Consider the following 57,671-nt stretch of genomic DNA (forward strand, 5'->3'; position numbering starts at 1 on the left):
ACGAGCTTAAATAGCAGCGCAGCGAGGTACATAATAATCATAATAATAGATACACCGATACTTAATTGATACGTCTTTCCAGCGTCCATCTTCATTGAAAAAATCTCTGGAATAACAAAAGCTACTACGACAGCAAAGATTAATAAAGCTGAATTATGCCTTGCATCATACACATTAAAACTTTGTCTTTTATATTTAAGCCCCCCTACAAAGAAGGAAAGTCCTCCTACTAATAATAAATTTCCAAGTACAGAACCCGTTAAAGAAGCTAACACAACTTCAATTAATCCTGCCTGAAGTGCAAAAATCGAAATGATGAGTTCAACAGCATTACCGAAAGTAGCATTTAACAATCCACCTATTCTAGGACCCGATACAATTGCCAAACTTTCTGTCGCTCTCCCCATAAAACCCGCTAATGCGATAATCGTAATGCAATACACAGCGAACATAATTGTTTGAGGCCAATGAAGCGTTTTTCCAAGTACAGAAAGTGGTACCCCGATCAGCGCTACTATAAGAAATATTTTATTAAACATGCTTTTCATCCTTCCATCGTATGTATTTCTCCTCGATATTATTATTATTCTTCTCCTAACTTGTCCGATTTCATCACAATTACGTTTAAAAAATCGGATTAAAGAAAACAGTATGAAAGATATTCAAATTATCTTGTTTAAACGGAGAAAACAATAAATTATAAAGAGGGGTTAAAAGCATGCATTTAAAAGAAAAAATCGCAACTATTATTGGTGGTCAAAGAACTGGTGTATTATCCACTGTACGTGAAAACAAACCACATAGTGCCTTTATGATGTTTTTCCATGAAGATTTTGTGTTATATATTGCAACGGATCGGAAATCAAAAAAGATAACAGATATTGAAAACAATCCAAATGTCCATGTACTACTTGGACGTGAAGGAAAAAAATTAGATGAAGACTATATTGAAGTGGAAGGCTTAGCCTCCATTGAAGAAGACTCCACATTAAAAAATAAGTTTTGGAATAATAGCTTAAAACGTTGGTTACTCGGTCCTGAAGACCCTAATTACGTATTAATAAAAATCAATCCCGACACAATTTATTACATCGATGGTGCTGGTACGACGGAGCCCGAGTTTTTACGACTATAAAACAAAACGAGCCCACCTTAGGTGGGCTTGTTTTGTCGAAAAGTTCTTCTGAAAAAAACAATAAAATAGGTGGAACTTTCTAAAGATTCTGTTGTATAATAGCAGTAACTTAAATAAACTGTATTAAAACAGATTGAGAGGAGAAATAAAATTGATGAAAAGAGAAGAACGCAAAAACATGATTGAGTTTATTGAAAAGAAAAAAGGGATTGAGCGTGACGAATTATTATTTATGACAGACGATGAAGTAGAACATATTTATAATGTAACGTACTTTTTGTATGAGGAAATTGCAGAGTAGTATAATAATCCCCACCTTATTAGTAATATAAGGTGGGGATTATTTCGTTATTTATTCCGCTATTTGCGGGACGGTAAAATCCCACTGATTAAAGTTTCACTTTATACGTGAGAATGGTTTTCATGTATAATAATGTAAGATTGGAGGAATTTTACTATGAGTTCATGGCTCTTATTCGCACTACTATCAGCAATTGCTGCTGCCCTTGTATCTATTTTCGGAAAGATTGGTTTAGATGGAATCGATGCCAATGTCGCGACAACGGTTCGTTCTATTATTATGGCATTATTTATGGTAGGCGTTATTATTATCCAAGGTAAATTTCAAAATATTGGCGACGTACTGTTAAATAAAAAAGCACTGCTCTTTATCACATTAAGTGGGGTTGCAGGTGCTTCGTCATGGCTATTTTATTTTCTTGCCCTCAAAACAGGCAAAGTTTCACAAGTGGCTCCTGTCGATAAATTAAGCGTCGTATTTTCTATCATTCTCGCGATGATTATACTCGGTGAAAAGTTAAACTTTATGACTGGCGTTGGCGTAGTCTTTATTACAGCTGGTGTACTATTTATCGCTTTCAGCTAAAAAAACCGCTATTAGCGGTTTTTCTTTTTCTTTATGTAAAACCATACAACGCATATAACAACTACTGAAATAAATAAAATCCATATTCCATAATGATGTAGACTATACTCAACGAAACGCCACTTCTCTCCTAACTTCCAGCCGAGCCCAATAAAAACACTTATCCAAATAAGTGCACCACCGTAAGCGTACAAACAAAAACGCCAGATCGTTAAATTCGACATCCCAGCAAAATATGCTGTTAAATGACGTACTCCTGGGATAAAGTAACCAATCATTAAAAGAAATGGACCATATTTTTCAAATAAAATATGTGTTTTTTCAATGTGATGTTCTTTAATTCTAATCTTCGGCCCATACTTTCTTAAAACAGGAAGTCCAAGTTTTAAACCTAATATGTAGCTTAATGTAATACCTAACATCGCACCAGCCATCCCACTTAAAAACGCAGCAGTTCCTGACATAACACCTTTTGAAACGTTATAACCAACGAAGGTCAATAAAAACTCGTCTGGTATCGGTAATCCAACAATCCCGCCAGCTAAAGCTATAATAATTCCAAAATACCCATAATGTGCGATTAACTCGCCAATATGTTGTTCCATTCGGAAGACACATCCTATGCACGATCGTTATTCCACATTGTGCCCTTTCTATCTTTCAGACAAACATGGTATACATATTCACTATACATTGTTTTTATAATGAACTCTACTTCTATCCATTCCTTTATCAGGAAGAAAGTGAACCATTATCAGTGGTGATTTGTTCATCCTCATTACACACCAATTAGGCGCCCGACTTCCGACTACTTCCCCTGTATTCACCGATTTTTGAAGCGCTAGTCCTACTCCCCACAAATAGAGGGATTAAAAAATAAAAATTCATATGCTTGTTTTTTTGTTACAATAAAGGAAAGTTACTTTTCGCAACGGTTTAACTCTCAGGAAAAATGATATACCTAGCAAAAATATAGTTTGGTCGATATAATGCAACTTCTACCTATTAAAAGAACATGCACCCTTTACATACAACATCATTTTTCTAAATTATACAGGGGGAACGAACATGACCATTGAAAATCAATTTATCCAAAAAGTTTACTATAAAACATTTTTAACAGAAGAAACTTCTACTCCAATATCAGAAGTACTCGGTGAAGCATATATAAATGAATCTACCAATGAATTCTCCAACATTTCTAATATCCGCTTTGCTCAAGGTGAATTTTATTACCAAAATAAAGACTTTGAAGCAGCAATATTTAAATGGGAGAAAGTAAATAACGAACTTGCACTTTGGGCAACCAAAAATATTGCAGATTCTTATTTTGAACTAGGATTCTTGCCAAAAGCAGAAGAAATGTATCAATCTATCCAAACGGAAGATACAACTCTTACAATGGAAGTTTCCTTACAACTTCTTTCTCTTTATATCGAACAAGATCGTTTAGGTCTAGCATTTAAGACGATTAGTGAGGCTGTTGCATTCCAACCTGACTATCCAAATATTACTTCAATTGCTCGCTCATTCTATGAAAAACAAGAGGATTGGAATAACGCCATCGAACTTGCCGTGCAAGAAGGAATTCGAACAAAATCATTACATTGGTTCGATACTTTAATCAATTATGTGAATCAAGGATTTACAAAACAAATCAAACCAGAATATTTTTATGAATCTTTAAAAGCTCTATATGCAATTGATCAAGTCCAATTTAAAGAACTTGTTATTGCTCTTTGGAACAGCTATCAAAATGAAAACTTGCATCTACCCTGGATTCAAACAATAAATCATTTATTCTTACATATTGAAACAGACAACAATGACGATTGGCATGAAATTATTGAACGCTATCAAGATACGTACTTTGAATTAATTACTGGTGAACATTTCATGCATGAAATGCAAGGTCTTGTACCTAATCTATTAACAAATTGGTTTAGTTTAACGAAAGCAAAAGATGCCCTATTTGTCTCTGCTGCAGTGTTAGCATGGAATGAAGTTTCACCTACAACTTTAGAGTCATTACTCGTAAAAAGTGCAGGAGCCCTACTCTCTAATTCAACAGCTGAAACAAATGTAAATATGGAAACCGTTTCTCATTTATTCGAAACAATTGCTGTATGGGCTGAAAAAAATGATGTAGATTTAAGTCATCAATTTACGTTACTCGTTCATGAACTATGTGATTTAAATGTGACACAATTACTAATAGCGGGAACTAGTGACCTTGATAAATCTTCATTCGTCAATTCTATATTAGGAGAGAACATCTTAACTGAGACTGTGACAACTCCTATTCTATTTAAAGATGCTAGCCAAACTGAAATAACAGAATTCACTGCGTTAGATGTGCACAATATACCAAACTTTGATGAATTCCATCAAATACTGGCTACACCTCCCGAATCAGAACTTGAGAAAAAATGTATAGAAATTAAATTACCAAGTAGATTTTTAAGAAAAAATAAGTTTGCATTTCTTGTTACGCCATCTGTTCAAGGACAGGTGGATAAAAACAGCTCATACTTTGAATACTTACAAGCAGCAGATAGCCTTATTTACGTATTAAATTCAGCTTCACCATTACACGGTGAAGAGCTTGATACATTACTTTATTTACGTGAACAAGTACCAAACTTACAAATCCATTTCGTATTACACACAAATAATACGTCCAATAATGAAAAACTAATGAGTAAGATTAAAGTCCATTTCTCAAATGCGCAGTTCTTCCCATACTCTCCTTCACAAGAGAGTAGTCAGCAACTTGGAGATGTCACAGAGTCTATTCTTTCTAATCTAGCAGGACGCGACATAGAACAAGAACGTATAGAAAAACTAATATGGTTTACGCAAAAGACAATCGCATACCTTGTAAATGAACGTGTGGAATTAGAAAACACATTAGTGAAATCAGTACGCTGGAATAAACATATCTCAGTAAAACTAAACGGATTTATTAACAATCTTACTGCTCTTGAAAAAGATAAAATTCGTTCTATTACAGAATCTTATCTTTTAACGAAAGAAGAAATCACACGAGATATCCATTCTCAAATTCCTGAATTATTACAGAGCTGTTCTGACCTTGTTCAAGAAGATAGTGATTTCAAATTAGTTCATGAAGAATTAAATGCTGCAATGAACGAACGAATTCAAAAACATGTACAGCAAGTGCTTCTTCCTAAATTTACTGGATTTATTCAAGAGTGGATTGAAACAGCGCATAATGAATTTATTCAAGCTCAATCTTATTTAGATGAAATGAGTGAAACGTTTAATAAATTATATAAAGAAGAACGCATGAAACTTCCTTGCGATTTCAAATTACTAGATGATTGGCATCGAGATGTTGTACGTATGACAAATCGAATTACAGTATCGAACATCAATATTTTATTACGCTTTACACCAACACAATTTTTCTTAAAGAGTGCGGGAAAACTATTTGGTAACATGCAAAAAAATCAATCTATGCTCGCAAACAAATATAAACAATACATTGAAACGGAAGATTATACGGAAATTGCTCAAACAATCTCAAAACAATTCTTCCTTCAATTTGAAGTATTTGAAGGCGCATTAGAACGAGATATCATGATGTTCTTTAAAGATCCACTTAGCATACTGAAACAAAATGTAGAATCAGCTCAACTTGAAATACAGGAAGACGAGCAAACATTAGCAACGTTAAGAAGCAACCCAGAAACGTATCACGATCCGTTAGCATTCTTTAAACTGCAACTATTGCAGCACAAATTTGTTTTAAGTACGAACAAAAATAATGAAGATGCCTATGCATTTAATGAGTCTCCTACGATTTAGCATAAAAAACCAAGCAAACTAAAATTTGCTTGGTTTTTTATATTAATTCATTATTTTCATATGTTCAAATGGATAATAAATTGCCGCTAATTCACCTAATACATCTGCTTTATCAATAAGTCCTAAACCATTTCTACTATCTCTGCTTATTAGGCGATTATCTCCCATAACAAAAATCTTATTTTTAGGAACTGTAATCGGTCCAAAGTCCTCTGTTAAATTCATAAGTTTTTTTTCAGCTTGTTTTCTATTACTATACAAATATTCTTCCTCTATCACTTCATGATTCACATATAATTGATCATTTCTCACCTCAATGACATCGCCAGGCAAACCAATAACCCTTTTCACATAAAAATTATCCGTCTTCACAACAATAATATCTTCTCTCCCATAACTTTCAAATTGCTTTGCCAACTTATTAACAATCACCTTATCCCCATCTTGTAACGTTGGCTTCATGGACGCTCCTTTTACAGTCGTAGGAAAAAACACAAAAATTTTCGCTACAAACACTAACAAACATGCAATTGCAATTGTTCCAAAGAATTCACGCAAACGTTTTTTCTTTTGCATCATTCCACCATCTCATCATCTTTTTACTTTTATTATAAGGACTTCAACTGTATAATTTCCACAAAATTCTGAATTACAAAATTGTAATATCACAAACTTGAAAATAACTCTCCTCATAAAGTGAAACTTTAATCAGTGGGGGTTTTCTTCATCCCCCACTGATTATTAGTTGAACCAATCGGGCTTTTATGGGCAGTTAATCCTCCACCTAAATCCTTTGACTTCGCTGAATTTTGAGGTGGGGATCTTACTGCCCATTAAAGCGGGATAAATTTCTTATTTTAAATAATATAATCTATATTTATTTTACTATTTGTGGGCAGTAAACCTACCTTCTCAAAATTCGGCTGGAGGAAAATAGTAAAAAAGATACTCTCCAAATAGTCTATCCACTATTCGAAGAGTATCTTTTTATATTCCCACATATACAATACACATTTGAGCCGCTACATATGTAAACCAAATCCAAAGTGGCTCATACTTTAATTTGCGCCCTCCAATATCTGTCACGCCAATAATAAAATCAGAAATCACAAATAGTAAACCACCAAAAGCTGGTATCCACCATATTCCTGTATTCTCATAGTATACGGCGAATGCGAAGCAAGCCATTCCTCCAACCCACAATCCGTAAATTAGAGCTCCTATCGTAAACAATTTATCTTGTTTCTCATTTCGGATAAAGAAGAACCATCCTATAATGAGAAAGAGTCCGTATACGAGTAAACCAATCCAAAAACCATTCCACGAAATCCCTTTTTGCAAAAATGCTGTTACATAAAAACAATGTGCAAGCGCGAAAGTAATCATCCCTCCAATTAACCTATGACCAATTGGAATCAAACCAGCCATAAATAAATCTCCTACAGTAGATAACGTCATACCTAGTGCAACCCACGTACTATACTCTACTGATGGATCTTGTAACCATATCCAAATTGCACTTGCTGTTAAAGAAAAACTAAGAATAAGGCGCACCGCTAAAGGTAACGGCATATTATTTCTTATCTTTTCTGTCTGCCCTATTGCATACATTGCACCAATTAAAAATAGCAGTATTTGTCCGATTAACACCATGTAAAGTAGATTCATAACATGTTCTCCTCAATAAATGCTTTTTGTATCTTTTTTCGTTACACCTAGTCTATTATCCTTTTTCTACATAAAAAAAGAAGAACAGTACTGTTCTTCTATTGTAATCGTTTTCTCATTGTCTATGCTACTTGTTTTTCTTGCTCTATTTTTTGCTTAGCTGGCGTCCGATTCACCACGATAATTCCCGCAGCTACACACGCTAAACCGAATAGTACGAATGAATGAATTGCTTCTCCTAAAATCATGCTCGATAATAACACACCAAATACGGGTATAAAGAACATGTACATTGATACTTTTCCAACTTTGTTGTACTTCATAATTGTATTCCAAATACAAAATCCTGCTGCGGATAAGAAAGATAAGTAGATAAGCATAAATATTGCATGTACACTAAATGTAAATGGCATGACTCCAACTTGCAAAGCCCCTATACATAATAACCCGATAGAACCAAAGATCATTTGGTATGCTGTCATATAGCCAACATCTAATGTTTTACTACCTTCTTTCGCCAATATATTCCCATATGAATACAACATTGCTGCGCTAAGAAGTAATAAGCTACCGATTCCGAAATGGAATGACAAACTACCATCACTCGGTACATTTACTAAAATGACACCACAAAAGCCGATAGAGACCCCAATTATTTTTCTCATATTGAGAGCATCATCTTTATATAAAAAGTGAGCAAGTAAAATTTGAAAGAATGATGATGTTCCTGAAATGATAGCTCCTTCAATACCAGAACTATAACTCATTCCAATATAAAAACATATATATTGAAGAAATGTTTGAAATAAACCAATTTGTACTAACTGCTTACCCGTTCCTTTTTTGAAGCTCATATCTTTTCCTAACACTTTAAAGAATAATAAGAGCATGACTCCAGATAAAAAGAAACGATAACCAGCAAATAATATTTGCTCTCCAACTTCTTGTGGCTGAATTCCAAGTTCAGCATAACTTAATTTAATAAAAGGGAATGCGCTCCCCCATAAAAAAGTCGCTACTATCGCAGCAATTAGTACGCCAATCGGATGGGTAAAAAATTTCTCTGTCTTCACTTGTTGTCTTCCTTTCCGATCTTTTTATGAACAATATCCATATATACCAAAGGAATTGTGAAAACACAAGTTTTCAGTTTATACGCAAACAAAAACATATCATCTAACGAAAACATATGCTATACTATAGAATAATTACAACATAATAATTATTAAAATCAGTTCCAACAGAAATGCTGCTATCCATTATGGATGGCAGCTTTCGTCGTTTTATAGGGGTTTCGATTTTGATTATTTTTCTCAATAAGAATTTGGAAGGAGCGAGTAGTAATGAACTCAGAAGTAAAAACATTACAAGTACAAAAGTCTATTTCTCATCCCTCTTTATGGGATACATTAAAGAAACATCATGAACTTATATTTGCAATCGCATCTGGTATTTTCATTTTAGCTGGTTGGTTATTCACAAAGAACGATGCAATGAATGTAGGCATTACTTGCTATATCCTTGCTTATATAGTTGGTGGATATGCAAAAGCGAAAGAAGGTATTGAAGATACAATTGAAGAGAAAGAGCTGAATGTCGAAATGCTTATGCTCTTTGCTGCTATCGGTGCTGCACTCATTGGCTACTGGGCAGAAGGCGCGATTTTAATCTTTATCTTCGCACTAAGCGGTGCGATGGAATCTTATACATTAAGTAAAAGTCAAAAAGAAATTTCAGCGCTTCTTGATCTACAACCTGAAGAAGCATTACGTATTTCAAATGGAACCGAAGAACGTGTTCCTGTTGGACGATTACAAATTAACGACATTATTTTAATTAAACCAGGTGAGCGCGTTCCTGCTGACGGTACGATTCATAGTGGTGAAACAAATATCGATGAGGCAGCGATTACTGGTGAACCTATTCCAAATGAAAAAAAACATGGTGATGAAGTATTTGCTGGTACTGTAAATTTACGCGGTGCTATCGAAGTTAAAATTACGAAGCCGAGCGATCAAACATTATTCCAAAAGATTATCCGTCTCGTCCAAAGTGCACAAAGTGAAAAATCACCATCACAACTATTCATTGAAAAATTTGAAGGAACATATGTAAAAGGTGTACTACTCGTTGTTGCGCTTATGATGTTCGTCCCTCACTTCTTACTGGATTGGAGTTGGAATGAAACGTTTTATCGCGCTATGATCTTACTTGTAGTCGCATCCCCTTGTGCACTCGTTGCTGCCATTACACCAGCAACGTTATCTGCGATTTCTAACGGTGCAAGAAACGGAATTCTCTTTAAAGGTGGCATACATTTAGAACGCCTCGCTTCTGTAAAAGCAATCGCCTTTGATAAAACAGGAACATTAACAGAAGGAAAACCTACCGTAACAGATGTATATGTTCGAGAAAATATAACAGAAAAAGAAGTACTTTCTATTACAGCGTCAATTGAAAGCCACTCTACACATCCTTTAGCAGAATCTATCGTTAAATATGCACAACATGCGTATGACATTACATTAAAAAAACCAGAAAATGTTGAAGATGTAACTGGTTTTGGGGTAAAAGGAATATTTGAAAGCAAAGCTTATAAAATAGGTAAAGCTGATTTTATCGGTGAAGAAACAAAGACATTTCATAATGGTATTTCTGCCTCACTTGAAAAAGAAGGTAAAACTGTCGTTTATATTAGTGATGAAGAAGGCATTCTTGGACTTATCGCTTTAAAAGATACGCTTCGCCAAGAAACAATAGCTGCTATTCGTGAATTACAAAGCATTGGTGTCGAGGCAATTATGATTACTGGAGATAATGAGGAAACGGCAAAAGCAATTGCCTCTGAAAGTAATATAAAGGAATATTACGCATCATGTTTACCAGAAACGAAAGTTGAAACGATTAAAAAGCTAAAAGAAAAGTACGGGACAGTAGCAATGGTCGGAGATGGTATAAATGATGCCCCTGCGCTCGCTACCGCTAGCATTGGTGTAGCAATGGGAGAAGGAACAGACGTAGCTTTAGAAACTGCAGACGTTGTACTTATGAAGAATGAATTATCTCGACTTTCTCAAGCAATTCGTTTATCAAAACGAATGAACCGTATCGTAAAGCAAAACGTAGTCTTTTCGCTCGCTGTAATTGCAATGTTGATTTGCTCAAACTTCTTACAATTTTTAGCTCTTCCATTCGGTGTTATTGGGCATGAAGGAAGTACGATTCTTGTCATTTTGAATGGCTTACGGTTATTAAAAGGAAACAAATAAAACGGGTCCCTCATAGAGGACCCGTTTTATTTTAGTGGTAGCTATTATGTCCGTTCGCACTACTACTCGTTTTATGCTTTGGATGCGAACTGCTCTTTTGTTTATTGTTATTTTTGTTGTTGTGGTTCTTTTTATTATTACTCATGAAATATCCCCCCTGTTCCCTATTATTATGGAACAAGAGGTCATTTTTCATTACGGGAATTATTGTCACCCGTTCTATAATGATGGAGTAAACCATTAATTTCACCGCCAAGTAAAATTACCCATCCAGTTAAGTAGAACCATAACATTAAAATAATGATACCACCGAGACCACCATATGTATTGGCGTAATTTGCAAACTTATCTACATAATAAGCAAATGAGTACGATACCACAATCCATCCTACAGTAGCAAATGTCGCTCCTGAAATGACTTCTCTTCTTTTTAATTTTCGATCTGGTGCAAATGTATATAAAAAACTAAACAATGCAAATAACACGAAGAAACTCGCTACTAACCGCGTAATACTCCACACGTAAGAAAAACTATCTGATAAACCAATTGCTTTAAATACCGCTGCCCCAATGACTTGTCCAAATACTGGAACAATTAGCGCAAACACAATCATAAAAATAATCGCTAATGTAAACACAATGGATAACGCTCTCGTTTTAATAAAAGAACGTGTTTCTGTTACATCATACGCGCGGTTAAAAGCATTCATAACCGCATTTACCCCATTTGAAGCAAACCATAGCATCGATAATAAACCAAATGATAATAAACCACCATTTTGCTCATTCACAACTTTATCAACGTTTACTTCAATTAAGGACATTGCATCTTCGGGTACGTATGGTTCTAATAAGTTGAGCACACTTTCTGTTTGAAGGTCAATGAATCCAAGAAGCGTAATTAAGAAAACAAGCCCAGGAAAAATCGCAAGCAAGAAGAAATAAGCGAGCTGTGCTGCCAAGCCCGCTACATCATCGCGCATCGTCCGGTCATATAAATCTTTACCAAACGAATAAGTACGATGTCTCCTCACCTTTTCTAAAATTTTTCTCATATATGTTTAAACGCTTTTCTTCTCTTCTTTATCTTGCTTCAACTCAATGTACGCTTCAGTTTTTTTTTCCTCTGCATTTGAGTCTTTCATAAATAGTTCACGCGCTTCTTTCATACCGCCATCTTCAGCAACTACTGGCTCTTCTTCCGCTTTCAGCTCATCTACTTTTGAAGATACAGCTTGAATTTCAATCGTTTCTGGCTTCTCTGCTGGCTCAACCTTTTTCTTACTAAAAATTTCTTTCGTTTCTTTTAACGTCTCTACAACAGACGGCGTCAATTTTTTAATTTCCGCTACTTTCGCTTTCACTACATTGAAGTCAGCAAGTTCACGTCCTTTATCTGTAACAGTTTGCACTTTTTCTTTGATCTTTGCATTTTCACCAATTTCAATCATCTTTGTTTTTGCTTTTTCCGCTGTATTTTTTACTTTTTCACGGTTTTCTTTCTTCAACATAGATACAGCTACACCTGCAGCTACACCAATCGCAATGTTTCGAGCAATATTATTTTTCTTTGCCATATTCCTTCACCCTTTCATTTCTTATGTTAGAAAGTATTTCTTTCTAAGCTTCCTCATATTCCTTGCTCATTTCGAATGAAAGCTAATAGCTTTGCACACCCTTCTGTTACAAGGTCATATACTTCTTGGAAATTCCCTGTATAGTAAGGGTCGGGAACATCTGTCCAGCCACCGTCTGGAACAAAATCGGACATTCTACCAATATAGCCTCCAGTTTTACCTAAACTTTTTAAATCTGCTATATTCTTGTTGTCCATGGCAATAATATAATCAAACTTTGTTAAATCTTCTTTTTCTACTTGCCTCGCTCTAATTCCTTCAAAAGTGACTGCATTTTCTTTTAAAATTTTTTGTGTTCCTTTATGTGGCGGATGACCAATATGCCAATCTCCAGTTCCTGCAGAATCAATGACAATTTTCTCTTCGAGTCCCTCTTTTACGACAAGATCTCGAAAAATCGCTTCCGCCATCGGAGAACGGCAAATGTTCCCAAGACAAACAAACAATACTTGAACCATACTTTTGTTTCTTCCCTTCTTGGTGCATTTCTTAATATATACTTATTAGTATAAACAACCAATTATTAATTATAAAGGAAATCCCTACTAATTTAATAGGATTGAAAAGATTCGTTAACGAAAATGATAAAAAATGTTAAGATAGCCTTATGTTATTTTAAAGGGGGACACTTCGGTGGATTTATCCGTAAAGTCAGAAGAAAACGTTGAATATATGGTCGAAGCTATTAAAGAAAAATTACGTATGGTTAATGCTGGAGCGATGAGAGCCGCTAGCTTTAATGAAGAAATGTACGAAGACTTACGTGACATTTATGAACATGTTATGAAACGTGAAACATTCAGCATCAGTGAAATGCAAGCTATTACAGAAGAATTAGGTACATTAATTAAAAAGTAAAAAGCCTCGCTTATGAGGCTCTTTTTTATTTTCAACAAATTCATGACAACTCTTCCCTTTTCCTCAACCAACTGTAAAATATTGTACAATGGAAGTAGAACCTCACCTTAGATTTTTTCTCCATACATACTACTCGCAAATAATAGCAACACTACCATTGCTAACTGTTTTTACTGGAGGTGCTTACTTATGAGCAATTGGTACAGTAAGACGAAAGATCAAACATTAATCAACTTAGAAACAAACGAAAAACACGGTTTAACAGATGAAATTGTAAGTGAACGTTTAAAGCAATACGGTTTTAATGAATTAGCTACAAAACAAAAACGCTCGTTATGGCAGCGTATTTTCGCCCAAATTAATGACGTCCTCGTATATGTCCTTATTATTGCTGCCCTTATTTCTGCCTTTGTAGGTGAATGGGCTGATGCCAGTATTATCGCGCTCGTTGTAATTTTGAATGCGGTTATCGGTGTCATCCAAGAATCGAAAGCAGAACAAGCTTTAGCGGCATTGAAAAAAATGGCGACACCTAAAGCTATCGTCAAGCGAGATGGTGAACTAAAAGAAATTCCATCTGAACAAGTCGTTCCAGGTGATATTGTCATGTTGGATGCAGGACGTTATATCCCATGTGATTTACGGCTTATCGAAACAGCAAATTTAAAAGTTGAAGAATCTGCTCTAACTGGTGAATCCGTCCCTGTTGATAAAGATGCAATTTACCACCCTTCTATGCAAAGTGATGAACAAGTACCACTTGGGGATCAAAAAAACATGGCCTTTATGTCTACTCTTGTAACATACGGGCGAGGCGTCGGTGTTGCTGTTGAAACTGGAATGAACTCACAAATTGGTAAGATTGCTACCCTTTTACATGAAGCAGACGATGATATGACACCACTTCAAAAAAGCTTAGCACAAGTCGGAAAGTATTTAGGATTTGTCGCTGTAGCTATTTGCGTCATTATGTTTATCATCGGTTTTTTACAAGGACGAGATACGTTAGAAATGTTTATGACTGCTATTAGTTTAGCCGTTGCAGCTATTCCAGAAGGCTTGCCCGCTATCGTTTCCATCGTTCTTGCAATTGGTGTGCAGCGAATGATTAAACAAAATGTTATCATTCGTAAACTACCAGCTGTCGAAGCTCTCGGTTCTGTCACAATTATTTGTTCAGATAAAACAGGTACGTTAACGCAAAATAAAATGACCGTTACTCACTTTTATAGTGATAACACATACGACCACTTAAAAAACTTAAATGTAAATAATGATGTACAACGTCTATTGTTAGAAAATATGGTGCTATGCAACGATGCTTCTTACGGTCCCGACTCACAAACAGGAGACCCTACCGAAATCGCCCTTCTTGTTGCTGGGAACACTTTTAACATGCAAAAAAATCATTTAGAAAAGATACGTGAACGCGTTAATGAGCTGCCTTTCGATTCAGATCGTAAAATGATGTCAACCGTGCATACATACGATGAAAGCTACTATAGTATGACGAAAGGTGCTATTGATAAACTCTTACCTCGATGTACCCACATATTTAAAAACGGTAAAATCGAGGTTCTAACAGATGCTGATAAAAATCAAATATTAGAAGCTGCCTTGGCAATGTCTCAAGAGGCTTTAAGAGTACTTTCATTCGCATTTAAACAATATAATTCAAACGATGTGGATATAGATCATCTTGAAGAAAACCTCATCTTTATCGGTCTTGTTGGTATGATTGATCCACCGCGAACTGAAGTAAAAGATTCCATTACAGAATGTAAAAAAGCCGGTATTCGCACAGTTATGATTACTGGTGACCATAAAGATACCGCCTTTGCCATTGCCAAAGAACTTGGTATTGCTAAAGAAATATCTGAAATTATGATTGGAACTGAATTAGATAACATTCCCGATACAGAACTAGCAAATAAAATTAATCACTTAAATGTATTTGCCAGAGTCTCTCCAGAGCATAAAGTAAAGATCGTAAAAGCATTACGTGCAAAAGGAAATATCGTTTCTATGACTGGTGATGGTGTCAATGACGCTCCATCTTTAAAGCAAGCGGATGTTGGCGTAGCGATGGGTATTACAGGAACAGACGTTGCAAAAGGAGCAGCGGATGTCGTGTTAACAGATGATAATTTCTCATCTATCGTGAAAGCTGTTGAGGAAGGTAGAAATATTTATCGTAACATAAAAAAATCAATTCTCTTCCTACTCTCTTGTAACTTCGGAGAAATTATCGCTTTATTTTTAGCTATTTTGCTCGGCTGGGCAACACCACTACGACCTATTCACATTTTGTGGGTAAATTTAATTACAGATACACTGCCTGCATTATCGCTTGGGGTTGATCCTGAAGATCCAGATGTGATGAAAGAAAAACCACGACATGCGAAAGAAAGCCTATTTAGTGGGAGCGTTCCGTTTCTTATTTTCAATGGAGTTGTCATTGGACTTTTAACGCTAACAGCCTTTATCATAGGGGCAAAATTCTATACCGGAGATACAAATTTATTCCCTCTCTTCCCAGAGAAAATTGATGAAGATGCTCTATTACACGCTCAAACGATGGCATTTGTCGTTCTTAGTTTTTCTCAGCTCATTCATTCATTTAACTTGCGTTCAAGAACGAAATCCATTTTTTCAATTGGGATTTTTACAAATAAATATTTAGTCTTCTCCCTTCTTATCGGTGTTCTTATGCAAGTTTGTATCATCTCCATCCCACCTCTTGCAAATATATTCGGCGTGCATGCATTAACGATGCGAGATTGGGGATTTGTTCTCTTATTAAGTATCATTCCGCTTGTTGTGAATGAGATCATTAAATTAGTAAAGAGAAACTAAAAGGCAATGAGGATTAATCCTCATTGCCTTTTCATTTATTTCACTATTTGTGAGATATGTCCCCGTTGTTTAAAGTTTCACTTTATCCTTGTAATTCTTTTTTTATGTTCTCTGTTAACGTAGCCATACGCTTGCGGCTCTCTTCACGCTCACGTTTATTTTGCTCTTCAATTTGTTGTGTTTCTTGCATACCTCTTGAAATAATGTTCCAAGTTTCCTCAAGTGTTTCCATCTTAATACTAGAAGAACCTGATAATCTCGCTACTTCCACACTTTGCGTTGCGATATTTTGTGCATTTTTCTTAAGTAATTCATTTGTACGGCGATCAAGTTCAGCCATAGAATCTGCAACAAGCTTTTGACGTTTCGCATTTACCGCTTGAATGATACCATTTTTAAAGATAGGAATCGTTGTAATAAATGCTGTATTGATTTTACCAATTAATTTATTATTACCACGTTGAACCATACGAATTTGTGGTGCTGTCAGTAGCGCAACCATACGTGCTTTTTCTAAATCATCAATACGTTGCTCTAAAATTTCAACAGAGTTTTTCAGTGATTCTAATTCAATACCTGCTAATTGGTCATTGTTACGCACACGCTCTTCGTACATCGGAACGAGCTCTGTATTTAAACGCTCTAATAACATTTCCCCTGCTACTACATACTTTTCTAAGTCTAAATAATATTTTAAATTTTGCTCATATAAACCATCTAACGTGCCGATTGATTTTTTCATTTCATCTTGATACTTTGTAATTTCTACGTATACTTTATCCATTTCGCGACCCATTGTTTGGTACTTACTAAAGATCTGTTCAATCATTTTATCAGCTTTTTTGAACATACGTGAGAAGAAACCGCTTTTCTCTTCCGCAAAGTCTTTACTATCAAATCTATCCATAATTTTACCAAGCTGTTTTAATAATTCTCCAGAGTCTTCTATTTTTGATAAAGACATTGTATGTAAAATTTGATCAGCGAAACGTGAAATTTCCATAGATGGTTCTTTTCCAAGCTCGATTAATTCTAACTGATCTTTAATATCTACTGCATTATAAATACGTTGTACTTCTGCATCTTGTCTAAGTTGTAAACGAACATCTTGTGCCGTTTGCTCATTTAATTCTGTTTTCGAATCTAGTATAACTGGGTTATTCATATGGCATTCTCCCTTTCCTTATAAAAATGGACGAAATAGTCCTTTTATTGTTTGTGATAAATTTTTATAGGCTGATGAACCATGAAACTCAAGATCGAAATTAACTTCTTCAAGCCAATGGGAATCAAATGCTCCTGCCTCAATATACGGTTCAATATCATTTCTTCCCGTTGGATTAAAGTGGAATACATCTACTCCAATTTGATTTAAAAATAGTAATAAAACAGCATCCGAACGGCTTAATTCTCCGCTCTTCTCATTATTAAATATAACAATTTTCGGTACTTCTTGCGAGTAATCAAATTTCTCAAGTTGCTCTAAAATGTTCGGCGGTATTTGAGAAAGTTGTGCGAAAACATACAGCGCTACATCTTGTTTCGTCTCTTTCCCAATGGGTTTACACATTTCACTTTCGCACGCATGAATGATCGCCTCTGCAATACCATGTTGCAATCCTTCTGGCAGACGCTTATGTGGCCACCAATGACTGTTCATAATTAAATCAGGGTGTAATTTGCCCCCGCGGTCTAACGCATCTCGGTAATGGTATTGGAAATTCGCTTTTTGTTCTTTCGTAAACGGAAATGTGTTAATTAATAAACTATTATCAAATGATGTAATAGCCTTTAATCGCTGAAAATATTCTTTATCATTCTTTGAAACACCTGATATTTTCGCAAATAAAGAAGGGATATAAATGTGTTTATTTTCAACAAAGAATGTCGGGCGTACAAACGCCTTTTCTTTCGTAATTAAAAAGAGTTCATCATACGTTGTTTTGAGCGTACGAGCTACAGGCGTATAGGAACGGAATTGCCATGGCTTGTACAATAGTGAATTATCGTGGTGCAGTACTTGTTCAATTTCTTTTGAAGCTTGATATGCTACTGTTGCTACACGCTCGCGGCGGCGGTCTGGAAATGGCTCAAGAGAAATCCGACTTGGATGAGACACAACAAAACTTCTTCCTTCCTCATCAACATTCTCAAATCCATCTTTTCCTTCTGGATGATAATAAAGTACATCGCAGCCGAGCATAATAAGAAAGTATAAGAAATATATACGGCTTTCCTGTGCATCACCGTACCAAACGATACGCGGCATTTGTTTCTTATAATTAATCGTAGAGAACCACTTCGCTACGTAATTTTCACTTAACTTAATCATATCGATTAAGAAACGACGGAATCCTTCTGTTTTTAATGATTGGTTATGTTGTTTTTCATACAATTTCAATACAGAGATAAACGTCGTATGTATATAATGCTGTAAGTCAGGATTGTCTACTTGTGGTAATAGTTGTTTCCCAGACAAATGGGCTACAAGCCTATTTACTGTCAGTCCATTCGGTGCTTCTTGATGTAATGTAAAAACCTCTTGAATATAGCGCAGTTTTTCGGGATCAATCACCTTATTTAAATTTTGTTCATGCAAAACCTCAATCCCTTTTACTTGACTATAATCAAATAGCTCATTGAAATATTCATCTACATCATTAGGAACACCAAGAATACGAGTTGCTATATAACTAAACTTCATCTCATTCTCTGTCAGTTCATATTGTGGGCGTTTTTCTAAAAGCGCTTCAAATTGCTTTAAATCCGATTCGTCTTTTAATGCACATGGTTGAAGTGTAAAACGTGAAAACACAACAGTTCACCTCCAAAAACATTTACTTTTTTTATAAAGTCTCTCTTCTATTATAAACTATTTTTGGTTATAAAAAATGGGCGCTCGTAAAACGAGCAAACCCATTTCAATTATTTATGATTATTTTTAGTAGCTGCAACTTCTTCTTTAGCTTGTCCAGAATTCTTCATGTAGTGAAGTATAAATGTTGCTCCAAATGCTACAACTAAAATAATAAAGAATAGCGTATGGCTTACTTCAATATGAATAACCGACAATAACATTTTTGCTGCAATAATTAAGATTAAAATATATGCTGTCGTTTCAAGTTCTGGAATACGCTCTAACAATTTTAAAAATACACCAGCGATACCGCGCATCATTAAAATACCAAGCATTCCACCTAATAATAAAATCCAAACTTCATTTGATACACCAAATGCGGCAAGTACGCTATCTACAGAGAACGCGATATCCATTAATTCAACCATCGCAACTGTTCCCCAGAAGACACCAAACATTCTGAAGAGAATACTATTTTGGTTCATACCATGAGCTTCCTCTTCTTCTGCATTACCTTTTCTTTTATCAATGAAGTATTTAACTGACAACCATGCTAAGTAAAGTGCACCTAACACTTTTACCCATGCTAATTTAATTAAGAACATTCCAATTCCAATTGCAATAAAACGGAATACATAAGCTCCAATAAGTCCATAGAATAATGCTTTTTTACGTTTTTCTTCCGGAAGGTGTTTTACCATTACCGCTAATACAAGTGCATTATCAGCAGATAACAATCCTTCAAGTACAACAAGTGTACCTATTAATCCCCACGATACTGGATCTTGCAACACTTTAATCCACATGTCCAAGTCGAAAAACTGAGCATACGTATCAAGGATTCCTTGCAAAATACTCATCTTACCTTTATCTCCTATTCTTTGCTAGATTTATAGAAAGGTCAAAAAAAGGAAACGAATATCGTTTCCCTTCTTATGCATCCAAGCCATACGCTCTTACAAGCGCACCTAAACCACCTTGGAATCCGCTTCCTACTGCATTAAACTTCCACTGTCCATTATGACGGTATAATTCACAAAAGACAACTGCTGTTTCGATGGAGAAATCTTCCCCTAAATCAAAACGAAGAACTTCTTCATTCGTTTCTTCATTCGCTAAACGAACGAATGCGTTTCCAACTTGTCCAAAGTTTTGATTACGGCCTTCTCCATCATAAATCGTAACTGTAATAGCAATTCTGTGCACATCTGCTGGAACATTCTTTAAGTCCACAACAAGTTGTTCATCATCACCATTACCTTCACCTGTGCGGTTATCTCCTGTATGTAGAACAGATCCACAAGGAGACTGTAAATTGTTATAGAAGATAAAATCAGTTTCCTTCGTACACTTTCCGTTCGCATCTAATAAAAAGGCAGATGCATCTAAATCGAAATCTGATCCACCATCATAAGATTTAATATCCCATCCAAGGCCAATTACTGCTTTTGTTAAACCAGGGCTTGTCTTTGCCAAGTCAATTTTCTGTCCTTTTTGTAATTGAATAACCATGTATATTCACCTCTATAATTTAATGTTTAAAAATAAATCCACCAGTAAGAATAAGCTTCACTGATGGATTTATTAACCTATTACTCTACATCTAAACCAAAGTTATTACATAGAGAACCTAATCCACCTTGGAATCCACTTCCAATTGCATTGAACTTCCAGTCACCTGCATGACGGTATAGTTCACCTACTACAACAGCTGTTTCAATAGAGAAATCTTCTCCTAAATCGTAACGAATTAACTCTGCATTCTTTTCTTCATCTAAAATACGTACGAAAGAGTTAGAAACTTGTCCGAAGTTTTGGCTACGACCTTCTCCATCATAAATTGTAATTGTGAAGCAAATACGTTCAATATGTGCAGGTACATTTTTCAAATCTACTTTGATTGATTCGTCATCGCCTTGACCTTCGCCAGTTCGATTATCTCCTAGATGCTCTACAGCACCATTCGCGCCTTTAGGGTTATTATAGAAGACGAAATCCTCTGCACCTGAAACTTTACCGTTAGCACCTACTAAGAAAATACTAACATCTAAGTCGAAATCGTTTTGTCCGTCATAACGATTCGTATCCCAACCAAGTCCTACAAGAACTTTCGAAAGACCTGGATTCGTTTTTGTTAAGTCTACCTTTTGTCCTTTTTTCAATGAAATTGATGCCATATGCAATTCCTCCTCGGTTTATTTTATTGATAACGTGATACAATCTCACTTAAGTTTTTATCTTGTGTGCCTTCTCCAACAGCTGAAAACTTCCATTCACTTCCGTGACGATACATTTCACCTGCAATTAAAGTCATTTTGCCAGCATAATTATCCGATAAATTATAGCGTGCTAATTCTTCACCAGTTTGCGGGTTTTGAATACGAATATATGCATTACGAATCATCCCGAAATCTTGACGACGATTTACACCGTCATAAATATTTACAACGAATACTAAACGATTAATACGGCTTGGAACTTTATGTAATTCTACGAAAATTGTTTCGTCGTCACCAGCACCTTCACCTGTTAAATTATCTCCTGAATGAATAATACTACCACAATTAGAAAGCTTGTTTCCGAAGTAAACTAAATCGTTTTTGTTTAAAAAACGATCTCCTTCTAACATAACAACAGATGCATCACAATCTACATTTGGTTTACTTCCAAATAATGAAGACAGAAACCCACCTGATTGTCCAATTGGATCCCAGCCTAAGCCAACCTGTAGTTTTGCTACTTTTGGTTGTCCTTTCGTTAAATCGATCTTTTGACCTTTTTCTAAAATAATAGGCATGAAGTTTCTTCCTTTCTACAAAGCATTTTCCAAAGCGGAAAATATTGTATTCTTCCCTTACATTGTAGCATTATTTACCTAGTGATAAAAAGGATAAATTCTCAGTTATATGAAAACATTCATATAACTTATTTATGCTAATGTAAGAAGTGGTAAATAGCACCAATCCGCCCTGCACAATTACCGTTTTGTGCAAGTTCAATCTCGCAATTACTATAAATCTCTTTATTTAAATATTTTTCTACCCCTTCTTTTATTTCTTTTACTTCTTTTAAAAACTTATTTCCCCTATCAGTAATTCCTCCACCTATAACAATCATTTCTGGAGTGAACTACCCCCACTTAGTATCTCTTACGAGCTTACCCCGAGTGGGGACTTCTCGGTTCATCGCTACTTTTGATAGCTAACGAATTTGTCCTATGACAGCCGAGCTAACTCCCTTGTTCCAAAGGTTATTTCTTACGATTTATATCAATGCTAATAACCGCATGGCTTCCTTTCTGATATTGATCGCTGCGTTATAGTCACGACTGATTGTGAGTCCACACGAACACACATACGTGCGTTCACATAATGATATTTCTTTTTTGTTTCCACAACGGCTACACATCTTTGTAGAAGGAAACCATTTATCTATTTTCACAAGCTGTTTTCCTTGTTCTTGTAGCTTATATGCTAAAAATGTCGTGAACATCCGCCAACCGTTATCCGCTACACTCTTACCAAATCTAAGTGCTCGTGACATTCCTTTCATATGTAGATCTTCGATTGCTACAACATCAAAATTCGCAGCTAATTCTTTAGACTTATGATGAAGGAAATTCTTACGTTGATTGGTGACCTTTTCATGCAACTTCGCTACACGAATGCGTTGTTTATTCCAGCGCTCTGAATCTTTTACACGTCTTGCCAATACTCGTTGCGCTTTTGCTAATCTATCTAACATCTGACGATAAAAGCGAGGATAATTGGCTTTCTCATCTTCGCTACTCACGTACAATTCAGCCATTGCGAAGTCTAATCCAACTACACGTTCTACTTCTTTTGGAGTGATTTCTTTTTCATATTCGGTCAAAATAGACACTTAATACTTACCAGTTGGTGTCATCGAAATTGTGCACGACTTGATGATATGGTTTTGCGGTATCTCTCTATGTTGCTTCAGTTTCACCATTTTCAATTTTGGTAATTTGATATAACCATGAAATAACATAATATTTCCGTTTACTCGATTCGTTGTATAGGATTTTCTACTCTTTTTACTTTTGAATGTAGGAAAATCACTTTGACCACTAAAAAAATTCTTATAAGCAGTTTGCAAGTTTAATTGAGCGTTGGCCAATGCCAATGAATCAACTTCTTTCAACCATTCATACTCCACTTTGTATTTTGCAGGAGTAGGAAATTTTTGCTTCTTCAGTTCTTCCTTATTCGCTTTGTGTTTTATATATATTTCCTTTCGTTCAGCCAGCATTTTATTATATACAAAACGTACACACCCGAACGTTTTACGTATGAGATGTGCTTGTTCTTCTGTTGGATACAGACGAAACTTGTACGCCTTATTCTGCTTTGTCATATCCATTCACCTCACTTTTCGCTTCATTTCCCATAAGCTATGACGGTGATCCCAAGACCTGAACACTACATGGTTATTATCTACTTTCATTGTTATATCAAACTTTACCTCTTATAAGACTGATTATATCAAGGGCGAAATAAATAGGAAAACCAAATGTTTGGCTATGCCAAACCGAAATTCATCTCCCACCTACCGCTAGACTATCGTCTTTCACACGCCCCAGGAAGGTGATTTTTTTCGGATAATGCGTTAAAAATATAAGCAAGGTTACTAATTCCAATCGCTAAGTGCTTAAAGAAAACCTCAACTGCCTGCTTAACTTCCCTATCGCCTTTATCATACAGTTCGAAAATCTTTTTTCCATTCCAATCGCTTTCACCTTTATATTTTCGCACAAGACGAATTAACCCTGAAATGGAAGCGACCTCTTCAAACGGCTTTCCTTCTATTAACATATTTCCCCACTCACCAGCACTAAAAGAATGTCCTCTGTATAACTCTTCACCTATAAAAATTGCTCCTCCAATACCTGTTCCAAGAGTGAGCATAATAAAATTTCTTTTTCCGTTTCCAATCCCTTTCCATGTCTCTCCCAAAACTGCGCAATTCACATCATTTTCAACGGACACAGGAACTTGTAATACTCCTTGCAATCTATCAATAATAGGAATAGTCGCGTAGTTCGGAATATGCTCCACCCCTCCCGTTACAACCCCTGTATAAATATTAACAATTCCCGCAGTACTAATGCCAATTCCAGAAATCGTATGTTTATTCATTAATTATTTGGATAGAAGAATAAGTTTTTGAATGATTTGTTCCCCACCCAAATGAATTTCTGTTGGAACTGTTTTATGCTTTAGTACTGTGCCTGTTTCTGAAACAATTCCATATTTAATTTGTGTACCACCAATATCAAATGCAATATATTCTTTCATCTGCTGTCACTTCCTCTACTGTAATGAGTGTAAAACTTCCACCACTCCACTATTATAAAGAATTTACACTAACTCTTTTCTCTCTTCAGAAATACACCACCTTTTTCTATATATAGTTTTTTTGCATAAAACTCTTTTTCCTAAGAAATATTACAAAGGGATGTATTTTAGATGGAATATTAATTTCTTAGGAGGAAAACAATGACGAAAATCTTCATTTTAGCATCAACTCTTTCTTTATCTTTTTTTAGTGGTTTAAATATCGGTAATGCAGCAACGGAAAACTTCTCTCCAGCAACAAACGCAATTGTACAAAATAACGATCATTTAGCAGAAGGTAACTCAAAAGATAATAATAAACCACCAGGAAACAATGGTTCTCAGGACGATAGTGGTTCTGATGGCAGTGGTTCTGGCGGTAACGGTTCTGGCGGCAATGGTTCTGGTGGCAACGGTTCTGGTGGCAATGGCTCTGGTGGCAACGGTTCTGGTGGCAATGGCTCTGGCGGCAACGGTTCTGGTGGCAATGGTTCTGGTGGCAACGGTTCTGGTGGCAACGGTTCTGATGGCAGTGGTTCTGGTGGCAATGGCTCTGATGGCAACGGTTCTGATGGCAGCGGTTCTGGTGGCAATGGCTCTGGCGGCAACGGTTCTGGTGGCAATGGCTCTGGTGGCAATGGCTCTGGTGGCAATGGCTCTGGCGGCAACGGTTCTGGTGGCAGCGGTTCTGGTGGCAATGGTTCTGGCAGCAATGGCTCTGGCGGCAACGGTTCTGATGGCAGCGGTTCTGGTGGCAATGGTTCTGGCGGCAACGGTTCTGGTGGCAGCGGTTCTGGTGGCAGCGGTTCTGGTGGCAGCGGTTCTGGTGGCAGCGGTTCTGGTGGCAGCGGCTCTGGTGGCAGCGGCTCTGGTGGCAGCGGCTCTCAAGGCGGTAACCGCGTTAAAGGTGATAGCAGTTCTCAAGGGGGTAACCGCGTTAAAGGCGATAGCAGTTCTCAAGGGGGCAATGGCTCTCAAGGCGGTAACCGCGTTAAAGGCGATAGCAGTTCTCAGGGGGGCAACGGTTCCCAAGGTGGTAATGTAAAAGATAATGCGAAAAAACAAGGCGATAAGTTACCTAATACTGCAACACATTATCCTGCATCTATTTTAATGGGACTTTCAACATTCCTAATTGGTATGTTACTATTTATTCGCCGTAAAAACGCAAAATAAAAACACATCCTTCCATCTAAAAAATACATGAAACAAATTGAAAAACTAAAAGGGACTTTGGATTGCATTTTATTATGCAACCCAAAGTCCTTTTTATCACCTATCAGAAAGAGTATTAATACGCTTTTCCCCAATACACCATTTGCTTCGCTTCTTTACCACAACAAATACATTCTTCAGCTAAATGCTCTTGCTCAAAAGGCATACAGCGTGAAGATACACCAACTTCTTCTTTTAGTTTCTCTTCACAAGCTAATTCTCCGCACCACATCGCCTTAATAAACCCTTGCTTTTCATCAGCTACTTTTTTCATCTCTTCGAAATTCGTCGCACTATACGTATTCTCATCGCGAAATACTTTTGCCTTATTAAATAAAGAATTATGAATTTCCTCAAGTAATGCTGGAATACGTTCTTCTATTTGATCCATTGATATAAACTCTTTTTCCTTCGTATCTCTTCTTACAAGTACAACTTGATTCTTTTCAATATCTTTAGGCCCAACTTCTAATCGAATTGGAATGCCCTTCATTTCATACTCATTAAATTTCCAGCCTGGTGTTTTATTACTAGCATCTATTTTCACGCGTGCAACCTTTTGAATATGCCCTTGTAACTCTGTTGCTTTCTCTAAAACTCCTTCTTTATGCTGAGCAATTGGTACGATAACAACTTGTACTGGTGCGACTTTAGGAGGCATTACAAGCCCATTATTATCACTATGAACCATAATAAGTCCACCTATCATTCTTGTTGATACTCCCCAAGATGTTTGGTGTACATATTGCCACTTACCGTTACGATCTAAAAACTTAATATCAAATGCTTCTGAGAAGTTCGTTCCAAAGTTATGGGATGTTCCTGTTTGAAGTGCTTTCCCATCATGCATTAAGCTTTCAATTGTATAAGTTGCCTTTGCGCCCGCAAATTTTTCTTTTTCTGTTTTTTGTCCTTTAATTACTGGTATCGCTAAGTATTCTTCACAGAAAGAAGCATATAGATTTAAAATATGTAACGTTTCAGCTTGAGATTCTTCTGCCGTTTCATGAATTGTATGACCCTCTTGCCATAAGAATTCCGTTGTACGAAGGAATGGCCTTGTTGTCTTTTCCCAACGAACTACTGAACACCACTGATTATATAGCTTTGGCAAATCATTATAGGATTGCACAATTTTTGAAAAATGCTCACAGAATAAAGTTTCAGATGTAGGGCGTACACAAAGTCTCTCTGCTAACTTTTCATCCCCGCCATGTGTCACCCATGCTACTTCAGGAGCAAATCCTTCTACATGATCCTTCTCTTTTTGCAATAAACTCTCTGGGATAAACATTGGCATATACACATTTTCATGACCTGTTGCTTTTAACTTCTCATCCATAACTTTCTGCATATTTTCCCATAAGGCATAACCGTACGGACGTAGAATCATACACCCTTTTACACTTGAATAATCAACAAGTTCTGCTTTTTTTACAATATCTGTGTACCACTGTGCAAAGTCCTCTTCCATCTTCGTAATTGCTTGTACTTGTTCTTTTGCCATAGTCAGTCTTCCTCCTTCTAGAAAATACAAAAAAGCCCGTGTCCCTAAATAGGGACCGAGCTTTGCCGGCGTTACCACCCTGATTCATGCACAAAAATTGCGCATGCTCTCTTTTTGATAACGGGAAACTCCCGCTGCATATGCAGAACGCAAAGGTAGGTTCCATATCGCCTTTTTAAGAATCTTTCAGCCTACTGGATTCTCTCTCTGCTAAAAAGGTTGAATATGTACTAATCCTTTTTCATCGTTATAACGAAATAAATTTGTTGATTATCATAATACAAATTCTTTTTTAAAACAATAGCTAATTTTCTAACTTTTATATATTCTTTTCATTTTTTACAGTTTTATACGTAGCTTTTTCGCGAGATTTTTACAAGTTGATGTGCAATCATACCGATAAGTGTACCAAGTAGAACGAAGAAACCAATAAATCCATATCCCATTCCTTCCCATCCACCAATCACCATCATTGTAACGGGAAAGGATGCTAAACAAAGAAGTATTAAACTAAGTGCAAATATAATATCAAACTGCTTGTTTGGAAACCGTTTCTTTAATAAATACGAAATAGCAAATACAAGGATAATCGTAATTCCGCCAATGATGTAAAAGATACTAAATCCATCTAGCCAATCCATAGTGTTTCCTCCTTCCATTCATTCCCTTATACTTAATTATATGTTTAACTTTTCTGAAAATAAACAATAAATTTTCACCTCAAAATATATTTTTATTACTAGGTATTAATAGTAATATATAAGAATAGGTTTTATATAATCAGGAGGGAACTTTATGGATAAAGCATTAACAAACCGCGTCATTATTTTATCTTTCGATTGCTTATCAGCTTTAGATTTTCCTATATTACAAAAACTTCCTAATTTCCAAACATTGATAAACAAAGGCGCAATTGCGAAAAAAGTGGAACCGATTTATCCTTCTGTAACATATCCAAGTCACTCAACAATCGTTACTGGAAACTACCCTAATAAACATGGCGTAGTTAGCAATACGTTACTTCAACCTGGACGCGAGTCACCAGATTGGCATTGGTACCGAAAATCTATTAAAGGAACAACGTTATATGATGAAGCACATAAAGCAAATTTAACGACGGCTGCCCTTCTATGGCCTGTTACCGGCAGAGCAAATATTGATTACAATTTGCCAGAAATCTTTCCAAATAGACCGTGGCAAAATCAAATTTTAGTTTCATTATTTAGTGGTAGCCCGCTATATCAATTAGATTTAAATCAGCGCTTTGGTCATATACGAAATGGACTGTCACAACCTGAACTCGATGATTTCGTACTTGCTTCTGCTGTACATACAATTCAGACGAAAAAGCCGAATGTCATGTTTGTACATTTCACCGATTTAGACACTCAAAGACACTATCACGGCTTTGAATCAAAAGAAACAGTAGCTGCAATTCATAGACACGATGAACGGCTAGGAAAAATTATTCAAGCTTTAAAAGACAGTGACCTATACAAAGAAAGTACAATTATCGCTCTCGGTGATCATAGCGCTTTAAGTGAAAACAAAGCCATTCAATTAAATGTACTATTTCATCAAAAAGGGCTTATATCTATAAATTCAAAAGGAAAATTAGTAGACTGGAAGGCCTATTGCCAAAGTTGTGACGGATCTGCCTATGTATATGTGAAAGACAAGAACGATACCGATACAATTCGAGACGTACAACTACTACTTGAAGAACTACTTCAAAATAAACAAAACGGTATTGAATTTATATTTCATGATGAAGCTGCAAAAGACTGTGGTGCAGATGGTAATTGTTTATTTATGTTAGAAGCGCGAGAAGGATATTATTTCACTGAAAACTATACAGGAGATTTTATAAAAGAAATTACTGAAAAAGATGTTACGCCTAGTAAAAAATATACATTTGGTACGCATGGATACTCTCCAACAAAACCTAACTATGAAACAATTTTTATCGCTGCTGGGAAAGGGATAAAAAGCGGCGTTACCATCCCGTATATGAGACTTATTGATGAAGGTCCAACTATCGCTAGACTACTCGGTTTACACTTAGGTGAAACAGACGGATCAATTGTAGAGGATTTACTCCAATTGTAAAGAACTGTGTATATATGTAAAAGTTATGTAAAAATCATCACTGTTTCTCTTTTTATAATTTTTATTTTTGTACACTGTTAGTAGAACTAATTTAAGGGGGAACACTATATGAAAAAAATGTCCAGACAAGAAAAAAGCTGGATATTATACGATTGGGCGAACTCCGTATATTCGCTCGTCATTACAACTGCATTATTCCCAATTTACTTTAAGGCAGCTGCAAAAGAAGCTGGACTATCTGGTGCAACTTCAACAGCATATTGGGGATATGCAAACTCGTTCGCTACACTTTTAATTTCTATACTTGCTCCTATTCTCGGCACAGTTGCTGATTATAAAGGATTTAAAAAACGATTTTTCACATTCTTCTTTGGACTCGGTATCGTATTTACAAGTATGCTAGCAGTCGTCCCAACATCTCAGTGGTACTTATTACTAGGATGCTATATGCTCGCATTAATCGGTTTTGCGGGGGCAAACATCTTTTATGATGCATTTTTAGTAGATGTCACTTCTGAAGATAGAATGGATCAAATTTCTACGCGAGGTTTCGCATTAGGCTATATTGGGAGTACTATTCCTTTTATCGGTTGTATCGCTCTTATTATTCTTTCTCAAAAAGGAACTATCCCTTTATCTGTTGGTATTGCTAGTCAAATTTCATTTGCGATAACAGCTCTTTGGTGGGGGTTATTTACGATTCCAATGCTAAAAAACGTAGAGCAAACGCACTATATTGAACGTCACCCTAGACCAATTACAATGAGCTTCAAACGCCTTGCTGCTACTTTTAAAAATATTAAAGAATATAAAACTGTATTCATGTTCCTAATCGCTTACTTTTTCTATATTGATGGGGTCGATACAATTATTACTATGTCCACCGCTTACGGAACAGATCTCGGGATTAGTGCAACGAATCTATTAATCATCTTATTCGTCACACAAATTGTAGCTTGTCCATTCGCTTTATTATACGGAAAATTATCAGAAACATTTACAGGTAAAAAGATGCTATATGTCGGTATTATTATTTATATCATTATCTGCACATATGCTTATTTCTTAAAAACGACACTCGATTTCTGGATTTTAGCAATGTTAGTTGCCACTTCTCAGGGCGGGATTCAAGCGCTGAGTCGATCCTATTTTGCAAAACTAGTACCTAAAGAATCTGCAAATGAATTCTTCGGATTTTATAATATATTTGGTAAATTCGCGGCAATTATGGGTCCCGTATTAGTCGGTGTTACAACGCAATTAACAGGAAAAACCAACGCTGGTGTCCTTAGTATCATTGTACTGTTCGTTATCGGTGGATTCTTACTAACTAGAGTTCCAGAAAATGATACATCCGTTACACCACCTAGTCCAAAAACGAAAACGCTATAAGAAAAGATCCTCTTCACATAAGAAGAGGATCTTTTCTTTATTTTATCGATAACGCCTTACAATTAAAAACTCAACAGCTGGCTTTACAACTATAGCAGCACATAACGCAAACAATAGCGGTATATTATGAAAATCAATCCATTTATTAAAGCCTACCGATGCGAAAAATAAACCAAAAATCAATACAACTAATACATAATATGTAACATTTGCACTCGCTTTTAATACATGTTTTTCTAAATCTTCGTTCTCCTCCATTAGTGCATCACCATTATGCAATACCAAACTTTTAAACATATAATGTAATGCGATACTACAAATAAATAGTGCATACCAGTTTACTTGAAGTTCAGTTAACCAGTAGTAAAGTGCAAACAATAGTGTACTGACAGCTACTACGGCCGTAACGAACAAGCTTATTTTCTCTTTCCCCAACAACTACTCCCCCTACTGCTTGTACAAAAATAGTTTATCAACAGTTGTTCCTAATACTTCCGCTAAACGAAAAGCTAATGCTAAGCTTGGATCATATTTATTATTCTCAATTGCATTTATCGTCTGTCTAGAAACCTTACATTTATCAGCTAATACGCCTTGTGAAATATTATTTTCAGTGCGTAATTCATAAATTTGATTTTTCACACCATTTCTCCTAACCTGTAAAATCGTTTTTACATCACCAGTATATAGTTGGGACATTTCATTGTCAAAAGAATGCCACAAGAAAAGGGAGCAATTCTGCTCCCTTACAGTGGTTATTTCGAGGCTAACGAATTTGTTAGTTCCTCTTTATTAGCGACATCTTCTTTATTTATTTGCATGCGTAGAACTGGTCCAATCGCGAATAAAATAAGTAACATTGCTATACAAAATACAGTAACTAGTGAGGTCATTTCCTTCAACCCTCCAGCTAGTGAAGTTCCGATTAACATTGCCCCCATAAACAGTGGTAAAATTGTTCCATTTACTCTCCCAATCATATTTTCTGGTACAAGCTGGATCATAAGCGTACCGACAACGATATTAACGCAAGCTAAACAAATACCTGTTCCAAACCTCATGAAACTAGTAATCCAAAATGATGTAGATAGCCCTTCTACTAAAAATGACATCGCTAATATGCTCATACCGAATACAAACATCTTTTTCGGATTTACCTTTGAAGCGAAAACTGCAGCAACAATACCACCGATCAACATACCGATTCCATCAGCTGCGGCTAAATATTGAACTGCTTCTTTTTCCATTCCAAGACGCTCTATTACAAGAAACACTTCTAATGGATTCGTTAGTCCAACAGCTAAGCCCATAATGGTGAAAGTGATTGTAATCATACGTAAATTTTTCGTATGAAGAACGTATTTCCACCCTTCTTTTATATCATTTTTTAATGAATCTCTCGCCACTTGCTCTTGTTCCACCCATTTTGGTAAAAATGAAAGGGCGATAGCAGATAACAAAAATAAAATGATTAAGCTATATAGTGACGTAAATAAACCAAGTTGTGTGTACACAAGCGATCCTACCACTGGTCCAAAAATCATAAATAATGACTGTAATGTTTGGTTAAATGCAATCGCATTTGCTACCTGTTCTTCCTTTACATAGCGTTTAAATATACGCGAAGATGACGGCTGAGAAAACTGGCCTACAATAGCGGAAATGAGTGTTGCAAAAAATATAGCCTGCCAATAATCCAGCTTTAACAACAAGACAATTCCTATAATAGACAGTACGCTTAATATATCTCCAGCGATCATTGTTCTTTTGGGATTCCAGCGATCAGCTAGCGCACCACCGATAAACGAGAAGATAAAGATAGGTGCATATTCCATAACTGATAACAATGAAACAGAAACTGGATCATTATTCGTTCGCTCCATTATGAAATACAAAAGAGCCATATTTCTGATCCAAATTGCAAACTGTTGTAAAATATCAGATGCCATAACGAGCATAAATGCTCGGTTTTTAAATAAAGCGTTCATTTTCATTCCCCTTCCACAAACCGACCGTTCGGTCTAATTTATTTGGTAAGAAAAGCAACTGACTTATTACTCAGTTGCCATTCCTTTTAACAGTACATCTATTGCCTTTTTATAAATACGTTTCAGCTCTTTATAATCTAACTCGTAATAAAGTACTCCAAGCCCTGATAATAATCCATTCACAATATACATAAGGTCGCGCGTATTATCTTCACGAAACTCTCCAGACTGTATGCCTGCTTCAATTAATTTCTCAAACATAACATATGATTCTCTAGTTAAAGCTAACAGTTCATCCAAAATCTCTTTACTTACAACTTGGCTCATAGAGAATTCCTCTATTGCATTTGAAATTGGTTGCTGTATGTCCTCTACATGATATTCTGCGAGACCATATAGTTTTTCAGTATTCGTACTATACAACTTCTCTTTTTCATTCCATTTTTCAAGCCAATCATACGTATGCTGTTTTACTACAAATAAAAATAATTCTTCTTTACTTTTAAAGTGATAATAAATACTTCCTTTACTTCTCTCTGTAATTTCACAAATCTCTTCCATAGATGTAGCTGCATAGCCCTTCTGTGAAAACAGACTTTCTGCTTTATAGGCAATTTCTTTCTTTATCTCTTCTGCATTTCTTCTCATATTCACACCTCTTTAAACCGACCGTCCAGTCTAATAATAACAAATAAAAAACCTCTATCGCAAGAGGCTATATCCCTTATTTAAGAAAATGTACTTTCAAACCACGTTCGAATCATATGTATTATTCCAATTTTAAATCCTAATTTAACAAGAAATATGCCTCCCGCAGCTAATAAAAATAACGCTACTTTCCCCTTATTTTTCACTTTCGGTTCCCTCTTCATTTCCATTCCCCTTAGTATGTTAAAAATATTTAATCAAACGTTTGTTGAACTATTTTTATGCGTATGTAAGCAAACTAATCAAACGTTTGTTTAAAAAGAAATACGCCTTTATAAGGCGCATTTTCATCAATCACCGCCACCACCGCAGCTGCCTCCACTATCTCCACCAAAAGAACCTCCGCAATCATGTGAACCTCCATCGTGTGAGCTATCATTATCAGATCCAGCAAAGAAAAATAATGGTGATGAGTTGTTAGATGAATTATGAATGTTGTTTTGTTTCGTAAGATTTACCTTCTTTTTGTTTGATCGAACTGCTGTTACAATTATTCCAACTACAACAAATAATAGTATGAAAATAATAAATTCCATATAAAAACCTCCCTTAATCTTCGAATAATTGAATGGTTCTTTCTAGATTTTCAAGTGAAATAAAGCGAGATTCACGAAGGATCTCTTTTCCATTATAAAATAATAAAACTGTTGGCCCTGTAAATACTGCATATCGCCCCGCAATTTCTTGCATGTCTTGTAGTAATATTTCTACTTTCTCTACGTAATCATAATTCTCTAATATACCATTTACTTTTCTTAACATAACATCACAAACACCACAATTTTCTGTTTTAATAAACAGAAGTACTAATTGTTGTTCTTCAATATATGTCGCTAATTCTTCTATCGTTTCAAATGTATTCATCTTATCCCTCTTAGCGTAATTTACGAAATACTTTACCTTGGTACATACGAAAAGCTGAACTATCTTTAATTTTCCTCTTTTCCATTACCTGCTGAAAACGCAGCGTTTTTGCTGTTAACTCTTCTTGTAATTTTTTTCTCTCTGCTTCATCATAACAGCACGCAATTAAGTCTTCTATTTTTAATATATCTTTTTGTAGTTCCATTTCTGGTGGAATCATACCCGCATTTTTTAAGATTTTATAACTCATTCTAAGTTCTGGAGGTACCATTGAAAGGTCTTCTAATTGTAGTGGTTTTCCTTTTCCCGGAATATGATCAAGGTCTCCATTCCGTATTGCTTGTCGAATTTTTTCTTCAGCAATGTTCAAAAAGACATCCACACCATTCTCTCCTTTACATATTTTTACTATTATTTTACATGATATTTTCTCATCTTGCTACGCTATTACAAATTGACCTCATACAATTTTTTCTCAAATTTAATTCCAAGAAGCCCTTTCCCCCCTAATCAATATTTTATCTTCATGTGTAATCTGTATTAGAGCCATTTCATATTGAGAAAGTCTTTTCGAATCAAATAAAGCGTTTACACCAAATCTGACATTTGCTACGATTTAATCACCCCAGCTCCCTTGTATAGACTTCGTGATGTCTGATCATTTTTATCTAGACGTTTCATTTTGGTTTATTGGCGCATGCCTTTAAATATATCTTTTATTTTGAAAGGAGAAATGACTATGAAATCAAAAAAATTCACGCTGCTATTACTATCCCTACTACTCTTCTTACCTCTTTTTCTCACAAACTTTATTACTCCAAATTTCGCATTAGCAGATTCACCAAAGCAAGGTCAAAAAATTGTTGGGTATTTTCCTTCTTGGGGCATTTACGGACGTAATTATCAAGTTGCAGACATTGATGCATCAAAGCTAACTCATTTAAACTATGCTTTCGCTGATATTTGCTGGAATGGAAAACACGGAAACCCTTCTACTCACCCCGATAATCCAAATAAGCAAACGTGGAACTGTAAAGAATCTGGTGTACCACTGCAAAATAAAGAGGTTCCTAATGGTACTCTCGTACTCGGCGAACCATGGGCTGATGTCACAAAATCTTATCCGGGATCAGGTACAACTTGGGAAGATTGTGATAAATACGCCCGTTGCGGAAATTTCGGAGAACTGAAACGATTAAAAGCTAAGTATCCTCACTTAAAAACAATTATTTCCGTTGGTGGCTGGACTTGGTCTAATCGCTTTTCTGACATGGCCGCCGATGAAAAAACAAGAAAAGTATTCGCTGAATCTACAGTAGCTTTTCTTCGCGAATATGGATTTGACGGTGTTGATTTAGATTGGGAATACCCAGGCGTTGAAACAATTCCTGGTGGTAGTTATCGTCCTGAAGATAAGCAAAACTTCACCCTACTCCTTCAAGATGTTCGAAATGCATTAACGAAAGCTGGTGCAGAAGATGGGAAACAATATTTACTAACAATCGCGTCAGGTGCAAGCCAACGTTATGCGGATCATACAGAGCTAAAGAAAATCTCTCAAATACTGGATTGGATTAATATTATGACATATGATTTCCATGGTGGATGGGAAGCTACTTCTAACCATAATGCAGCTCTATACAAAGACCCCAATGATCCAGCAGCGGATACGAAATTTTATGTAGATGGTGCGATAGATATTTATACAAATGAAGGGGTTCCAGCTGATAAACTCGTATTAGGTGTACCTTTTTACGGACGTGGATGGAAAAGTTGCGGAAAAGAAAATAACGGCCAATACCAACCTTGTAAGCCAGGTAGTGATGGAAAACTCGCTTCTAAAGGAACTTGGGATGATTATTCTACCGGTGACACAGGTGTGTACGATTATGGTGATTTAGCAGCTAATTATGTTAATACAAATGGTTTTGTTCGCTATTGGAACGATGTAGCGAAAGTACCTTATTTATATAATGCGACTACGGGCACGTTTATTAGCTATGATGACAGCGAATCTATGAAATATAAAACAGACTATATAAAAACAAAAGGTTTAAGTGGCGCAATGTTTTGGGAACTAAGCGGGGATTGCCGTACAAGTCCAAAATATAGTTGTAGTGGACCTAAATTACTTGATACGCTAGTAAAAGAGTTACTTGGTGGACCTATTACTCAAAAAGATACTGAATCACCAACAAACGTAAAAAACATCGCTGTTACAAATAAAAACTCAAACTCTGTTCAATTAAACTGGACTGCATCTACTGATAACGTAGGAGTTACGGAATATGAAATTACTGCCGGAGAAGAGAAATGGAGTACAACTACAAATAGCATTACAATTAAAAACTTAAAATCTAATACAGAATACACATTTTCAATAATAGCAAAAGATGCTGCTGGAAATAAATCACAGCCTACTTCTATTATTGTAAAAACAGACGATGCTAACACAACACCTCCTGATGGAAATGGGAATGCTACTTTTTCAGTCACTTCAAACTGGGGAAGTGGTTACAACTTCTCGATTGTAATTAAAAATAGTGGAACGACCCCTATTAAAAACTGGAAATTAGAATTTGATTACAACGGCAATTTAACACAGGTTTGGGATTCTAAAATTAGTAGTAAAATAAATAATCATTACGTAATTACGAATGCAGGATGGAATGGTGAAATTCCTCCTGGAGGATCGGTTACAATCGGAGGAGCAGGAACAGGCAATCCTGCTGAACTTGTAAATGCATCCATTAGCGAAAATTAAACGTAATCTCCATTAATTATTTCACTAAAGTTTGAATTTAGGTTTGAGTGCTCTATCCTAAATTCAAACTTTTAATTTTATGAAAAATCACAAACAAACATTATAATAACCTATTATAATCATATTTAGTTTCTAATATGAAGTTCGTGTGAAGTTCAGCTGAATTTTACATGAATTTCCTTTAATTTCTATTGTCTTCCTATACCAATCACATTATCCTTTACATATAGGAATTAGTTTTCATTCCATTTCAAACTATCTATATATATAAAGAAAGATAGTCGCCTATTAGGGAAAGGCATCTAGTATGATTATAAATATAAACATAACAAAAGAAAAAGCACACTTATAAGCGCACCATAAGAGTGCTTCTTCATACAATTCTCATGTAAGAGTTCTCGAAAATCATGTTAATCACAAAGAAAAGGCATTAGCTTATACAAGCTAATGCCTTTTCTTTATTCCTATTGTTCAACGTTCCATTCTTCTATATTCCATACTTTTGTTATCCATGCTTCATAGAAAGAAGGCTCATGTGAGACAAGTAAAACTGTTCCTGTATATTGTTGTAACGCTTCCTGCAATGCCTTCTTTGTTTCTATATCTAAATGATTAGTTGGTTCATCTAAAATTAAAACATTGCTTCTCATTACGATAAGTTCGCATAAACGTACTTTCGTTTGTTCCCCACCGCTTAATAAACGGATAGGTTTTAATACGTGTTCTTCTTTCAATCCACACTTTGCTAATGCTTGGCGTACTTCTTTCCTTGTCATATCTGGTCGTTCTGTCCAAACTTTCTCTAATGGTGTTGTTTCGGAAGCAAACTCTTCCTGTGCAAAATAGGCAGGATTTACTCGATTGCCAACAGAAATTGAACCACTTAGCGGCTTTATTTGACCTAATAACGTTTTTAACATCGTCGTTTTTCCAATTCCATTATGACCAATAACCGCTATCTTTTCGCCTTTTTTCACTTGTAAATTCAACTCTGGACATAACGGATCACTATAACCTATCCTTAGTTGCTCAGCTTGCAATATACGACTTACTGGCTCCTCATAAACATTGAAATCAAAACGGGGTCGAGTTACATGAGTAACCTTTTCAACCCTTTGCATTTTCTCCAATACTTTCTCTCGACTTTTAGCCTGTTTCGCTTTTCGAATTTTATTTTTTTGAATAAATGTTTCTAACTGAGAAATTTCTTTTTGTTGTTTCGCATACGCCGATTGTAATTGTTTCTTTTGCACTTGATAACTTTGTACAAACTTTTCATAATTTCCTACGTATCGCTTTACTTTCCCTCCTTCTAGATGATAAATAATATTTGTAATACTGTTCAAAAATAGTTCATCATGCGAAATGATCACATAAGCTTTTTCATACAGTCTCAAATACGATTGCAACCATTCTATATGAGCTGTATCTAAATAATTTGTTGGCTCATCTAGCAATAAAACATCAGCTTTTTCTAAAAGGAGCTTCCCAAGTAATAACTTTGTTCGCTGTCCTCCACTTAACTTTGAAACGTCCTTTTTAAGCCCTATTTCAAATAACCCTAAACCGACTGCTATTTCTTCAATTTCTGTATGAATGTGATAGAAATTAGAGCTTTCCAATATAGTTTGTAATTCTCCATATCTTACTAACAGTTTTTCTATTTCTTCTGCTCCATCCATTTCTTCTGCAATTTTTAACATTTTGCGTTCAATCTCATACAAATCCGAAAATGCACTTTGTAGATATCCTTCAATTGTGATTCCCTCTTGTAAATCCATATGCTGCTGTAAAAAACCTACCTTCACATGTGGAAACCATTCAATGTTCCCATCATCATGTATAAGCTCTCCTGTTAAAATCTTTAACAATGTTGATTTTCCAATTCCATTTTCCCCTACTAATCCAACATGCTCGCCCTTTAATAGTCGAAAACATGCATTATATAAAATGGTTTTCTCACCATACGAATGACTTAAATTTTCTACTGTTAATATACTCATTTTTTTCTCTCCTTTACTTATAGTTCATAAGCTAAATAGAGAGCGCAACAGTATAAAGCCTTATTTAATTGTATATATATAAAATGGGTAAGGTGAATACACCTTACCCATTACATATTATCGTAAAAAAGGATTAAGGTTCTTTACCTGCTGTCTTCAATTTAGCTTAATCATTAAAAATGGGCAGACTTCTCCCGTATCAAGCTAAAACCATTTGAAGAACAGTTGATAAAGTCATTTTATCCTTTCACTCCTTTAACATTTGTTATATTAAGAGTATAAACTACTCTGTTATATTCTATTCTCTATTTTTCTTTTTGTTCCTTCTCCGTTTTTTCATTTTCTGCGTAAATTTCTTTATACATCTTTTCTAATGCATATGGACTTGTAAAGATGAGCGTTAACGATTTCCACATATAAATTCTTCTTTGTAGTTCTATCCCATACTCTTTACTAACCATATTTTTCACTTCTGGAATATGCTCTTCGTTTTGAAATTGTTGTACAGATTTCAATTCCTTCGTCTTAAAATCCGTTAAAAGGCCTATTACAGTTCGTCCATGTTCCTGCGACCTTTCTTCTAAATCAAACTGAATTGAATGAACAAAACCTAAAACGTGAAAGATTTGAGCATGCAACCCGACAGCAGCACGCTGTTCCATTAAGCTGTAGCACTCTCGTTTTAACTCTTCTACCATTTCTAAAGAATTTCTATTAACTGTCCTTTTGCCGACAAACATAATTTTTACAATATGAGCGACTGCCCCCATACTTTTTAATACACTCTCTAAAATTTCTACTGCATCTTCCACATAACCATTTGAAATTATAGAATGAATAAATTCATCTAATAGCGCTTGAAACTTTTTAACTAAATGTAAATCACGTAATTCTGGAACACCTTTTGTCAATTGATCCCGGCCTTGAACCCACTTTAAAACTTCTGTCATTTCTTCTTCTTTTAATTCATGGTGTTCCATACCATACTTCATTAATAAAATATGATTTTTTAATAAGGACTTTCCTTCTTCAAAATTATCAGCTGTTAACGAATCAACTATTTGCTCTATAGATTTCATCTTTCTCCCCCTATATTAAAAAGCCTCTTAACAGTAATTATACTAAAAACTGTTAAAAGGCTTTTTCTATTTTTTCATATAAGGAGCTAATACTCTCAAAATTTCTTCCTTATCCTGCTTTAACTCAAGTGATGTTAACATATCCATCGTTCGTGGCCTAGGTAATTTCACTTGTACCTCGCCAACTATTGATGCTGGTCTTTGAGATAAAATAAATACGCGATCTGAAAGCAAGATTGCCTCATCTAAGTCGTGTGTAACCATAACGATTGTTTGCTTCTCTTGGTGCCAAGAGTTTAAAAGCCAGCTATGTACTTCCATTTTTGTAAAAGCATCTAATTTTCCAAAAGGCTCATCAAGTAACATAATTGGCTTTTCACATAAATATGTGCGTAAAAAACTAATTCTTTGACGCATCCCACCAGACAATTCATCTGGATAATGGTCTGCATATTCATCTAGTTCAAATTGCTTTAATGCTTCCATTCCTTCTGTGAGCCTTTGTTTTTTCGGTTTCCCTTCGATTTCCAATGGAAGAACTATATTTTGCAAAGCTGATCGCCAAGGTAGTAATAAATCCTGCTGCGGCATATAACTTACAACATCTTGCTCTTGCATTTGCTTATCGTTATACGTTACATTCCCACTTGTTGGATTTTCAACATTTGCAATCATATTTAATAATGTGCTTTTCCCGCAACCACTCGGTCCTACAAAGGAAACGAACTCTCCCTCTCGTATAGAAGCACTAATATTTGCTAATACATTCTTTCCATCAAAAGCTTTTACAACCTCTTTTATTTGTAATCCACTCATTTTTCACTTGGAAGGAATTCATTTGTAAAGGCATCTTTCACATCAATTTTCTTCTTAATAACTTTGTTATCATATAAGAAATTCATGTAATTCGTCCAAACTTCTTCCTTCTGTACTCCCCACGCTTTCGCATCATCTTGATACTTCGTACTTAACCATTTTTGACTTTCTTGTACTAAATCTTTATTCACATCTGGAACTGCTTTAATTAAAATATCAGCAGCTTCTTTCGGTTCTTTAATTGCAAAATCATAACCTTCTGTCGTTGCACTCATAAACTTTTTCACAAAGTCTTTATCTTGTTTCGTATGTTTTTCACTCGTAATCATAACAGGACTATAGAAATCAAGCGCTGGGTCTAAGTCTTTCACCATAATCGTATTTAACTCTTTTCCTTGGCGCTTCGCTTCAATTCCATCCCATCCGTAATAAATCCATTCAAAGTCTGCATCACGACCGATTGATTTAAAGAAATCTGTTTGTCCTAAGATGATTTTTTCAACTTTATTAAAATCAGCTTGATGCTTCTCCATGATTGTCTTCAACGTTGCTTCTTCTGCTGGTCCTCCCCAGCCTCCGTAACGTTTACCTTCAAAATCTTTCGGTGAAGTCATGTTATCTTTCTTAAGCGATGCAAAAGCTGAAGTGTTATGCTGTATAATCGCTCCTACAGATACAACAGGAATTCCTTCCACACGAGCCAATGTTACATTTTCTTGTGCGCTTATTGCGAAATCAGCTTTTCCTGAAGCTATCATTTGCTCCGCTGTCACATTATCACCAGGCTGAATAATTTCTACATCTAAGCCTTGCTTTTTATAATAATCTTTCGCTTGCGCTACATATAAGCCAGTATGATTCGTATTCGGAAACCAATCTAATACTACTTTTACTTTTTGATCTTTACTCGCACTTTCTTCTTTCTTCGCTGTATTACATCCAGCCACACCTACTGCTAATAAGGCAGCCAACATAACTTTTAAACCTTTTTTCATTTTCTGCCGTCCTTTCTATATATCCATGGTGCTGTTATTCTTGCCATAAACTCTACGATAAAATACAGGCATAATGTCACCATAACAATAATTGCTGCAACACCAAATACTCGGGCTGTTAAAAAGGATTTCGTAGCCCTCGTAAGCATAACTCCTAATCCTTCACTGGCACCGAGCCATTCCCCAATAATCGCTCCCATTACGCTATATGTAACTGCAATTTTTAAACCTGAGAAAAAGTATGGAAGCACTGCTGGGAACTTTACTTTCTGGTAAACTTGCCATTTCGTTGCCTTCATCGTTTGCAACAACTTCAACATATTTTTATCTACCGTTTGAAAACCTTCTAAAATGCTAAGCGCAATCGGGAAGAAACAAACGAGTATGACTACCATTACTTTCGGTAGCATTCCATATCCAAACCAAATAATAAATAACGGTGCAAGTACAACGATCGGAATCGTTTGCGAAATAACAAGCAACGGATTTATTAAAATACGAAATAAAGGGATAACGTCCATAATAATTGCAATACTTGTCCCAATTAAAATCGCAAAGAATAGTCCAATTAAAACCTCTTGCAGCGTTTGCATCGTATTCGGTAATAGTAAATCTTTCATTCCAATTAATTCTTGAACAATGGCAGAAGGCTTCGGTAAAATCCACGGTTCAATTTTAAATACTGAAACAGATCCTTCCCATATCGCAATGAGAAGGATAAGCCAAATTGTTGTAATTATTTTAGATTGCTTCTGGTTTTGCATATTCATCACGGTACTTCCAAACCTTTTCATCTATCGTTACACCAGTGCTTGGACGATAATGGATTTTAATAGAAGTAATCACTTCTTCTGCTCCAGCATCCACACAAGCTTGTTGCGCACGTTTAATGACGTCAAGAAGTACATCTAATTCTCCTTCCAGCGTTGTTTCCATTGCTCCTACTTCATAACGAACTCCCGATTGTTGTACAACTTCAATTGCTTTATCGACAACAGAATATACATCTTTGTTCTTCGCTTGTGGTACTACTGAAAATGAAATTGTAACTTGTTGTGACATAGTAAAATCCCCCTTATAAAATAAAATGTTAAAACAAGAAAAGGCTTTCCTACTGCGTAGGAAAGCCTTGTATGCAAGTTATTATAGAATAACATATGCTACATCACTTTAAGTAACTCCCTACGCTGGTATTATCCAGATCAGGTTGAGGGTCGATGTTTGTTTACATCCTCTCAGCCAATTGGCTCCCCGGTCCTTAATTCGTTTTCATTGTAGCATGATTTATTTTATTGAACAAACAAAAGCACGTATAATCATTTCATTTAACTTTTGAATTCACCAATTAACTCTTGTAACTCCTGTGAAAGCCAGCTTAAAGAACTAGCTAATTCAGCAATATCTTGTACAGACATTTCCTGTTCTTTCATACTTTCTTCAATATTACTACTACTATTCGCATACGTATTTGCGATAAGTGATAGTTCATTTACAACACGAACAAAATTTTGGCTATTTTGCAATATATCACTTGAATTGTCAGAAACAACTCTAATTTGATTTGTAACAGATTGTGCTGATTTTGAAATCCTTTCAAAGAAAGCACCACTACTTTCAACAAGTTTCATTCCAGATTCTACTTCTTTTGAAGCTTTTTGCATTGAAACAACAGCTTCTTCCGTTTCAGCTTGTGTTTCCACTATTAATTTCGCTATATCTTTTGCTGATGCTTCCGTCTGCTCTGCTAATTTACGCACTTCATCAGCAACAACGTCAAATCCCTTTCCGGTTGCCTCATCACGTGAAGCTTCAATAGAAGCATGTAAAGCTAGCGAATTCGTTTGATTTGAAGTATCTGTAATTACATTTACAATATCACTAATTTCTTTTGATCTTGTTTCCAAAGAATAAACGATAGAAGATAAATCTTGTACTGCATTTTGTATTATACTCATTTGATTAATCGCCTGTTTAATAACACCATTTCCTTTTACCGAATGATGCTCCGTACCTTCAGATTCTTTTGCCACTTGTTCTGCAGCATTCTTTATCTCTTCCATCTTATCTTCCATTTCATATACAATACCTAAATACTGTGGTACTGAAGTTTCTTGTGATTGAGCGCCAGCTCTTAACCCAACCATAGAACTTACGATTTCTTGAACTGCCATACTATTCTCTTTCGTACTTACTGACAATTCTTGTGAAGATGAGGAAACCTGTTCTGCTGTCTGCTTCACTTTATCTATAATTCCTTTAAACTTCTCGATGGTATTATTAAAATACGCATTAATAATACCAATATCATCTGGTCTTTCCTCTAATTTAATACTTAAATCACCTTCACCGACTTTACGTAATCCTTCACGTAAATCTCGCAATGGAGCAAGTGCGTTACGTACAATTAAGAATTGAATAAAAGTTGCAATTAAAACAGAAATACAAATAAACAGTAAACCTTGTATAATGAATTTTTCTTTTGTCATAGGAACAATAGAGGCATCTACATCGGCTGCAACAAGTGCCACAATATTATTTTCCTCATCTTTAATTGGCTCTAATATCGTTACCCATGTTCCTAATGCGTCTTCATATACTTCTGTCATGTTTGCTTTTTTTGTGCTCATTACTTTATCATATGCTTCCATCCAAAGATCTGGTTGTTTATAATACTCTCCCGGCCTTACTTCAACAACATTTGCTAAACCTGTAGACAAATCAATGATTTGTAGCTCACCTTTTTCATTTTTTTTCGCTCCAACAATATACGTTTGTCCAACACTGTTCAATTCTTCCGTTGATTCATCTAATTTTTCTGTTAACTTCTCTCTCTTTTCTCTTTCTGCCGTTGGGTCTTTTGCAACATCTCTCAATATTTCTGCGTCTAATTTATGTAATACCGTATCTCCTGTTTCAAAAGAATGTCTTTCAAATATAGACATCATACTATTTTGAAACATGTTAAAACTTAACGCTCCCATAGTACCAACAAGCGTCAAAATAACTAGCACAGTTAACAATACATTTTTTTGAAGAAATGATAGCTTGTGCCAATATTTTTTCATTAACATCACCCTTCTTAATTAACTTAATATAAATTAAAACTATTAAAATATAAACCTCATTAACAATCGATAAAGGTTCTCATTTGTTTGTAAATAAAAAAAAGACCAATGAAAGAGCATTGGTCAAGACCAACCCTATCCGTCCGGTAACTGGCTAGCATAGCCTTTCGGCCTTAGCTCCTGTAGTTTTGCGTCCTAATGTTTCCATCAGTTTGCCTTTCTCGCTGAACGATATGGGAGTTCTATGAGAATTAAATTATTCTCTATCAAAGATTACAACATAAAAATTAAAATGTCTACCTATTTATAGATGCAAATGTAAAGTTTCAACGTATTATTTTTTCGAAATAATTTAACAAAGTACGTGAATGTTACATTTCTTGTGTTATATAATAAAAAATGTATATAACACAAGGATTATTTTGAGTATTTATTTTAATTTTCGTTAAAATTAAATTATTCAAATATATCTTAACTAATGAATTTCGGAGGTAGTTTATCATGTTTTGGCTACAATTTCTTACGTTACTACTCTGCATCTTTATTGGCGCACGCTTAGGCGGAGTTGGTTTAGGAGTGATGGGTGGCGTTGGTATGGCAATACTTGTTTTCGTCTTCCATTTACAGCCTACAGCTCCTCCTATTGATGTAATGCTTATGATTTTAGCAGTAATTACAGCTGCCGGTGCACTGCAAGCCGCTGGAGGAATGGACTACCTTGTTCATCTAGCTGAGAAAGCATTACGAAAAAATCCAAAACGCATTACATTCTTTGCTCCAATTGTTACTTATTTATTTACACTCTGCGCAGGAACTGGTCACGTTGCTTATTCTGTACTTCCTGTTATCGCAGAAGTCTCTCGCGAATCTGGGATTAGACCGGAACGACCAATGTCAATTGCCGTAATCGCTTCCCAACAAGCAATTACAGCTAGTCCTATATCAGCTGCAACAGTTGCACTTTTAGCAATGCTAGCTGACTATAAAATCACTTTATTAGATATTTTAAAAGTAAGTATTCCTTCTACTTTCATCGCTTGTATGGTAGCTGCATTTGTTGCTAGTAAAATGGGGAAAGAATTAAATGAAGACCCTGAATACTTAAAACGATTAAAAGAAGGAATGATTCCTAAGATTGAAGAGAAAAAAGAATTTGTTGGTGTAAAAGGCGCTAAATTATCCGTTATCCTTTTCTTAGTAGGAACTTTCCTTGTCGTACTTCTCGGTTCATTTGAAGCACTTCGTCCAGGATGGATGATCGACGGGAAGCTAGTTCGCCTTTCCATGCCAAACACAATTGAAATGGTTATGTTAACCATCGCAGCTCTTATTATTATTTTCTGTAAACCAAATGTAGAAAGTATCGTGTCTGGTAACGTCTTTAAAGCGGGGGCAACAGCAGTTGTTGCTATTTTCGGTATCGCTTGGATGGGAGATACTTTCTTTAACGGAAACTTAAATATGATTCAAGGTTCAATTCAGCACCTAGTAACAAGTGCACCATGGCTATTTGCCATCGCATTATTCATTCTATCTATTTTACTATATAGCCAAGCAGCAACAGTACGTGCTTTAATGCCTCTTGGATTATCACTCGGTATTCCACCAGCACTACTAATCGCGATGTTCCCTGCAGTAAATGGATACTTCTTCATTCCAAACTATGGAACAATCGTTGCTGCCATTAACTTTGATCGCACTGGTACAACTGGCATTGGTAAATATGTTTTAAATCATAGCTTTATGATTCCAGGCCTAATCGCAACATTCACTTCTATCGGAATTGGAATGCTCTTAATATCAATTATGTTTTAAAGAAAAAGCACAAACCTACATTTTTAAAGGGTTTGTGCTTTTTTAATCAAACGTTTGTTTAAATAAAGTGAAACTTTAATCAGTGGGGGTTTTCTTCATCCCCCCACTGATTATTAGTTGAACCAATCGGACTTTTATGGGCAGTTGATCCCCCACCTAAATTCTTTGCTTTCGCTGAATTTTGAGGTGGGGGTCTTACTGCCCATTAAAGTCGGATAAACGAAACAACTCATTCTGCAACTCTACAAACCTATTTCGTTTCAAATAATCCCCCTATTTCTAATGATTAACACCAAAAAGCTATGTAGCATTTTAATACTACATAGCCTTCTTCTACAAACTCTTACTTACTTCCTCTACTAACTTCTTCGTACTTTCATACGCAGATTCCGCTAAACTAATCGCAGAAATAACAGAAACACCTTCCGCACCCGCTTCTATAACTGAAGCTGTATTTTCAATTGTAATGCCACCAATCCCGACGATCGGTATTGTAATTCCTTGCTCTCTAAAATGAGCTAAACCTTTCGTGCCTTGCACAGCTTTCGTATCTTTTTTCGTACTCGTTGGGAAAATAGGACCAACACCTAAATAATCAGCTCCGTTTTCAATTGCCCAGTGTGCTTCTTCAATTGTATGTGTAGATACACCAACAATTTTATTCCCCATTTTTTCACGAACAGAAGTAATTCCTTCATCATCTTGTCCAACATGCACGCCATCTGCATCTAACTCGAGAGCTAGTTCCACATCATCATTTACGATGAATGGTACACCGTACTCCTTACAAATTGCTTGTAGCTCTTTCGCGAAACAAATACGTTTCTCTCCCATTAAAGCGCCTTCTCCCTTTTCACGAAATTGAAAAATTGTTATACCGCCTTCAAGTGCATCTCTCAATACTTGTAGTGGCTCCTTCGTACAATTGTTACTTCCCATAATAAAATATACTGATAATAATCTAGACATTTCTGCCTTTGTAATACGCGGCATCTAGTTCCCCTCCTTGCTAGATAAGCTCAATCTTCCCATACTTCTCAATATCATCTGAAGTTGTATTTGCTAACTGATTTAAAAATTCAATTTGGAAACTACCAGGTCCCTTTTCTACTGTCTTAGCAGCTGCCAGTTCCGCAGCTACACCATAAAATGTTAATGCCGCTACCGCTGCCTTTACATAATCCTTTTCTACCGCTACAAATGCTCCTATTACAGAAGTTAGTAAACAACCTGTTCCGGTAACTTTCGTTAAAATAGGGTGACCATTTCGAATAAGAATCGTTCGCTCTCCATCTGTAACGACATCTTCTTTCCCAGTAATCACCGCAACTGTATTTAATTCGTCTGCTGCCTGCCTTGCAATACTTACGACATTGCCATTTCCAGCACCGGCGTCTACCCCTTTAATTTCCCATCTCTCATTAATAACATTCGCTATTTCAGCTGCATTTCCGCGAATAATTGCTAAATCAATTTCAGCCGGAATATGTCTCGCAACTTCTGTTCGATACGATGTTGCTCCTGCACCAACTGGATCAAACAGTACTGGTACATTATTCACATTTGCTGATTTACCCGCAAGTAACATCGCTTCTACTTCTTCAGAACGAAGTGTCCCCATATTTAATACTAACGCTCCAGCAATGCTAGCCATTTCTGCTACTTCTTCTTTCGCATACGCCATTACAGGTGATGCTCCTAACGCTAACAAGCCGTTAGCTGTAAAATTTGTTACAACAACATTTGTAATATTATGAACGAGCGGATTAGACTCTCTCACCAAATCCACTACTCTACTAATTTCTTTCATATTCATCCTTCTCATCCCCTAACTATAGTAATGGGAGATACACAAAAAGGCACTTTGCGCGTACGCAAAGTGCCTGAACATGTGCTTTTACACTCTCCCTACGCTGGCATTATCCAACAGGTTCAAATGGTCAATGACGGATTAGTCATACTCTCAGTTTGCATCCACAAACTCCCATGTGCTTATTATTCTTCTACTTCAAAGTCTACTCTTATTCTAGTAAAATAACAAGTTCTTTACTTTTCTATTTAAATAGAAGCAACTAATAAGACAATAAGCATAATAACTATCTATTTCTCACAGTCTCATCATGGTGCACATTATGTTCTGTCGCCATCATTCTCTTTCAAACGGATGTTATCCCACTAAAAAACGTTCAAATCTGGAGCGAAACTGAATCTCAAGAAGATGTATGCTATAGTTAACGTATGGAAATTTGAAAGGATGTTTTTAATATGGCAAAAAGCGTTGTAATCGCTGAAAAACCTTCCGTTGCACGAGATATTGCGCGTGTACTTAAGTGCGATAAAAAAGGAAACGGCTACCTTGAAGGTAGTAAATATATTGTAACTTGGGCTTTAGGTCACCTCGTTACATTAGCAGATCCAGAAAGCTATGATGTGAAATATAAAAAGTGGAATTTAGAAGATTTACCGATGCTACCTGAGCGTTTGAAATTAACGGTTATTAAACAAACTGGGAAACAATTTAATGCTGTAAAAAGTCAGCTACTTAGAAAAGATGTAACTGAAATTATTGTAGCGACAGACGCTGGACGTGAAGGAGAATTAGTTGCTCGCTGGATTATTGATAAAGTTCGAATTAACAAACCAATTAAACGCCTATGGATTTCATCTGTTACTGATAAAGCAATTAAAGATGGTTTCGCAAATTTAAAACCAGGTAAAGCATATGACAATTTATACGCTTCAGCAGTTGCACGTTCAGAAGCTGACTGGTATATCGGTCTTAACGCGACTCGCGCTTTAACGACTCGCTTTAATGCCCAGCTGAATTGCGGCCGTGTGCAAACACCTACTGTCGCTATGATCGCTAATCGTGAAGATGAAATAAAGAACTTCAAAGCTCAAACTTATTACGGCATCGAGGCTCAAACGACGAGTCAGCTAAAACTAACTTGGCAAGATGCAAACGGTAATAGCCGCAGTTTTAATAAAGAAAAAATTGATGGTATTGTAAAAGGTTTAGATAAGCATAATGCTACCGTTGTGGAAATTGATAAAAAACAGAAGAAGTCATTCTCTCCTGGTCTTTACGATTTAACTGAATTACAACGTGATGCAAATAAAAAGTTCGGTTACTCTGCGAAAGAAACATTAAACATTATGCAGAAATTGTATGAGCAACATAAAGTGCTAACGTACCCTCGTACAGATTCACGCTATATTTCATCTGATATCGTTGGAACACTTCCAGAACGTCTAAAAGCATGTGGCGTTGGAGAGTACCGTCCTTTAGCACATAAAGTATTACAAAAGCCTATCAAGTCTAATAAGTCATTTGTTGATGATAGTAAAGTAAGTGATCATCACGCAATTATTCCGACAGAAGGATACGTTAACTTCTCGGCCTTCACAGATAAAGAACGTAAAATTTATGATTTAGTTGTAAAACGTTTCTTAGCCGTTTTATTCCCGGCATTCGAGTACGAGCAACTAACGTTACGCACAAAAGTTGGTAATGAAACATTCATTGCACGCGGAAAAACTATTCTGCATGCCGGTTGGAAAGAAATATATGAAAATCGCTTTGAAGATGATGATGTAACGGATGACGTAAAAGAACAACTTCTACCTCACATTGAAAAAGGCGATACATTAACTGTAAAGTTAATTATGCAAACATCAGGTCAAACAAAAGCACCTGCACGATTTAACGAAGCTACTTTACTTTCAGCAATGGAAAATCCTACGAAATATATGGATACGCAAAATAAACAACTTGCTGATACGTTAAAATCAACTGGTGGATTAGGTACTGTAGCAACGCGTGCTGATATTATCGACAAGCTATTCAATTCATTCTTACTTGAAAAACGTGGTAAAGATATTCACATTACCTCAAAAGGCCGTCAGTTACTTGATTTAGTGCCAGAAGAGTTAAAATCACCTACACTAACTGGTGAGTGGGAACAAAAGCTTGAAGCAATTGCGAAGGGTAAACTGAAAAAAGAAGTATTCATTTCAGAAATGAAGAACTATACGAAAGAAATTGTTTCTGAAATTAAATCAAGTGATAAAAAATATAAACATGACAACATTTCAACGAAGTCTTGTCCAGACTGTGGTAAACCAATGCTGGAGGTAAACGGTAAAAAAGGAAAAATGCTCGTTTGCCAAGACCGTGAATGTGGTCATCGTAAAAATGTATCTCGTACAACAAACGCTCGTTGCCCACAATGTAAGAAGAAGTTAGAATTACGTGGTGAAGGTGCAGGACAAATTTTCGCATGTAAATGTGGCTATCGCGAGAAATTATCGACATTCCAGGAGAGACGTAAAAAAGAATCTGGAAGCAAGGCTGATAAGCGCGACGTTCAAAAATATATGAAACAACAAAATAAAGAAGAAGAACCATTAAACAACCCATTCGCAGAAGCGTTAAAAAAATTAAAATTTGATTAAACAAAAAGGTTCCTACCTCTATCGGTAGGAACCTTTTATTTTAGTGAATGATTTTACTTCCTTTTGCATTCTCAACGAATTTTTCACTTGATTTGTTAATTGGTGTTTTCAGTAATAACGCAGCAACAATCATAACTACTACGAAAGCACTTAACACAAGTAAATCTCGCGTTACAATATCCCACAGCATTCCACCTACTGTTTCACGAATTGCACTAATTGCATATGTGAACGGTAAGAACGGATAAATCGCTTGGAAGAACGCTGGTGTCATTTGAATTGGGAATGTCCCGCCCGATCCTGCTACTTGCAGTACAAGTAAAATAATCGCCATCGATTTCCCAACGTTTCCGAAAATAGAAACGAGTGAGTATACGATACAAACGAAGACTCCACCAATAAATAAACTAAATAATACAAACCAGAACTTATCGACTACGTACGTACCGAGTAAGAATATATCTCCCATCGATACGATAAACGCTTGTGAAAGACCTATCGTTAAGAATGTTAATAAACGTCCGAAGTAAATTTCATGGCTCTTATAATTCGCGCCCTCTTCATGTACTTCTACTGTTAATAATGAAACCATTAATAATGCGCCTACCCATAATGCAAGCACTGTATAGAATGGTGACATTGCTGAACCGTAGTTCGGCATCGCAAATAATTTATTCTCTTTTAAATTTACTGGATTCGCAAAGTAATCACTTTGCTTTTCAACATCATTTTTCAATAAGCGTATGATGTCTTTTAAATCCTCTTCAGATTCAAAATCACGAATTTTATTTGCTAATTCTTTAATCTTTTTCTCAGTTTCCGGCATGTCAGCTTTAATGTCCGTTAATTTCTTTTTACCGTCTACTAAGCCTTTTGATGAATCTTCTAGTAATTTTTTAACATCTGGAAGCTTTTTGTCTGCTTCTTTTAAAATTTGAGATGTATTTTTAGACATATCTTTTGTACGAGCAATTGCTTCATTAAAGTTTGGAACGATTTCTGAATCGTATTTAGCTAAGATGTCACCTATTTGACCCGAAACATTTTTAGATACTTTATTAATACTCTCAATAACATCTGCCGCTGGTTTTTGACCTTTATTAATAGCGTCAATTCCTTTATCAGTTAAATCGATTCCTTTTTGAAGACCATCTTTTACTTTATTCAATTTAGAAATCATGTTATTCGTGTTCTTATCACTATTTACATCTGCTAAAACTTTATTCGCATTCTCCATAACAGGAATCATATCGTTAACTAAATTTAGCCCAGCTTTGAACTGGCCATTTAAATCATTTAAAGCTACTTTTGTAGAATCTAGTCCGTTGACACCTTTATTACTTAAGTCTTCTCTGGCTTTTTCAAGCTCTGTTTTTAATCTGCTGTAATTATTTACAGCCTGATCATAGCCTTCTCTACCATTGTCTAATATTTCGTTAACTTTTTTTATTTCTTGATTTAAATTCTGTTGCGCATTTCCAGCTTTATCTTTTAATTGTTCAGCCGTACTTACCGCTTTTTCAAAATCTGCTACAAACGTCGCATTATAATCTGCCTCCGCTTGGTTTACCAAATTATTTATTGCATCTAACTTTTTATTAGTAGCATCTCTTACATCTTTTTTCACTTCTTGTCCTGTACCTATAATATTAGCGATATCTTTAACGCCGCCATTTGCATTTTCTATAGCTGATTTAAGATTCGTTAATTTATCTATACGTCTTTGGAAGAAGTCTTTTCCAGAATCAGTTGGTGCAGATTCTTTAAATTTAGTAAAGACATCAATTAAATATGAAACACTATCAACACGACCTTGAAGGTTCTCAGAAACCTTATTAAGATCTTGTTTCGCTTTTTCTGGATCAAAATTACCATTTCCCAATCCGTTTATAACACCTTGTGCATAAGTTGTTCCAACACGTATTGAGCCGAATACATTATTTACAGTTTGATCAATATTTTTAGCTATATCTTTATACAATTGACCATTCACCTGCGGTAATTCTGGTATCTGCGGAATAGTTATATTAGGTAACACTGGGAATTTAGATGGATCTGGAAGTGCCATATTGAAATCAAAAGATGGATTTTTTAAGAAATCCGTAATCGCTGCCGCACTATTCAAACCTGTTTGCATTGCAATTAAATTATTCTTAATAGTTCCTGGAGCACGATTCAATGTTTCATCATTTCTCGCAAAGAATGCATCTAAACTCTTAAGTGTGTCCTGCCCATCATTAATAACACTTTCTACAACCGGCAACTCTTTCTGCGCCACTTTCACAACATCTTCTGCTCGAGTTGCATCATCTAACGCCTTATCCATCAGTGTATTCATTTCTGGGAACTGCGCTTCTAACTTAAAGACAAGATCTTTTACTTTCTCGATACTTGGTAAGTTTGTTTCTAAATCGATTCCAAGGTCATTAAAAACTTTAAAAATCTCACCGTTTGCTGTTTTAACAAAGTTTTTACTAATTTCTTCTGTAATACCTGATGCACCTTTTGCTGTAATTTTCGGTGCAATCGCATTTACCTTTTCATTTACATAGTAATCAAGTTCTGGTTTCTGCGGATTTTCATCCAGAACAGTTGCAATCTTTTCAGAGAAATCTTTTGGAATTGTAATACTTGCATAGTAATCTCCGCGCTCAACTCCGTGAATTGCTTGTTTTTCATCTACAAATTTCCAACCAAGATTTTTGTTTTTCTTAAGAGAATCTACAATCTCTTCACCGATATTAATATCTTTCCCTCTTAAATTAGATCCTGCATCTTGGTTAGAAACTGCAATGGGAACCTCTTTTGTATTTCCGTACGGATCCCAAGAAGCTTTAATGTTAAACCATGCATATAACGATGGTAAAATCATTAATCCTAAAACAATAACAATTGCAGCCCAATGTTTAGCTACATTCCGTAAATCTGTCTTATAAATACGCCAAATTTGTTTCATAGAAGTTATCACCTAATTATATATTTTTCCTTCTTTAGAAAATGATACATACATTTTGCAATTATATCACTTTCTACATCGTGGATTAAACGAAAACACACTATTTTTCCCATTAAATATTTCACTTACTTCATTATATAACGAAGTAAAAAAAGTATGCATACAAAATGACCAAATTAGTTTTACATTCAATAATAACAAATATATAGGAAATGTCATAAAAAATACAAGTATTTTCTCTTGGAAATACTTGTATTCCTCAAAAAAATCCTCACAGTTTTTCATCATCTGTGAGGATTTCTTCTATTATATATCTACTTTTACTTCTACACCGAAATGATCTGAAATTACCTTTCGGTTTGTACCATTAAAAATGACTTTTGAAGAACGAACTTTTTCGCTTTGGTTACACAATATTAGATCGATTCGTAATTTATGTTTGTTTTCATCCCACCCAGCAATCTCACCTTGGACAGTTGTTCCTTCATCCTTCTCTATTGCTAGTTCATATGTGTCATACAAACCTTTTCGCATCATATATTCATAACCTTCGCCTTGCAAACGAGCATTGTTATTAAAGTCACCCATTAAGAAGGAAAGTTCATTACGATTTACACGCTCCATTAAACGATCAACTTGACCTTTGAATGACTCTTCTTCATCATTCCACCAACCGAGGTGACAAGAGTAAAACGTGATGTTCTTACCATTATAAGCAATTGTTGTACTTATAATTTTGCGCGTTTTCCAATACGTTGTATCCTTATTTTCTGAAATAAAGAACGTATCTTCTTTTACAACATTATGTTTCGTTACAATCGCTAATCCTTCTTCATACACATCATAACCAATATGAGAGAAATCCCAAGTAATATTGTAATCTTTTACATGTAACGCTTTTAACTCTTCTAATAGTAAAAGTCCAAAATTATCTTCTTTCTTGTTACCGCATACATTTTCAGCTTGTATCGACTGACTTACTTCTTGCAATGCGATCACATCATACTGTTCTTCTTGAATGACTTTAGCAAGATATTTTATCTTTTCTATTTGATTTTCTTCTTGCCAAGAGTGACAGTTTAAAGTTAGCAATTTCATATTATTACGCACCTAACATATCTTGAATGTCTGACTTTAATACGTCAGCTTTCGGACCATATACTGCTTGTACACCTTTATCTTTTACGATCAGTCCTAAAGCACCATTTTGTTTCCATTGTGCTTCTGGTGCAACAACATCTAAATCTTTTACTGTTACACGTAAACGTGTCATACAAGCATCTACGTCAGCAATATTTTCTTTTCCACCTAACAAATCAATAACTTTTGTTGCTAATGAACCATCCTGTACATTTCCTGTTCCTTCTGATGACTCATCTTCATTATCAATATAGTTACCAGCACGTCCTGGTGTTGGTAAGTTGAACTTTTTAATTAAGAAATTGAATAATGTAAAGTTCAGACCGAAGAATACTAATGAAACGATAACGAAATTGATTAAATCTCTAGTTAGTCCTGCATTAACCATCATCGGTGTACGAGTAATTAATTCAATAAATCCAAATGCGTGAACACGTAAGTTAATTAAATCTGCTAATGCAAATGCAAGTCCTGTTGTAATTGCATATACAACATATAATACTGGAGCAATAAACATGAACATGAATTCAATTGGTTCTGTTACACCTGTTAAGAATACTGCTAATGCTGCTGATAAGAACATTGGTTTATATTTTGAACGTTTTTCTTTATCAACATTACGGAACATCGCGAATGCAATACCCATTAACGCTGCTGTTGAACCGATAACTTGTCCTGCTTTGAATCGAGCTGGTACAACATTATTTAATAGATCGTTATATGCTTTTGTATCTCCATTTGCTAATAAATTATTTAAATCTGTAATCCATGCAAGCCATAATGGATCTTGCCCTGCTACAACTTGTCCAATTTTTGAGCCAGTTAACATCGTATATGTTCCGCCTAGCTCTGTGTAGTTCATCGGAATCGTTAACATATGGTGTAAACCGAATGGTAATAGTAAACGCTCTAACGTTCCATATACAAATGGTGCAACAACTGGTGCACTATCCTTTGAAGCTGCAATCCAGCGACCAAATTCATTTAATCCACTTTGGATGAATGGCCATAAAAGTGATAATACAATTGCAGTGACTGTAGACCAAACGATTACAACGAATGGTACGAATCGTTTTCCGTTAAAGAATGCTAATGCCTGTGGCAGTTTGTTATAGTTATAATATTTGTTATATAGAGTAGCTCCTAAGAAACCTGTGATAATCCCTACGAAAACTCCCATGTTTAATGCTGGTGCACCAAGTACAGAAGTAAAGTAATCTTTTACAACTAAATCTCCTGCTAATACTGAAGAAACTTTCGCTTTTGAATCCGCTAACATTTCAGCGTTTACGCCAAATATAGCTCCTGTAATTCTGTTTGTTAAGACGAATGCTAATAGTGCTGCAAATGCACCACCTGCGCGATCTTTCGCCCAAGATCCCCCAATTGCTACTGCGAATAAGATGTGTAGATTTGTGATAATTGCCCAACCGATGTCTTCCATTACGCGAGCGATTGTATGAACTGCGTTAATATCCCCAGCAGACATCCCAATTAACTTACCAATAGAAATCATTAAACCAGCTGCTGGCATTACAGCTACAACAACTAATAATGCTTTCCCGAACTTTTGCCAAAAATCAAAAGACGTAATTTTCATCTGTTCTTCCTCCCCTTTATTTATAATAACGTAATGATTTAAATTATAATTTCTGTTTCTATTATGAAAACGATTCCTTATGTTACTTTATTTTTATAATTTACGCAACCGTTTTCATAAATCTATTTTAATAAAAGCGTTTTCACTTTGCAATAGAAATTTATTTTTTTTCATAAAAAAAGATGCTCTAAGAGCATCCTTTTTTATTATGAAATGCGATAAACCCTTGTTTCATAAGGCTTTAACGTGATTGTAGTTACTTGTTCATGTTCCGCAACTTCATAGTTATTTAAAAGCAAACGTTTGCGTTCTAGTGCGAATGAACCCTCATTATATACAGATTCCTCTTTGGAGATATTACTAATTACAACGATTTTTTCATCATTTAATGTACGAGTATACGCATAAATTTGTGGATCATCTTCTAAAAGTAAATCGTACGTACCGTAATTCAGTACATCGTTCTCTTTTTTCAAGGCAATCATTTTTTTATAGAAATTGAAAATAGAATTCTCTTCATTTTTTTGCTTTTCAACATTAATTTCTTTATAGTTTGGATTCATACTAAACCAAGGTGCACCTGTTGTGAAGCCAGCATTCATCTCATCGTTCCACTGCATAGGTGTACGTGAATTATCGCGGCAAGAAGCCCATATAATCTCCATCATATCTTGATGTGATACGCCCTCTGCCATTTTCTCTCGATATAAATTTTTAGTTGCTACATCATCGTAATCTTCAATATTTAATAATTGAACATTTGTCATCCCAATTTCTTGTCCTTGATAAATAAACGGTGTACCGTGCATAAAGAAATACATTGCTCCTAGAGCTGTTGCACTTTCA

The 57,671-nt window shown here is 35.6% G+C and carries 50 protein-coding genes, 3 pseudogenes, 3 riboswitches and 1 other annotated feature (2 of these 57 running past the window's edge); of the genes and pseudogenes, 13 read left to right on the forward strand and 40 right to left on the reverse strand.

Annotation, left to right across the window (positions count from 1 at the left end):
• A protein-coding gene (gene cax, locus F8162_RS28210) for a calcium/proton exchanger (RefSeq protein ID WP_000482144.1) crosses the window boundary here: on the reverse strand, positions 1-539 show its 5' portion. Its footprint begins 517 nt before the window's first position; the window shows 539 of its 1,056 coding nt (coding positions 1-539); its start codon is at positions 537-539; its stop codon lies off the left edge, out of view.
• A gap of 179 nt (positions 540-718) precedes the next feature.
• On the opposite strand from cax, the gene F8162_RS28215 reads away from it, so the two are divergent.
• From F8162_RS28215 to F8162_RS28225, 3 genes are all read left to right on the forward strand, one after another.
• Entirely contained in the window at positions 719-1,135 is a 417-nt protein-coding gene (locus tag F8162_RS28215; RefSeq protein ID WP_151631890.1) for a pyridoxamine 5'-phosphate oxidase family protein, read from the forward strand.
• Between the two features lie 154 nt (positions 1,136-1,289).
• Positions 1,290-1,436 carry a BH0509 family protein gene (locus F8162_RS28220; RefSeq protein WP_000817786.1) on the forward strand — a complete coding sequence of 49 codons (147 nt, stop codon included), beginning with the start codon at positions 1,290-1,292 and terminating at the stop codon, positions 1,434-1,436.
• 156 nt (positions 1,437-1,592) lie between these two features.
• Positions 1,593-2,021 carry an EamA family transporter gene (locus F8162_RS28225; RefSeq protein ID WP_000100307.1) on the forward strand — a complete coding sequence of 143 codons (429 nt, stop codon included), beginning with the start codon at positions 1,593-1,595 and terminating at the stop codon, positions 2,019-2,021.
• A gap of 11 nt (positions 2,022-2,032) precedes the next feature.
• Here F8162_RS28225 and F8162_RS28230 read toward each other — a convergent pair whose 3' ends face one another.
• Positions 2,033-2,626 (reverse strand): DedA family protein, encoded by a 594-nt coding sequence (locus tag F8162_RS28230; protein ID WP_151631892.1) that lies wholly within the window; start codon positions 2,624-2,626, stop codon positions 2,033-2,035.
• A 463-nt stretch (positions 2,627-3,089) separates the two neighbouring features.
• On the opposite strand from F8162_RS28230, the gene F8162_RS28235 reads away from it, so the two are divergent.
• Entirely contained in the window at positions 3,090-5,852 is a 2,763-nt protein-coding gene (locus tag F8162_RS28235; protein ID WP_151631894.1) for a tetratricopeptide repeat protein, read from the forward strand.
• A gap of 42 nt (positions 5,853-5,894) precedes the next feature.
• Here F8162_RS28235 and lepB read toward each other — a convergent pair whose 3' ends face one another.
• The 3 genes from lepB to F8162_RS28250 form a co-directional block, all read right to left on the reverse strand.
• Complete coding sequence (gene lepB, locus F8162_RS28240) at positions 5,895-6,431, reverse strand: signal peptidase I (protein ID WP_151631896.1); 537 nt, start codon at positions 6,429-6,431, stop codon at positions 5,895-5,897.
• Between the two features lie 408 nt (positions 6,432-6,839).
• Positions 6,840-7,520 (reverse strand): lysoplasmalogenase, encoded by a 681-nt coding sequence (locus tag F8162_RS28245; protein WP_151631898.1) that lies wholly within the window; start codon positions 7,518-7,520, stop codon positions 6,840-6,842.
• 122 nt (positions 7,521-7,642) lie between these two features.
• Positions 7,643-8,593, reverse strand: a complete 951-nt coding sequence (locus F8162_RS28250) for a DMT family transporter (RefSeq protein ID WP_151631900.1) — start codon at positions 8,591-8,593, stop codon at positions 7,643-7,645.
• 270 nt (positions 8,594-8,863) lie between these two features.
• On the opposite strand from F8162_RS28250, the gene F8162_RS28255 reads away from it, so the two are divergent.
• A complete protein-coding gene (locus tag F8162_RS28255; RefSeq protein ID WP_151631902.1) occupies positions 8,864-10,789 on the forward strand; it encodes a heavy metal translocating P-type ATPase in 1,926 nt (641 codons plus the stop codon).
• A 185-nt stretch (positions 10,790-10,974) separates the two neighbouring features.
• Here the strand turns inward: F8162_RS28255 and F8162_RS28260 are convergent, their stop codons facing one another.
• From F8162_RS28260 to F8162_RS28270, 3 genes are read right to left on the reverse strand one after another with little or no spacing between them, the layout of a single operon-like run.
• A complete protein-coding gene (locus tag F8162_RS28260) occupies positions 10,975-11,844 on the reverse strand; it encodes a YihY/virulence factor BrkB family protein (protein WP_048527901.1) in 870 nt (289 codons plus the stop codon).
• A gap of 6 nt (positions 11,845-11,850) precedes the next feature.
• Positions 11,851-12,366 (reverse strand): DUF4075 domain-containing protein, encoded by a 516-nt coding sequence (locus F8162_RS28265; RefSeq protein ID WP_151631904.1) that lies wholly within the window; start codon positions 12,364-12,366, stop codon positions 11,851-11,853.
• Between the two features lie 53 nt (positions 12,367-12,419).
• Positions 12,420-12,884, reverse strand: a complete 465-nt coding sequence (locus F8162_RS28270) for a low molecular weight protein-tyrosine-phosphatase (RefSeq protein ID WP_151631906.1) — start codon at positions 12,882-12,884, stop codon at positions 12,420-12,422.
• Between the two features lie 175 nt (positions 12,885-13,059).
• Between F8162_RS28270 and F8162_RS28275 the strand changes: the two genes are divergently transcribed.
• Both F8162_RS28275 and F8162_RS28280 read left to right on the forward strand, forming a co-directional pair.
• Positions 13,060-13,284, forward strand: a complete 225-nt coding sequence (locus tag F8162_RS28275; RefSeq protein ID WP_000366197.1) for a DUF1128 domain-containing protein — start codon at positions 13,060-13,062, stop codon at positions 13,282-13,284.
• 189 nt (positions 13,285-13,473) lie between these two features.
• Complete coding sequence (locus F8162_RS28280) at positions 13,474-16,140, forward strand: cation-translocating P-type ATPase (RefSeq protein ID WP_151631908.1); 2,667 nt, start codon at positions 13,474-13,476, stop codon at positions 16,138-16,140.
• Between the two features lie 82 nt (positions 16,141-16,222).
• Here the strand turns inward: F8162_RS28280 and F8162_RS28285 are convergent, their stop codons facing one another.
• The 9 genes and pseudogenes from F8162_RS28285 to F8162_RS28330 form a co-directional block, all read right to left on the reverse strand.
• Positions 16,223-17,305, reverse strand: a complete 1,083-nt coding sequence (locus F8162_RS28285; protein WP_001064402.1) for a toxic anion resistance protein — start codon at positions 17,303-17,305, stop codon at positions 16,223-16,225.
• Positions 17,306-17,323: 18 nt separating this feature from the next.
• Positions 17,324-18,955, reverse strand: coding sequence for a YceG family protein (locus tag F8162_RS28290; protein WP_151631910.1), 1,632 nt, complete (start codon positions 18,953-18,955; stop codon positions 17,324-17,326).
• A gap of 110 nt (positions 18,956-19,065) precedes the next feature.
• On the reverse strand, positions 19,066-19,857 hold the full coding sequence (locus tag F8162_RS28295) for a TerC family protein (RefSeq protein WP_042515766.1): 792 nt from the start codon (positions 19,855-19,857) through the stop codon (positions 19,066-19,068).
• Positions 19,858-19,930: 73 nt separating this feature from the next.
• Positions 19,931-20,509: a TerD family protein gene (locus F8162_RS28300; protein ID WP_151631912.1), complete on the reverse strand. Its 579-nt coding sequence runs from the start codon at positions 20,507-20,509 to the stop codon at positions 19,931-19,933.
• Between the two features lie 80 nt (positions 20,510-20,589).
• Entirely contained in the window at positions 20,590-21,174 is a 585-nt protein-coding gene (locus F8162_RS28305; protein ID WP_151631914.1) for a TerD family protein, read from the reverse strand.
• Between the two features lie 23 nt (positions 21,175-21,197).
• Positions 21,198-21,794, reverse strand: a complete 597-nt coding sequence (locus tag F8162_RS28310; RefSeq protein ID WP_151631916.1) for a TerD family protein — start codon at positions 21,792-21,794, stop codon at positions 21,198-21,200.
• Between the two features lie 137 nt (positions 21,795-21,931).
• Positions 21,932-22,126, reverse strand: a pseudogene (locus tag F8162_RS28315) (ROK family protein); the annotation flags it as partial.
• Between the two features lie 135 nt (positions 22,127-22,261).
• A pseudogene (locus F8162_RS28320) lies at positions 22,262-23,374 on the reverse strand (RNA-guided endonuclease TnpB family protein).
• Between the two features lie 251 nt (positions 23,375-23,625).
• Positions 23,626-24,315, reverse strand: a pseudogene (locus F8162_RS28330) (ROK family protein); the annotation flags it as partial.
• A gap of 201 nt (positions 24,316-24,516) precedes the next feature.
• On the opposite strand from F8162_RS28330, the gene F8162_RS29200 reads away from it, so the two are divergent.
• Positions 24,517-25,530 carry an LPXTG cell wall anchor domain-containing protein gene (locus F8162_RS29200; RefSeq protein WP_151869354.1) on the forward strand — a complete coding sequence of 338 codons (1,014 nt, stop codon included), beginning with the start codon at positions 24,517-24,519 and terminating at the stop codon, positions 25,528-25,530.
• Between the two features lie 115 nt (positions 25,531-25,645).
• Here F8162_RS29200 and proS read toward each other — a convergent pair whose 3' ends face one another.
• Positions 25,646-27,076: a proline--tRNA ligase gene (gene proS, locus F8162_RS28340; RefSeq protein ID WP_151630270.1), complete on the reverse strand. Its 1,431-nt coding sequence runs from the start codon at positions 27,074-27,076 to the stop codon at positions 25,646-25,648.
• Positions 27,077-27,123: 47 nt separating this feature from the next.
• Positions 27,124-27,330 (reverse strand) — a binding site (T-box leader).
• Between the two features lie 93 nt (positions 27,331-27,423).
• Complete coding sequence (locus F8162_RS28345) at positions 27,424-27,717, reverse strand: YesK-like family protein (protein ID WP_000383868.1); 294 nt, start codon at positions 27,715-27,717, stop codon at positions 27,424-27,426.
• A gap of 154 nt (positions 27,718-27,871) precedes the next feature.
• On the opposite strand from F8162_RS28345, the gene F8162_RS28350 reads away from it, so the two are divergent.
• Positions 27,872-29,185, forward strand: a complete 1,314-nt coding sequence (locus F8162_RS28350; protein WP_151630269.1) for an ectonucleotide pyrophosphatase/phosphodiesterase — start codon at positions 27,872-27,874, stop codon at positions 29,183-29,185.
• Between the two features lie 108 nt (positions 29,186-29,293).
• The gene (locus F8162_RS28355) at positions 29,294-30,577 is read left to right on the forward strand and encodes an MFS transporter (RefSeq protein ID WP_151630268.1); all 1,284 of its coding nucleotides are present in this window, start codon (positions 29,294-29,296) and stop codon (positions 30,575-30,577) included.
• Positions 30,578-30,619: 42 nt separating this feature from the next.
• On the opposite strand, the gene F8162_RS28360 is transcribed toward F8162_RS28355, so the two are convergent.
• From F8162_RS28360 to F8162_RS28395, 8 genes are all read right to left on the reverse strand, one after another.
• On the reverse strand, positions 30,620-31,012 hold the full coding sequence (locus F8162_RS28360; protein ID WP_151630267.1) for a hypothetical protein: 393 nt from the start codon (positions 31,010-31,012) through the stop codon (positions 30,620-30,622).
• Between the two features lie 12 nt (positions 31,013-31,024).
• Positions 31,025-31,276, reverse strand: coding sequence for a helix-turn-helix transcriptional regulator (locus F8162_RS28365; protein WP_151630266.1), 252 nt, complete (start codon positions 31,274-31,276; stop codon positions 31,025-31,027).
• Between the two features lie 56 nt (positions 31,277-31,332).
• Positions 31,333-32,565 (reverse strand): MFS transporter, encoded by a 1,233-nt coding sequence (locus F8162_RS28370; protein ID WP_151630265.1) that lies wholly within the window; start codon positions 32,563-32,565, stop codon positions 31,333-31,335.
• 66 nt (positions 32,566-32,631) lie between these two features.
• Positions 32,632-33,213 carry a TetR/AcrR family transcriptional regulator gene (locus F8162_RS28375; protein ID WP_151630264.1) on the reverse strand — a complete coding sequence of 194 codons (582 nt, stop codon included), beginning with the start codon at positions 33,211-33,213 and terminating at the stop codon, positions 32,632-32,634.
• Between the two features lie 80 nt (positions 33,214-33,293).
• Positions 33,294-33,437: a histidine kinase gene (locus F8162_RS28380; RefSeq protein WP_151630263.1), complete on the reverse strand. Its 144-nt coding sequence runs from the start codon at positions 33,435-33,437 to the stop codon at positions 33,294-33,296.
• Between the two features lie 126 nt (positions 33,438-33,563).
• A complete protein-coding gene (locus F8162_RS28385; RefSeq protein ID WP_151630262.1) occupies positions 33,564-33,809 on the reverse strand; it encodes a hypothetical protein in 246 nt (81 codons plus the stop codon).
• Between the two features lie 13 nt (positions 33,810-33,822).
• Positions 33,823-34,137, reverse strand: a complete 315-nt coding sequence (locus F8162_RS28390) for a thioredoxin family protein (protein WP_151630261.1) — start codon at positions 34,135-34,137, stop codon at positions 33,823-33,825.
• Positions 34,138-34,147: 10 nt separating this feature from the next.
• A complete protein-coding gene (locus F8162_RS28395) occupies positions 34,148-34,519 on the reverse strand; it encodes a DUF1992 domain-containing protein (protein ID WP_151630260.1) in 372 nt (123 codons plus the stop codon).
• Between the two features lie 357 nt (positions 34,520-34,876).
• Between F8162_RS28395 and F8162_RS28400 the strand changes: the two genes are divergently transcribed.
• A complete protein-coding gene (locus F8162_RS28400; RefSeq protein ID WP_151630259.1) occupies positions 34,877-36,901 on the forward strand; it encodes a glycosyl hydrolase family 18 protein in 2,025 nt (674 codons plus the stop codon).
• A gap of 464 nt (positions 36,902-37,365) precedes the next feature.
• On the opposite strand, the gene F8162_RS28405 is transcribed toward F8162_RS28400, so the two are convergent.
• The 7 genes from F8162_RS28405 to F8162_RS28435 all read right to left on the reverse strand — a co-directional run bounded on the left by F8162_RS28405 (position 37,366) and on the right by F8162_RS28435 (position 44,859).
• A complete protein-coding gene (locus F8162_RS28405; protein ID WP_151630258.1) occupies positions 37,366-38,904 on the reverse strand; it encodes an ABC-F family ATP-binding cassette domain-containing protein in 1,539 nt (512 codons plus the stop codon).
• 305 nt (positions 38,905-39,209) lie between these two features.
• Positions 39,210-39,983, reverse strand: a complete 774-nt coding sequence (locus tag F8162_RS28410) for a hypothetical protein (protein WP_151630257.1) — start codon at positions 39,981-39,983, stop codon at positions 39,210-39,212.
• A gap of 66 nt (positions 39,984-40,049) precedes the next feature.
• Positions 40,050-40,799: an ABC transporter ATP-binding protein gene (locus F8162_RS28415; protein ID WP_151630256.1), complete on the reverse strand. Its 750-nt coding sequence runs from the start codon at positions 40,797-40,799 to the stop codon at positions 40,050-40,052.
• Positions 40,796-41,794 (reverse strand): ABC transporter substrate-binding protein, encoded by a 999-nt coding sequence (locus tag F8162_RS28420; protein ID WP_151630255.1) that lies wholly within the window; start codon positions 41,792-41,794, stop codon positions 40,796-40,798. The genes F8162_RS28415 and F8162_RS28420 overlap by 4 nt, the downstream gene beginning before the upstream one ends.
• Positions 41,791-42,564: an ABC transporter permease gene (locus tag F8162_RS28425; protein ID WP_151630254.1), complete on the reverse strand. Its 774-nt coding sequence runs from the start codon at positions 42,562-42,564 to the stop codon at positions 41,791-41,793. The genes F8162_RS28420 and F8162_RS28425 overlap by 4 nt, the downstream gene beginning before the upstream one ends.
• Positions 42,536-42,856: an MTH1187 family thiamine-binding protein gene (locus F8162_RS28430; protein ID WP_000082898.1), complete on the reverse strand. Its 321-nt coding sequence runs from the start codon at positions 42,854-42,856 to the stop codon at positions 42,536-42,538. Before F8162_RS28430 ends, F8162_RS28425 begins: the two co-directional genes overlap by 29 nt.
• A 100-nt stretch (positions 42,857-42,956) precedes the next feature.
• A riboswitch (TPP riboswitch) is annotated at positions 42,957-43,058 on the reverse strand.
• A gap of 61 nt (positions 43,059-43,119) precedes the next feature.
• Positions 43,120-44,859, reverse strand: a complete 1,740-nt coding sequence (locus F8162_RS28435; RefSeq protein WP_151630253.1) for a methyl-accepting chemotaxis protein — start codon at positions 44,857-44,859, stop codon at positions 43,120-43,122.
• A gap of 142 nt (positions 44,860-45,001) precedes the next feature.
• Positions 45,002-45,086: riboswitch (cyclic di-GMP riboswitch) on the reverse strand.
• A 274-nt stretch (positions 45,087-45,360) separates the two neighbouring features.
• Here F8162_RS28435 and F8162_RS28440 point away from each other — a divergent pair.
• On the forward strand, positions 45,361-46,674 hold the full coding sequence (locus tag F8162_RS28440) for an anaerobic C4-dicarboxylate transporter family protein (RefSeq protein WP_151630252.1): 1,314 nt from the start codon (positions 45,361-45,363) through the stop codon (positions 46,672-46,674).
• A 333-nt stretch (positions 46,675-47,007) separates the two neighbouring features.
• On the opposite strand, the gene thiE is transcribed toward F8162_RS28440, so the two are convergent.
• Both thiE and thiM read right to left on the reverse strand, forming a co-directional pair.
• On the reverse strand, positions 47,008-47,667 hold the full coding sequence (gene thiE / locus F8162_RS28445; protein WP_151630251.1) for a thiamine phosphate synthase: 660 nt from the start codon (positions 47,665-47,667) through the stop codon (positions 47,008-47,010).
• Positions 47,668-47,683: 16 nt separating this feature from the next.
• Complete coding sequence (thiM, locus tag F8162_RS28450) at positions 47,684-48,490, reverse strand: hydroxyethylthiazole kinase (RefSeq protein WP_151630250.1); 807 nt, start codon at positions 48,488-48,490, stop codon at positions 47,684-47,686.
• A gap of 72 nt (positions 48,491-48,562) precedes the next feature.
• A riboswitch (TPP riboswitch) is annotated at positions 48,563-48,672 on the reverse strand.
• A 267-nt stretch (positions 48,673-48,939) separates the two neighbouring features.
• On the opposite strand from thiM, the gene topB reads away from it, so the two are divergent.
• Positions 48,940-51,129, forward strand: a complete 2,190-nt coding sequence (gene topB / locus F8162_RS28455) for a DNA topoisomerase III (protein ID WP_151630249.1) — start codon at positions 48,940-48,942, stop codon at positions 51,127-51,129.
• A 40-nt stretch (positions 51,130-51,169) separates the two neighbouring features.
• On the opposite strand, the gene F8162_RS28460 is transcribed toward topB, so the two are convergent.
• The 4 genes from F8162_RS28460 to F8162_RS28475 form a co-directional block, all read right to left on the reverse strand.
• Positions 51,170-54,085, reverse strand: a complete 2,916-nt coding sequence (locus F8162_RS28460; RefSeq protein WP_151630248.1) for a YhgE/Pip domain-containing protein — start codon at positions 54,083-54,085, stop codon at positions 51,170-51,172.
• A gap of 306 nt (positions 54,086-54,391) precedes the next feature.
• Complete coding sequence (locus tag F8162_RS28465) at positions 54,392-55,183, reverse strand: endonuclease/exonuclease/phosphatase family protein (RefSeq protein WP_151630246.1); 792 nt, start codon at positions 55,181-55,183, stop codon at positions 54,392-54,394.
• A 4-nt stretch (positions 55,184-55,187) separates the two neighbouring features.
• Complete coding sequence (locus F8162_RS28470) at positions 55,188-56,825, reverse strand: PTS transporter subunit IIBC (RefSeq protein WP_151630245.1); 1,638 nt, start codon at positions 56,823-56,825, stop codon at positions 55,188-55,190.
• 206 nt (positions 56,826-57,031) lie between these two features.
• Positions 57,032-57,671, reverse strand: partial view of a glycoside hydrolase family 13 protein gene (locus F8162_RS28475; protein ID WP_151630244.1) — the 3' portion only. Its footprint extends 1,025 nt past the window's final position; only the last 640 of its 1,665 coding nucleotides appear in the window; its start codon lies off the right edge, out of view; the stop codon is at positions 57,032-57,034.

Origin of the sequence: Bacillus sp. CH140a_4T, from assembly GCF_008923725.1 — a bacterium.
Lineage (GTDB): Bacteria > Bacillota > Bacilli > Bacillales > Bacillaceae_G > Bacillus_A.

Bases quoted from the DNA above. Each gene is read 5' to 3' on its own strand.
- F8162_RS28390 (WP_151630261.1), bottom strand. From the start codon at position 34,137: ATGAATACATTTGAAACGATAGAAGAATTAGCGACATATATTGAAGAA.
- F8162_RS28280 (WP_151631908.1), top strand. From the start codon at position 13,474: ATGAGCAATTGGTACAGTAAGACGAAAGATCAAACATTAATCAACTTA.
- F8162_RS28270 (WP_151631906.1), bottom strand. From the start codon at position 12,884: ATGGTTCAAGTATTGTTTGTTTGTCTTGGGAACATTTGCCGTTCTCCG.
- F8162_RS28355 (WP_151630268.1), top strand. From the start codon at position 29,294: ATGAAAAAAATGTCCAGACAAGAAAAAAGCTGGATATTATACGATTGG.
- proS (WP_151630270.1), bottom strand. From the start codon at position 27,076: ATGGCAAAAGAACAAGTACAAGCAATTACGAAGATGGAAGAGGACTTT.
- F8162_RS28225 (WP_000100307.1), top strand. From the start codon at position 1,593: ATGAGTTCATGGCTCTTATTCGCACTACTATCAGCAATTGCTGCTGCC.
- F8162_RS28460 (WP_151630248.1), bottom strand. From the start codon at position 54,085: ATGAAACAAATTTGGCGTATTTATAAGACAGATTTACGGAATGTAGCT.
- F8162_RS28295 (WP_042515766.1), bottom strand. From the start codon at position 19,857: ATGAGTATTTTGCAAGGAATCCTTGATACGTATGCTCAGTTTTTCGAC.
- F8162_RS28375 (WP_151630264.1), bottom strand. From the start codon at position 33,213: ATGAGAAGAAATGCAGAAGAGATAAAGAAAGAAATTGCCTATAAAGCA.
- F8162_RS28235 (WP_151631894.1), top strand. From the start codon at position 3,090: ATGACCATTGAAAATCAATTTATCCAAAAAGTTTACTATAAAACATTT.
- F8162_RS28385 (WP_151630262.1), bottom strand. From the start codon at position 33,809: ATGGAATTTATTATTTTCATACTATTATTTGTTGTAGTTGGAATAATT.
- F8162_RS28420 (WP_151630255.1), bottom strand. From the start codon at position 41,794: ATGAAAAAAGGTTTAAAAGTTATGTTGGCTGCCTTATTAGCAGTAGGT.
- F8162_RS28380 (WP_151630263.1), bottom strand. From the start codon at position 33,437: ATGAAGAGGGAACCGAAAGTGAAAAATAAGGGGAAAGTAGCGTTATTT.
- F8162_RS28285 (WP_001064402.1), bottom strand. From the start codon at position 17,305: ATGAATAACCCAGTTATACTAGATTCGAAAACAGAATTAAATGAGCAA.
- F8162_RS28300 (WP_151631912.1), bottom strand. From the start codon at position 20,509: ATGGTTATTCAATTACAAAAAGGACAGAAAATTGACTTGGCAAAGACA.
- F8162_RS28465 (WP_151630246.1), bottom strand. From the start codon at position 55,183: ATGAAATTGCTAACTTTAAACTGTCACTCTTGGCAAGAAGAAAATCAA.
- F8162_RS28365 (WP_151630266.1), bottom strand. From the start codon at position 31,276: ATGTCCCAACTATATACTGGTGATGTAAAAACGATTTTACAGGTTAGG.
- F8162_RS29200 (WP_151869354.1), top strand. From the start codon at position 24,517: ATGACGAAAATCTTCATTTTAGCATCAACTCTTTCTTTATCTTTTTTT.
- F8162_RS28245 (WP_151631898.1), bottom strand. From the start codon at position 7,520: ATGAATCTACTTTACATGGTGTTAATCGGACAAATACTGCTATTTTTA.
- thiE (WP_151630251.1), bottom strand. From the start codon at position 47,667: ATGCCGCGTATTACAAAGGCAGAAATGTCTAGATTATTATCAGTATAT.
- F8162_RS28255 (WP_151631902.1), top strand. From the start codon at position 8,864: ATGAACTCAGAAGTAAAAACATTACAAGTACAAAAGTCTATTTCTCAT.
- thiM (WP_151630250.1), bottom strand. From the start codon at position 48,490: ATGAATATGAAAGAAATTAGTAGAGTAGTGGATTTGGTGAGAGAGTCT.
- F8162_RS28305 (WP_151631914.1), bottom strand. From the start codon at position 21,174: ATGGCATCAATTTCATTGAAAAAAGGACAAAAGGTAGACTTAACAAAA.
- F8162_RS28220 (WP_000817786.1), top strand. From the start codon at position 1,290: ATGAAAAGAGAAGAACGCAAAAACATGATTGAGTTTATTGAAAAGAAA.
- F8162_RS28425 (WP_151630254.1), bottom strand. From the start codon at position 42,564: ATGAATATGCAAAACCAGAAGCAATCTAAAATAATTACAACAATTTGG.
- F8162_RS28400 (WP_151630259.1), top strand. From the start codon at position 34,877: ATGAAATCAAAAAAATTCACGCTGCTATTACTATCCCTACTACTCTTC.
- F8162_RS28410 (WP_151630257.1), bottom strand. From the start codon at position 39,983: ATGAAATCTATAGAGCAAATAGTTGATTCGTTAACAGCTGATAATTTT.
- F8162_RS28430 (WP_000082898.1), bottom strand. From the start codon at position 42,856: ATGTCACAACAAGTTACAATTTCATTTTCAGTAGTACCACAAGCGAAG.
- F8162_RS28265 (WP_151631904.1), bottom strand. From the start codon at position 12,366: ATGGCAAAGAAAAATAATATTGCTCGAAACATTGCGATTGGTGTAGCT.
- F8162_RS28470 (WP_151630245.1), bottom strand. From the start codon at position 56,825: ATGAAAATTACGTCTTTTGATTTTTGGCAAAAGTTCGGGAAAGCATTA.
- F8162_RS28260 (WP_048527901.1), bottom strand. From the start codon at position 11,844: ATGAGAAAAATTTTAGAAAAGGTGAGGAGACATCGTACTTATTCGTTT.
- F8162_RS28370 (WP_151630265.1), bottom strand. From the start codon at position 32,565: ATGAACGCTTTATTTAAAAACCGAGCATTTATGCTCGTTATGGCATCT.
- F8162_RS28350 (WP_151630269.1), top strand. From the start codon at position 27,872: ATGGATAAAGCATTAACAAACCGCGTCATTATTTTATCTTTCGATTGC.
- F8162_RS28345 (WP_000383868.1), bottom strand. From the start codon at position 27,717: ATGGATTGGCTAGATGGATTTAGTATCTTTTACATCATTGGCGGAATT.
- F8162_RS28415 (WP_151630256.1), bottom strand. From the start codon at position 40,799: ATGAGTGGATTACAAATAAAAGAGGTTGTAAAAGCTTTTGATGGAAAG.
- F8162_RS28215 (WP_151631890.1), top strand. From the start codon at position 719: ATGCATTTAAAAGAAAAAATCGCAACTATTATTGGTGGTCAAAGAACT.
- F8162_RS28440 (WP_151630252.1), top strand. From the start codon at position 45,361: ATGTTTTGGCTACAATTTCTTACGTTACTACTCTGCATCTTTATTGGC.
- F8162_RS28230 (WP_151631892.1), bottom strand. From the start codon at position 2,626: ATGGAACAACATATTGGCGAGTTAATCGCACATTATGGGTATTTTGGA.
- lepB (WP_151631896.1), bottom strand. From the start codon at position 6,431: ATGATGCAAAAGAAAAAACGTTTGCGTGAATTCTTTGGAACAATTGCA.
- F8162_RS28435 (WP_151630253.1), bottom strand. From the start codon at position 44,859: ATGAAAAAATATTGGCACAAGCTATCATTTCTTCAAAAAAATGTATTG.
- F8162_RS28405 (WP_151630258.1), bottom strand. From the start codon at position 38,904: ATGAGTATATTAACAGTAGAAAATTTAAGTCATTCGTATGGTGAGAAA.
- topB (WP_151630249.1), top strand. From the start codon at position 48,940: ATGGCAAAAAGCGTTGTAATCGCTGAAAAACCTTCCGTTGCACGAGAT.
- F8162_RS28310 (WP_151631916.1), bottom strand. From the start codon at position 21,794: ATGCCTATTATTTTAGAAAAAGGTCAAAAGATCGATTTAACGAAAGGA.